The sequence below is a fragment of the Pseudomonas sp. B7(2017) genome (assembly GCF_002112745.1).
GTDB classification, from domain to species: domain Bacteria; phylum Pseudomonadota; class Gammaproteobacteria; order Pseudomonadales; family Pseudomonadaceae; genus Aquipseudomonas; species Aquipseudomonas ekonensis.
The window spans coordinates 280,178-335,304 of sequence record NZ_NEIP01000005.1 but is presented as its reverse complement, the minus strand read 5'-3'; the positions used below and the strand labels follow the sequence as shown (position 1 = coordinate 335,304).

Genomic DNA, 55,127 nt, shown 5'->3' with positions numbered 1-55,127 from the left:
TTCGCCGCCGATATGCGTCAGGCCATGAAGCTGGTTCGTGATGAGCTGGGCGCTGATGCCGCCATCATCGGCAACCGCCGCATCGCCGGCGGTGTCGAGCTGACTGCGGCGCTGGATTACAAACTGTCGGCGCTGGCCCCGCGCGTGCCGAACATGGAGCTCGAAGACGAGCTGCGCAAGACCCAGTCGCGCATCGTCACCGCCCAGGCCGAGCTGAGCCTGCGCGGCGAAGCCGACGGCAACACCAACCGCCAGCTGTTCGCCGGGCTGCCGTTGACCGCGGGCCTGCCGCTGACCGCCGCCGAACCGCTGTCGGAACCGACCTACGCCGCGCCGGCCCGTCCCGCACCGGCGCCTGCGCCGGCCCCGGCCGGTGTCGATCCGCGCGCCCTCGACTCGATGCGTTCGGAGCTCAACAGCCTGCGCGAGCTGATGGAAGTCCAGCTCGGCACCCTGGCGTGGAACCAGTTGCAGGGCAACCGTCCAGCCCAGGCCAACCTGTACCGCCGACTGCAGCGCATCGGCCTGTCGGGCCCGCTGTCGCGCGACCTGCTGGCGATGATCAGCGACGTCGAGGAGCCGCGTCAGGCATGGCGCATGCTGCTGGCGCACCTGGCCCGGATGATCGGCGTGCCGGAGGTCGAGCCGCTGGAAGAGGGCGGGGTGATCGCCATGGTCGGCCCGGCCGGCATGGGCAAGACCACCACCCTGGCCAAGCTCGCGGCGCGTTACGTGCTCAAGTACGGCGCGCAGAACATCGCGCTGGTGAGCATGGACAGTTTCCGCATCGGCGCCCAGGAACAGCTCAAGACCCTGGGCCGGATCCTCAATGTGTCGGTGACCCACGTCGATCCGGGCCAGTCCCTGGTGCAGGCGCTGGATCCGCTGCTGCGCAAGCGCGTGGTGCTGATCGACACCGCCGGCCTTCAGGCCAGCGATCCGGCGCTGCGCATGCAGCTGGAAAGCCTGGCCGGCCGCGGCATCCGCTCCAAGAACTATCTGGTTCTGGCCACCACCAGCCAGAAACAGGTGCTGACCGCCGCTTATCACAGTTACAAGCGTTGCGGGCTCGCCGGTTGCATCCTGACTAAACTGGATGAGACGGCCAGTCTTGGCGAAGTGCTGAGCCTGGCGATCAGCCACGAACTGCCGGTCGCCTACCTGACCGACGGCCCGCGGATCCCGGATGACCTGCATCTGCCGCGCCGTCACCAACTGGTCAGCCGCGCCGTCAGCGTGCAAATGCAGGAAGAACCCAGCGAAGAAGCCATGGCTGACATGTTCGCTGATATCTACCACAGCCCGACCAAGCAGGTCGGCTGAGGTAATGAACAGTTTTTGTACCTACATCGATGGCCTGCCACGCATTGTTCCGGTTGTGAACGCGCAGCCAGTAATGTGGCCTCCGTCTATGCAAGACAAGGTAAAGAAATAACATGGGCAGCATGCATCCCGTACAGGTGATCGCGGTGACCGGCGGCAAAGGTGGCGTCGGCAAGACTAACGTGTCAGTGAACTTGTCCCTGGCGCTGGCAGAGCTTGGCCGTCGGGTCATGCTGCTGGACGCCGACCTGGGTCTGGCGAACGTCGACGTTCTGCTGGGCCTCACACCCAAACGCACCCTGGCCGACGTGATCGAAGGCCGCTGCGAGCTGCGCGACGTGCTGCTGCAGGGCCCGGGCGGGATCCGCATCGTGCCGGCCGCCTCGGGCACCCAGAGCATGGTGCACCTGAGCCCGGCCCAGCATGCCGGCCTGATCCAGGCGTTCAGCGACATCGGCGACAACCTCGACGTGCTGGTGATCGACACCGCTGCGGGTATCGGTGACTCGGTGGTCAGTTTCGTGCGCGCCGCCCAGGAAGTGCTGCTGGTGGTCTGCGACGAGCCGACCTCCATCACCGACGCCTACGCGCTGATCAAGCTGCTCAATCGCGATTACGGCATGAACCGCTTCCGCGTGCTGGCGAACATGGCCCAGAGCCCGCAGGAAGGGCGCAACCTGTTCGCCAAGTTGACCAAGGTCACGGATCGCTTCCTGGACGTCGCCCTACAATACGTCGGCGCGGTGCCTTACGACGAAAGCGTGCGCAAGGCGGTGCAGAAGCAGCGTGCGGTCTATGAAGCCTTTCCGCGTTCCAAGTGCGCCCTGGCCTTCAAGGCGATCGCTCAAAAGGTCGACACCTGGCCGCTGCCCGCCAACCCGCGCGGTCACCTCGAGTTTTTCGTCGAGCGCCTCGTGCAGCAAACGGCAGGGCCTGTGCTATGACCGCCAGCGGTATGAACCTGTACAAGAAGTCGGCGCGTGATGCGCAGTACGAACTGATCGAGCGTTATGCGCCGCTGGTCAAGCGCATCGCCTACCACTTGCTGGCGCGGCTGCCGGCCAGCGTGCAGGTCGAAGACCTGATCCAGGCCGGGATGATCGGCCTGCTCGAAGTCTCGAACAAATACGACGCCAGCAAGGGCGCCAGTTTCGAGACCTACGCGGGCATCCGGATCCGCGGCGCGATGCTTGATGAAGTGCGCAAAGGGGACTGGGCACCGCGCTCGGTTCACCGCAATACCCGCATGGTCAGCGACGCGATTCGCGCGATTGAAGCTAAAACCGGCCGTGACGCTAAAGATCACGAGGTTGCGGCCGAACTCCAATTGAGTCTCGACGATTACTACGGGATTTTGAACGACACCCTGGGCAGCCGGCTGTTCAGTTTCGACGACCTGCTGCAGGACGGCGAACACGAAGGGCTGCATGAGGATGGCGCCAGTGCTCATCTTGAGCCGTCGCGCGATCTGGAAGACGAACGCTTCCAGGCAGCGCTGGCGGACGCGATTGCCAATTTGCCGGAGCGCGAGCGACTGGTGTTGGCGCTGTACTACGACGAGGAACTGAACCTCAAGGAAATCGGTGAGGTCCTTGGCGTCAGCGAATCGCGGGTCAGCCAGTTGCACAGCCAGTGCGCGGCCCGTTTGCGGGGGCGTTTGGGGGAGTGGCGAGCGCGCTGAAGGCAGTGTGGGGACACTGCGAACGAGGCTGGTGCGGTGGTGAGCGGCACCGGTCTCGATCCGTTGTGCTCCAGACAGTCATCGAGAGTGCCTCGCCGGATTGAATGAAATGGCGCGTCCCGTTGCCGGGCGCGTTTAAGACTGCTTGGAGGTCGAATTGAACAAAGACATGAAAATCCTCATCGTTGACGATTTCTCAACGATGCGGCGGATCATCAAGAACCTGCTGCGTGACCTGGGGTTCACCAACACCGCCGAGGCCGACGACGGCAACACCGCGTTGCCGATGCTGGAAAGCGGGCACTTCGATTTTCTGGTCACCGACTGGAACATGCCCGGCATGACCGGCATCGACTTGCTGCGCAAGGTGCGCGCCGACGAGCGCCTCAAGCACCTGCCGGTCCTGATGGTGACGGCGGAAGCCAAGCGTGAGCAGATCATCGAAGCGGCCCAGGCCGGCGTCAACGGCTACGTGGTCAAACCATTCACGGCCCAGGCGCTGAAAGAAAAGATCGAGAAGATTTTCGAACGCATCGGCTGATGAACGCGCGGGGGAGCTATGGAGCATAAAGAGTCTTCACAGGGCGACTTCGAGTCGACGCTGAAAAAACACGCGGTCGAGTTGGTCGACAGCCTTGAAAAGGGCAAGTTCGGCGAGGCCGTGCAACTGATCCATGAGCTCAATCAGACCCGTGACCGCGGCCTGTACCAGGAAGTGGGCAAGCTCACACGCGAGCTGCACAGTGCGATCGTCAATTTCCATATCGATCCGCACATGCCCCAGGCCGAAGAGGTGTCGCAGATCACCGATGCGACCGAGCGTCTCGGTTATGTGGTCAAGCTGACCGAGAGCGCCGCCAACCGCACCATGGATCTGGTGGAGAGCGCAACGCCGGTGGTCAACGCGTTGGCCGACGAAGCCCAGGCGCTGAGCGCCGACTGGGGCCGGTTCATGCGTCGCGAGGTCGGGGCCGAAGAGTTCCGCGAACTGGCCCGCCGGGTCGACGGTTTTCTGGCGCGCAGCAGCGCGGACAGCCGGGCGGTGTCGGGCAACCTGAACGACATCCTGCTGGCCCAGGACTACCAGGATCTGACCGGTCAGGTGATCAAGCGCGTGACCCAACTGGTCACCGAAGTCGAAAGCAATCTGCTCAAGCTCGTGCTCATGGCCAGTCAGGTGGACCGCTTTGCGGGCATCGAACATGACCGTGCGGCGATGCTTGCCGAAAAAGATCCACAAAAACATCTCTCGCAGGGTGAAGGTCCGCAGATTCATGCCGATAAACGAGAAGACGTTGTGTCCGGTCAGGACGATGTGGACGATTTGTTATCCAGCCTTGGATTTTGAGTTTTTTTGGGTTTTTAGACCTAGGAGCACCCCTTAATGAGCTTCGGCGCCGATGAAGAGATCCTTCAGGATTTCCTGGTTGAGGCCGGCGAGATTCTTGAGCAACTGTCCGAACAACTGGTCGAGCTGGAAAGCCGGCCGGACGACGCAGATCTGCTCAACGCAATTTTTCGCGGTTTCCACACTGTAAAAGGGGGCGCCGGCTTCCTTCAGCTCAACGAGCTGGTGGAGTGCTGCCACATCGCCGAAAACGTGTTCGACATCCTGCGCAAGGGTGAGCGTCGCGTTGATGCGGAACTGATGGACGTGGTGCTTGAGGCGCTGGATTCGGTGAACAGCATGTTCGGCGAAGTCCGCGACCGCAGCCCGATCACCGCCGCCACCCCGGAACTGCTGGCGGCCCTGGCCCGCCTGGCCGAGCCGCAGTCGGCCGATGAGGCGCCGGCATCGCCGGTGGCCGAGATGATCGAAGAACTGGTCGTCGAAGACAGTTCGGGCGACATCACCGACAACGAATTCGAACAACTGCTGGACTCGCTGAGCGCCGTCAAGGCCGAAGCCGAGGCCCCGGCGGCTGCCGCCGCGCCTGCGCCTGCGGGCGACGAGGCGGCCAGCGACGAAATCACCGACGCCGAGTTCGAGTCGCTGCTCGACCAGTTGCACGGCAAAGGCCAGTTCGCGCCGGACGCGGTCACCCCGGCGGCCCCCGCTGCGGCGGCCCCGGCGGCGGGCGACAGCTCGGACATCACCGACGACGAATTCGAAGCCTTGCTCGACCAGTTGCACGGCAAGGGCAACTTCGCCGTCGAAGCGCTGGAATCGGCGATCGCGTCGGCTCCGGCCCCGGCTGCTGCGGCCCCGGCCGCCGCTGCCGCCGGCAGCGACCTGATCAGCGACCACGAGTTCGAGTCGCTGCTCGACGAGCTGCACGGCAAAGGCAAGTTCACCGACGTCAACACCGGTGCGCCGGTGACGGCGGGCAGCGCGGCTGCGGTTGCCGCGCCGGCTGCCAAGGCCCCGGCTGCGGCTGCGGCGCCGAAACCGGCCGCCAAGGCGCCTGAGGCCAAGGCCGAAACGCCGAAGCCGGCTGCTGCCGCCGCGCCTGCGCCGGCCCGTGCCCCGGCCGCTCCGCCGCCGGAAAAGCCGACGAGCGAAGCCGAGACCACCGTGCGGGTCGACACCGCGCGCCTCGACGAGATCATGAACATGGTCGGCGAGCTGGTGCTGGTGCGTAACCGTCTGGTGCGCCTGGGCCTCAACAGCGGCGACGAAGCCATGTCCAAGGCCGTGTCGAACCTCGACGTGGTCACCGCGGACCTGCAGACCGCCGTGATGAAGACCCGGATGCAGCCGATCAAGAAAGTGTTCGGCCGCTTCCCGCGCCTGGTCCGCGACCTGGCGCGCCAGCTCAAGAAAGAGATCAACCTGGAGCTGGTCGGCGAAGAGACCGACCTGGACAAGAACCTCGTCGAGGCGCTGGCCGACCCGCTGGTGCACTTGGTGCGCAACGCGGTCGACCACGGCATCGAGTCGCCGGAAGAGCGCGAAGAGTCGGGCAAGCCCCGCGGCGGCAAGGTGATCCTGGCGGCCGAGCAGGAAGGCGACCACATCCTGCTGTCGATCTCCGACGACGGTAAGGGCATGGACCCGAACGTCCTGCGTTCCATTGCCGTGAAACGCGGCGTGATGGACAAGGATGCGGCGGACCGCCTGAGCGACACCGAGTGCTACAACCTGATCTTCGCCCCGGGCTTCTCGACCAAGACCGAGATCTCCGACGTGTCCGGCCGCGGCGTGGGCATGGACGTGGTGAAGACCAAGATTTCCCAGCTCAACGGTTCGATCAACATCTACTCGACCAAGGGCCAGGGCTCGAAGATCGTCATCAAGGTGCCGCTGACCCTGGCGATCATGCCGACCCTGATGGTGATGCTCGGCAACCAGGCGTTCGCGTTCCCGCTGGTGAACGTCAACGAAATCTTCCACCTCGACCTGTCGACCACCAACGTGGTGGACGGCCAGGAAGTGGTGATCGTGCGGGACAAGGCGCTGCCGCTGTTCTACCTCAAGCGCTGGCTGGTCAGCTCCGCGGCTCACGAAGAGCCGCGCGAAGGCCATGTGGTGATCCTTTCGGTGGGCACCCAGCGGATCGGCTTCGTCGTCGATCAACTGGTCGGCCAGGAAGAAGTGGTCATCAAGCCGTTGGGCAAGATGCTTCAAGGGACTCCGGGCATGTCCGGCGCCACCATCACCGGTGACGGCCGCATCGCGCTGATTCTCGATGTTCCGAGCATGCTCAAGCGTTACGCCGCACGGCGTATTTGAATCCGGGGCAGCGGGGCGCCAGCGCCTCGCTGCACCTAATGGAGTGTTTATGGCAGTCAAAGTCCTGGTGGTGGACGATTCGGGTTTTTTCCGCCGCCGCGTCTCGGAAATTCTTTCGGCGGATCCGACCATCCAGGTCGTCGGTACGGCGACCAACGGTAAAGAGGCGATCGAGCAAGCTCAGGCCCTCAAGCCCGATGTGATCACCATGGACTACGAGATGCCGATGATGGACGGCATCACGGCCGTGCGGCACATCATGCAGCGCTGCCCGACCCCGGTGCTGATGTTCTCCTCGCTGACCCATGAAGGCGCCCGGGTGACCCTGGACGCGCTGGATGCCGGCGCGGTGGATTTCCTGCCGAAGAATTTCGAAGACATCTCCCGCAACCCGGAGAAGGTCAAGCAACTGCTGTGCGAGAAGGTGCACAGCATCTCGCGCAGCAACCGGCGTTTCAGCGCCTACAGCGCGCCGGCGACGGCCGCAGCGCCGACGCCTGCGCCTGCTCCGGCGGCGTCAAGCTTCAGCGGCCACAGCACCAGCGCACCGGCCCGTCCGGCGCCTGCTCCTGCGCCTGCACGCGCACCGGCGGCCAGCGCTTCGTCGCCGGCACCGAAACGCAAGGCCTACAAACTGGTCGCCATCGGCACCTCCACCGGCGGCCCGGTGGCCCTGCAGCGGGTGCTCACCCAGCTGCCGGCCAACTTCCCGGCGCCGATCGTGCTGATCCAGCACATGCCGGCGGCGTTCACCAAGGCCTTCGCCGAGCGTCTGGACAAACTGTGCCGCATCAGCGTCAAGGAAGCCGAGGACGGCGACATCCTGCGTCCCGGCCTGGCGCTGCTGGCCCCGGGCGGCAAGCAGATGATGATCGACGGCCGCGGCGCGGTGAAGATCCTGCCGGGCGACGAGCGCCTGAACTACAAGCCGTGCGTGGACATCACGTTCGGTTCCGCCGCCAAGTCCTACAGCGACAAAGTTCTGGCGGTCGTGCTGACCGGCATGGGCGCCGACGGCCGTGAAGGTGCGCGCCTGCTCAAGCAGGGCGGCAGCACCGTCTGGGCCCAGGACGAAGCCAGCTGCGTGATCTACGGCATGCCGATGGCCATCGTCAAGGCTGACCTGGCCGACGCGGTGTACGGTCTGGACGACATCGGCAAGCACATCGTCGAGGCGTGTATCTGATGGATGTTCTAAGCCTTATCGGGATCATCATGGCGTTTGTCGCCATCATCGGCGGCAACTTCCTTGAGGGCGGCCACCTCGGCGCGCTGGCCAACGGGCCGGCGGCGCTGATCGTGCTGGGCGGCACCATCGGCGCCGCGCTGCTGCAGTCGCCGATGAGCGCCTTCAAGCGCGCCATGCAGATCCTGGCGTGGATCTTCTTCCCGCCGCGGGTCGACCTGGCCGGCGGCATCGACCGCGTCGTCAACTGGAGCCTCACCGCACGCAAGGAAGGCCTGCTGGGGCTGGAAGGCGTGGCCGACGCCGAACCCGACGCCTATTCGCGCAAGGGCCTGCAACTGCTGGTCGACGGCGCTGAGCCGGAAGCGATCCGCAGCATCCTGGAGGTGGACTTCTTCACCCAGGAAGCCCGCGACGTCGAGGCGGCCAAGGTGTTCGAAAGCATGGGCGGCTACGCGCCGACCATCGGCATCATCGGTGCGGTGATGGGCCTGATCCACGTGATGGGCAACCTGGCCGATCCGTCGCAGCTGGGCAACGGCATCGCCGTGGCGTTCGTCGCCACCATCTATGGTGTGGCGAGCGCCAACCTGGTGCTGCTGCCGATCGCCGCCAAGCTGAAGTCAATCGCGTTGCGGCAGTCGCGTTATCGCGAAATGTTGTTGGAAGGGATCCTGTCGATCGCCGAAGGTGAAAACCCTCGCTCTATCGAGCTGAAGCTTCAGGGCTTCATGGATTGATGGGGGTAATGGACTATGGCTCGTCGCCGGCAGCATGAAGAACACGTCAACCACGAACGCTGGCTGGTGTCCTACGCGGACTTCATCACCTTGCTGTTCGCGTTCTTCGTGGTCATGTACTCGATCTCTTCGATCAACGAAGGCAAGTACAAGATCATTTCCGAGGCGCTGATCGGGGTCTTCACCGACGCCGACCGCGCGCTCAAGCCCATCCCCATCGGTGAGGAACGCCCCAAGACCGTGACCCCGGCCAAGCCGCTGGTCAAGGATTCGGAGCAGGTCGACGCCGGCATCGCCGGTGCCAGCGACCCTCTGAAAAGCATCGCCGATGACATCAGCGCCGCGTTCGGCGACCTGATCGCCTCCAACCAGATGACCGTGCGCGGCAACGAGCTGTGGGTCGAGATCGAGCTCAACTCCAGCCTGCTGTTCGGCAGCGGCGACGCGATGCCGAGCGATGTGGCGTTCAACATCATCGACAAGGTCGCGGCGATCCTCAAACCGTTCGACAACCCGATCCACGTCGAAGGCTTCACCGACGACCAGCCGATCCGCACCGCCCAGTACCCGACCAACTGGGAGCTGTCCTCGGCGCGTTCGGCCAGCATCGTGCGCATGCTCGCGATGCAGGGCGTGAACCCCGGCCGCATGGCGTCGGTGGGCTACGGCGAATTCCAGCCGGTGGCCAACAACGCCACCGCCGAAGGCCGGGCGAAGAACCGCCGCGTGGTGCTGGTGGTGTCGCGCAACCTGGATGTGCGCCGCAGCCTGACCGGCACCGGCACCGCCCATGCGACGCCGGACGCGGCACTGAAGCGGGCTGGCACACAAACTGCACCGAACCCGGCCAAGACGTCGGGACGCGAGAGTGCCGTCAATTCTCCGTCACCCGCATTAATACGCTGAGCTATGTCTCGGCCGGGCATCCCGGCCGGGTGGAACGATCCGAATGAGAGTCTGGGCAGTCGCCAATCAAAAGGGTGGTGTCGGTAAAACCACTTCCTCCATCGCTTTAGCCGGGTTGCTGGCCGAGGCGGGCAAGCGCGTGGTCGTGGTCGATCTCGACCCCCACGGCTCGATGACCAGCTATTTCGGTTACGATCCCGACAGCCTGGAGCACAGCAACTACGACCTGTTCCTGCACAAGGGCGGCGTGCCGGAAGGCCTGCCGGGCCAACTGCTGCTGTCCACCAGCGACGAGCGCATTTCCCTGTTGCCGTCCAGCACCGCGCTGGCCACCCTGGAGCGCCAGTCGCCGGGGCAGAGCGGCCTGGGCCTGGTGATCGCCAAGAGTCTGGCGCAGCTGTGGCAGGACTTCGACTACGCCATCATCGACAGCCCGCCGCTGCTCGGCGTGCTGATGGTCAACGCCCTGGCCGCCAGTCAGCAACTGGTGATCCCGGTGCAGACCGAACACCTGGCGGTCAAGGGCCTGGAGCGCATGGTCAATACCCTGGCGATGGTCAACCGCTCGCGCAAGCAGGCGCTGCCGTTCAGCATCGTGCCGACCCTGTTCGACCGCCGCACCCAGGCGTCGATGGGCACCTTGCGCATCCTGCGCGACAAATTCCCCGAAGAGATCTGGCAGGGCTACATCCCGGTCGACACCCGCCTGCGCGACGCCAGCCGCGCCGGCGTCACGCCTTCGCAGTTCGACGGCAAGAGCCGCGGCGTGCTGGCCTACCGCGCGCTGCTCAAGCACTTGCTGGCGCAGCAGTCCGTTGCGCAGGTGGCGTGACATGACCCTGACCCGTCCGTCTCTTTTCGATTCGCACCTCACCTGTGGAGCCGGGCTCGCCCGCACAGCAGGCGACGCGGTGCTCCAGTCGGGCGATGTCCGTCGATGAACCGCCCGATCAAGCTCACCACACGCCCGCAGCAGGCGCTGCAGTCCTATCTGGACGGCCTGCTGCAGGACGTTCCCGAGGCGCTTGAGGCGCCGGCCGAAGCGGTGCCGCCGGCGCCGGAAAACGCCGCCCTCGATGAGTTCCAGGCCGCCGTGCTCGAAGAGCAGGCGCGTGACGCCGAGAAGGCCGCCAGCGTTTCGGCGCCCGCGGCCGCCCCGAAAGCCGCCGCGGTGAGCAAGCCGCCAGTCGCGCTGCTGGAGGAGCCGCAGCCGCGCGCGCCGCTCTCGACCCTCGCGCCGCTGTTGCAGACACGCCTCTTGCAGCCGGCGACCCTGCCGGCAGAGCCCGAGCCCGAGCCGGCACCTGCGCCGGCACCGGTGGCGACGCCTGCCGAGCCGACGCTTGTCGCGCCATTGGTCGAAGTGCATCTGCCGCCGAGCAACACACCGCCGCCGACCGACACCGACGGCCGTCCGGCCTGGGCGTCCGAAGCCTTCGAGTGCCTGTTGTTCGACGTCGCGGGCCTGACCCTGGCGGTGCCGCTGGTGTGCCTGGGCTCGATCTATTCGCTGGCCGGCCACGACCTGACGCCGCTGTTCGGTCAGCCGGAATGGTTCCTCGGCATCCTGCCGAGCCAGTCCGGCAACCTGAAGGTGCTGGACACCGCGCGCTGGGTCATGCCCGACCGCTACCGCGACGATTTCCGCCAGGGGCTGCAATACGTGATTTCGGTCCAGGGCTACGAATGGGGCCTGGCGGTGCATCAGGTCAGCCGCTCGTTGCGTCTGGATCCGAATGAAATCAAATGGAGAAGTCATCGAGGTCAGCGGCCATGGCTCGCCGGCACGGTGATTGAGCACATGTGTGCACTGCTGGACGTTTCCGCGCTGGCTGAGTTGATCGCCAGTGGCGGGGCAAAACACATGAGCGGCAGCAAGCCACTACACAAACCGGCGTAGCTGCCGACATAACAAGCATGCGACGGCGTTATTGAAATGCCGCCAACCGAACACACACCGCCAGAGGCGGTAATTTGAGGGGTCAGGTATGAGTAATCAGGCGACGAATGCAAAGGGTTCCGAAGATCCGATCCTGCAATGGGTGACCTTCAAGCTCGACAACGAGACCTACGGCATCAACGTGATGCGCGTCCAGGAAGTCCTGCGCTACACCGAAATCGCTCCGGTGCCGGGCGCGCCGAGCTACGTGCTGGGCATCATCAACCTGCGCGGCAACGTGGTGACCGTGATCGACACCCGTCAGCGCTTCGGCCTGATGAGCGGCGAAGTCAGCGACAACACCCGCATCGTCATCATCGAAGCCGACAAGCAAGTCGTCGGCATCCTGGTCGACAGCGTGGCTGAAGTGGTTTACCTGCGCCAGTCGGAGATCGAGACCGCGCCGAACGTCGGCAACGAAGAGTCGGCCAAGTTCATCCAGGGCGTGTGCAACAAGAACAACGAGTTGCTCATCCTGGTCGAGCTGGACAAGATGATGACCGAAGAAGAATGGTCGGAACTGGAGAACATCTGATTGATTCTCGAGGTGGCGGTCATTGTCCTGTTCCTGTTCTGGGCGGGCACGCTGGCGATGTTTCTGGCGTACATCAAGGCGCAGCGGCTGATCGCTGCGCAGCAGGCCCAGGGCGATGCGCTGCGTGACCAGCGCATCAAGGAGCTGGCCAAGCGTGTCGACGACTACCAGAACGGCAACGTGCGCATGGGCGAAGACCTGCACGAGCTGCGCGCGGTGGTCAGTCCCTTGCCGGACAAGATCTCTCAGTTGGAGCAGCGCGACCCGTCCAGCCTGTCGTTCGCCCAGGCGGCGAAACTGGTCGGCATGGGCGCCAGCGTCGACGAACTCACTCAGTCCTGCGGCCTGACCCAGGCCGAGGCGGAGTTGATGAGCAAGCTGCACAGAAGCTGATGCCTGCACTCGGGCAGGCATCGTCATTCACGAACAAGCCCGCTCCCGCGATCAACGCAGGAGCGGGCTTGTTCGTGAAGGCACCCTTGAAAACTCAGTAATCGTCGCCGCGCTCGGTGACGTCCTTCTCGACCCTCGGCGCCTGCGGGTCGAACCCCTGCGGGAACTTGCCCTTCAGGTTCCAGGCAAACGCAATGATCTCCGCGATCGTCAGGTACAGCTCCTGGGGAATGCTGTCGCCCAGCTCCAGCCGCGCCAACAGGCGCACCAGCTCCGGGTTCTCGTAGATCGGCACCTCATAGTCGCGGGCGATGCGCAGGATTTCTTCGGCCAGTTCGTCATCGCCCTTGGCGGTGAGGGTGGGGGCGTGGCTGCCGTCGTACTGGAGGGCGATGGCCTGGCGTGGAGCGGTGGAATCGTTCATGCGGTTTCGTCGACCCAGCGGTGTTCGAGGCGGGTTTGGTTGCCTTGCGGCGGGGTGCCGAGGTGGCAGTCGAGGTCGCCGACGTTGAGCCCGGCATCCAGCAGACGCTGACGCAGTGCGTGCAGTTGGCTTTCGATCAGTTCGGCGGTGTAAGGCCGTTCGGCCCACAGCTGGCTCGACAGGCTGCCGCCGGTCAGTTGCGCCTGGACCTGCAGCGGGCCCAGCGGTTCCAGGTCGAAGGCCAGGTCGACGCGCCACAGCGGTTGCTTGCGTTCGCGGTCGTTCTCCCGGCGTTCCTCCGGTTGTTCCTTCTCGGGCGCTTCTTCGCGCTGGAACTTGACCTGCAGCGGCACGATGTCCTGCAGGTTGCGCATCGGGATCTCCAGTTGCCAGGTGCTCAGCAGCCGGCCGTCGTCGGTGAGGCCGGTCTGTTCCAGGCTCGACAGCTGATGGCTCTGCAGGCGGGAGACGGCGGCCGCCGCCAAGCGCAACAGCTGCTCCAGATCGCCTTCGCCCTCCAGGCTTTGCAGCAACCGTTCGGGCAGCGGGAAGCCGCCCGGCACGGGTTTGGCGCTGACCTGGCCGAGGGTGCCCAGCGCGTTGCGCACGAAGCTCGGCAACGCCTGCGCCAGGGTGTTGGCGGCGATGATCGCGTTGAAGCTGGTGCTGCTCGGCAGGCCCGGCGTGAGCTGTGCGATCAACTTGAGCAGATCGCCCTTGAGGTCCGGCGCCAGCGTCGGGTTCTGCCCGGTGAGCAATTTGGCTTCAAGGAATGCGCCGCTGTTGGCCAATGCCTGGGCCAGGCCCCTGGGGGTGCTCAGTTGCTGGGCGTCGGGCAGGCCGGCGAGCAGTTTGCCGACGGCGGCCCGCAGGTCGGCCGAGGTCTGGTCCGTGGCCGGCGGCAGGTTCTGCAGCAGCTTGAGCAGTCCGTCGAGGGAGCCTTGGCGGCTTTGCTGGCTGGCCAGCTGTTGGCTCACCGCCAGTTGTTCCTGGCGGCTGCTCAGGGGCAGGAACTTCAGGGTTTGCGTGTCTTGCACCAGCGCCGACAGCAGCGTGCCGATGCGCAACGGCTGGGGGCTGTCGAGGGTCAGGGTGCTGCCGCGCAGCGCGGTGTTCAGCAGCGTCACCAGCGAGCGGTACACCGTCGGTTGCCCCGGCGCCTGCGGCAGGGCCTGAGCAGTCAGCACCTTGCCTTGCAGCAGTGTGCCGACCGGCAGTTGCGCGGTGTCGATGCGGGTGAGGGCGGCGACGCTGCTGGCGATGGCCTGCTGCACCGTGATGGCCAGGTTGCCCGCCGAGGGCTGCATGACCGCCAGGCTGGTGCCTTGGGGAAACGGCTGGGCGCTGGTGGCCTGTACCGTGGTCTGGCGGCCGCTGTCGAGCGTCACCTTGAGCAGCAGCTCAAAGGTCTGGTCCGCCTGCTTGAGCGACAGCACCTCGGCCCGGGCGCTCTGCCCGGCGGCGATCAGCCCGTCCACCGGCGTCAGCAGCTTGAGCAGCTCGCCGCTGATCACCGGGGGCCGGGCCGTCGCCGGAGGCGTTTGCGGCATCGGGAGAATGTTCATTTCGCCTGTCATACGCGGACACAACCTGAGGAAAATGCGCTCTTTGGAGTAAGGCACGGCATGTATAATGCCGCCCGTCTTTCGCTTCGTTCAAAAAACATTGCAATTGTTTGACGCAGCTCTCTAGATCAGGCCGTCATTGCATCTATGCTGCAACTCTTTAACGGCCGCGCCAGAGCCGACTTGAACCGTATAAGGCCCGTGAACCCTTGACCAGTCCTGTCCTGCAAACCGTTGCCCTCGCGTGCGAGCGAGACCTGCGGCTTCTGTTCGAAAATCTCGATTTGAGACTGGCCAGTGGCGATATGGTGCAGATCAGCGGTCCCAACGGCAGCGGCAAGACCAGCCTGTTGCGCCTGCTCGCCGGCCTGATGCAACCGACCGGCGGTCAGGTGCTGCTCAATGGCCGTCCGCTGGCCGAGCAACGCAGCGAACTGGCGCGCAACCTGCTGTGGATCGGCCATGCCGCCGGCATCAAGGACCTGCTCACGCCGGAAGAGAACCTGGCCTGGCTCTGCGCCCTGCATCGGCCCGCCCCCAAGGAGGCGATCTGGCAGGCCCTGGCGGCGGTCGGATTGCGCGGGTTCGAAGACGTTCCCTGCCATAACCTGTCCGCCGGCCAGCAGCGTCGCGTGGCGCTGGCGCGCCTGTACCTGGACAGCCCGCCGCTGTGGATCCTCGACGAACCCTTCACCGCCCTCGACAAGTCGGGCGTGGCGCAGCTCGAAGCGCACCTGGCCGAGCACTGCGGGCGCGGCGGCCTGGTGGTGCTGACCACCCACCACACGCTGGGCCGGACGCCGGCCGGCTACCGCGACATCGATCTGGGGAATTGGGCGGCATGAGTGTGTTCGGACTGCTGGTCGCCCGCGAATCCCGCCTGCTGTTCCGCCGCCCGGCGGAGCTGGCCAATCCGCTGATTTTCTTCGCCATCGTCATCGCGCTGTTCCCGCTGGCCGTCGGCCCGGAAACACAAGTGTTGCAAAACCTGTCCCCGGGGTTAGTCTGGGTGGCGGCGCTGTTGTCGGTTCTGCTCTCGCTGGACGGGCTTTTCCGCAGCGATTTCGAGGACGGCTCCCTGGAACAGTGGGTCCTTTCGCCGCACCCCCTGCCTCTTCTGGTACTGGCCAAGGTGCTGGCACACTGGCTGTTCTCGGGGCTGGCACTGGTTTTGCTCTCTCCCTTGCTGGCATTGATGCTCGGCCTGCCGACCGCCTGTCTGCCGGTGCTGCTGTTTTCGCTGCTGCTGGGAACGCCGGTGCTGAGCCTGCTCGGTGCGGTGGGCGCGGCGCTGACGGTGGGGTTGAAGCGGGGCGGGCTGCTGCTGGCGCTGCTGATCCTGCCGTTGTACATCCCGGTGCTGATCCTGGGCAGCGGCGCCTTGCAGGCGGCGCTGCAGGGCATGCCGGCGACCGGTTATCTCCTGTGGCTCGGCAGCCTGGCCGCCCTGGCGATCACCCTGACACCCTTTGCAATAGCGGCTGGCCTGAAGATCAGCGTCGGCGAATAATGATGAGGTCTGATCAATATTTGATCAGCAAAGACCCAGGCCCTTCACAGCGAAGGGCACCCGTGATGGAAACAGTATGAACTGGACCTGGTTTCACAAGCTCGGCTCGCCCAAGTGGTTTTACGGCATCAGCAGCAGAATGCTGCCGTGGCTCGGCATTTCGGCGGTGCTGCTGATCGCCGTCGGCGTCGTCTGGGGGCTGGCTTTCGCGCCGCCGGACTATCAGCAAGGCAACAGCTTTCGCATCATCTACATCCACGTGCCCACCGCGATGCTCGCTCAGTCGATCTACGTGATGCTGGCGGTGTGCGGGGTGGTGGGGCTGGTCTGGAAGATGAAGCTGGCCGATGTCGCGCTGCAATGCGCCGCGCCCGTCGGCGCCTGGATGACCGCCGTGGCGCTGGTCACCGGAGCGATCTGGGGCAAGCCGACCTGGGGTTCGTGGTGGGTCTGGGACGCGCGCCTGACCTCCATGCTGATCCTGTTGTTCCTCTATTTCGGCGTCATCGCCCTGGGCAACGCCATCAGCAACCGCGACAGCGCCGCCAAGGCCTGCGCGGTGCTGGCCATCGTCGGCGTGATCAACATCCCGATCATCAAGTACTCGGTGGAGTGGTGGAACACCCTGCACCAGGGCGCGACCTTCACCCTCACCGAAAAGCCGGCGATGCCGGTCGAGATGTGGCTGCCGCTGCTGCTGACGGCACTGGGCTTCTATTGCTTCTTCGGCGCGGTGCTGCTCATGCGCATGCGCCTTGAGGTGCTCAAGCGCGAGGCCCGCGCCAGTTGGGTCAAAGAAGAAGTGCAGCACAGCCTGGAGGCCGCCCGATGAGTTTCGCGTCATTCGGCGATTTCCTCGCCATGGGCCATCACGGCCTGTATGTCTGGTCGGCCTACGGCATCTGCCTGGCGGTGCTGGCCCTCAACGTCGCGGCGCCGATCCTGGCCCGCAAGCGGTATCTGCAACAGGAGGCGCGTCGTCTGCGCCGGGAGAACGGCAAGTGAATCCGCTGCGCAAGAAACGTCTGATCATCATCCTGGCGATCCTGGTCGGGGTCGGCGCCGCCGTCGGCCTGGCCCTGAGCGCCCTGCAGCAGAACATCAACCTTTTCTACACCCCGACCCAGATCGCCAACGGCGAAGCGCCGCACGACACACGCATCCGCGCCGGCGGCATGGTCGAGCAGGGCTCGCTGCAACGTTCCCCGGATTCCCTGGACGTCCGCTTCGTCGTCACCGACTTCAACAAGTCCGTGACCATCACCTACCGCGGCATCCTGCCGGACCTGTTCCGCGAAGGGCAGGGCATCGTCGCCCTCGGCAAGCTCAACGCCGACGGCGTGGTGGTGGCCGATGAGGTGCTGGCCAAGCACGACGAGAAGTACATGCCGCCGGAAGTGACCAAGGCCCTGAAAGACAGCGGCCAGTCGGTGCCGGCACCGGCGAAGGAGGGCTGAACCATGACGTCCGCGATCTTCATACCCGAACTCGGCCACCTGGCCATGATCCTCGCGCTGTGCCTGGCGCTGGTGCAGGCGGTGGTGCCGCTGCTCGGCGCCTGGCGCGGCGACCGCCTGTGGATGGGCCTGGCCCAGCCGGCGGCGTGGGGGCAGTTCGCCTTCCTGGTGTTCGCCTTCGGCTGCCTGACCTACGCGTTCATGACCGACGACTTCTCCGTGGCCTACGTCGCGATGAACTCCAACAGCGCCTTGCCGTGGTACTACAAGTTCAGCGCCGTGTGGGGCGCCCACGAAGGCTCGCTGCTGTTGTGGGCGCTGATCCTCGGCGGCTGGACCTTCGCGGTGTCGGTGTTCTCCCGGCAGTTGCCGCAGGTCATGCTGGCCCGCGTGCTGGCGGTGATGGGCATGATCAGCACAGGCTTCCTGCTGTTCCTGATCATCACCTCCAACCCGTTCTCGCGGATCCTGCCGCAGGTGCCGGCCGACGGCCGCGACCTCAACCCGCTGCTGCAGGACATCGGCCTGATCGTTCACCCGCCGATGCTCTACATGGGCTATGTCGGCTTCTCGGTGGCCTTCGCCTTCGCCATCGCCGCGCTGCTCGGCGGCCGGCTCGATGCGGCGTGGGCGCGCTGGTCGCGGCCGTGGACCATCGTCGCCTGGGCGTTCCTGGGCATCGGCATCACCCTCGGCTCGTGGTGGGCCTACTACGAGCTCGGCTGGGGCGGCTGGTGGTTCTGGGATCCGGTGGAAAACGCCTCGTTCATGCCGTGGCTGGTGGGCACGGCCCTGATCCACTCGCTGGCCGTCACCGAAAAGCGCGGCGTGTTCAAGAGCTGGACGGTGCTGCTGGCCATCGCCGCATTCTCCTTGAGCCTGCTCGGCACCTTCCTCGTGCGTTCCGGCGTGCTGACCTCGGTGCACGCGTTCGCTTCGGATCCGGAGCGCGGCGTGTTCATCCTGATGTTCCTGCTGTTCGTGGTCGGCGGCTCGCTGACGCTGTTCGCGCTGCGCGCGCCAGTGGTCAAGAGCCAGGTCGGCTTCAACCTGTGGTCGCGCGAAACCCTGCTGCTGGGCAACAACCTGATCCTGGTCGTGGCGGCCTCGATGATTCTGCTCGGCACCCTGTATCCGTTGGTGCTCGATGCGTTGAGCGGCGCCAAGCTGTCGGTCGGGCCGCCGTACTTCAACGCGCTGTTCATCCCGCTGATGGCGTTGCTGATGGTGGTGATGGCGGTCGGGGTGATCGTGCGCTGGAAGGACACGCCGGTGAAATGGCTGGCGGGCATGCTGGCCCCGGTGCTGCTGGGCAGCGTCGGCCTGGCGGTGGTGGCCGGCGTGGCCTACGGCGATTTCAATTGGGCGGTGCTGGCCACGTTCCTGCTGGCCGCCTGGGTGTTGCTGGCCAGCGTGCGCGACATTGTCGACAAGACCCGCCATAAGGGCCTGATCAAGGGCTTGCCGAGCCTGACCCGCAGCTATTGGGGCATGCACCTGGCGCACGTGGGCATCGCCGTCTGCGCCCTGGGCGTGGTGCTGTCGAGCCAGAACAGCGCCGAGCGCGACCTGCGCCTGGAACCGGGCGAGTCGATGGAGCTGGCCGGTTACCGGTTCGTCTTCGAAGGCGCCAAGCACTTCGAGGGGCCGAACTTCACGTCCGACAAGGGCACTGTCCGCGTCCTGCGCGACGGCAAGGAAGTCAGCGTGCTGCATCCTGAGAAACGTCTGTACACCGTGCAGAGTTCGATGATGACCGAAGCCGGGATCGACGCCGGTTTCACCCGTGACCTCTATGTCGCCCTGGGCGAGCCGCTGGGCGACGGCGCCTGGGCGGTGCGGGTGCACGTCAAGCCGTTCGTGCGCTGGATCTGGTTCGGCGGGTTGCTGACCGGTCTGGGCGGCGTGCTCGCGGCGCTGGACCGGCGCTACCGGGTCAAAGTCAAAAGCCGGGTGCGTGAAGCGCTGGGCATGGAAGGAGCCGCTGCATGAGACGTTGGTTGATGCTGGTGCCCCTGGCGGTGTTCCTGCTGGTGGCCGTTTTCCTTTACCGCGGCCTGTACCTGGATCCTGCGGAACTGCCGTCGGCGATGATCGGCAAGCCGTTTCCGGAGTTCTCCCTGCCGGCGGTGCAGGGCGACAAGACCCTGACCCGCGCCGACATCCTCGGCAAGCCGGCCCTGGTGAACGTCTGGGGCACGTGGTGCATTTCCTGCCGGGTCGAGCACCCGGTGCTGAACAAACTGGCTGAGCGCGGCGTGGTGATCTACGGCATCAACTACAAGGACACCAACGCCGACGCCCTGAAATGGCTGGCCGAGTTCCACAATCCGTACCGCCTCGACATCCGCGACGACGAAGGCTCCCTGGGCCTGAACCTCGGTGTGTACGGTGCCCCCGAAACCTTCTTCATCGACGCCAAGGGGATCATCCGCGACAAGTTCGTGGGGGTGATCGACGAGCAGGTCTGGCGGGAAAAACTGGCGGCCAAGTACCAGGCGCTGGTCGACGAGGCCACGCCATGAAGCGCTGGATCGCCGCCGCTGTCCTGGGCCTGAGCCTGGCCGGCGTGGCCCATGCGGCCATCGACACCTACCAGTTCGCCAAGGACGCGGATCGCGAGCGCTTTCGCGAACTGACCAAGGAACTGCGTTGCCCCAAGTGCCAGAACCAGGACATCGCCGACTCCAACGCGCCGATCGCCGCCGACCTGCGCAAGGAGATCTTCCGCATGCTTGGCGAGGGCAAGGACAATCAGCAGATCATCGACTTCATGGTCGACCGCTACGGTGATTTCGTCCGCTACAAGCCGGCGCTCAACGCCAAGACCGCGTTGCTGTGGTTCGGCCCTGCCGGGCTGCTGCTCGGCGGCCTGGCGGTGATCGCCGTGATCGTGCGCCGCCGTCGCGGGCAACGCGCCGAGACGCCGTCCTCGCTGTCCGCCGAAGAGCGCCAGCGCCTCGACCAACTGTTGGATAAAAACCAAGAATGATTGATTTCTGGCTCGCCGCAGGGCTGTTGCTTCTGGTCGCCCTGAGTTTTCTGCTGATTCCCGTGCTGCGCGGCCGCCGTGCCCAGCGCGAGGAAGACCGCACCGCCCTGAACGTCGCGCTGTACCAGGAACGCGTGGCCGAGCTGCAGGCGCAGCAGGCCGAAGGCGTGCTCGACGCCGCGCAGATGGACAGCGGCCGCGCCGAGGCGGCCCGTGAGCTGCTGGCCGACACCGAAGGCGTGGCGCCGGCGCGGGTTTCCCGTCTGGGCAAGCCGTTGCCGCTACTGGCGGCCGTACTGGTGCCGGTGCTGGGCCTGGGGCTGTACCTGCATTTCGGCGCCAGCGACAAGGTCGAGCTGACCCGGGAGTTCGCCCAGGCGCCGCAGTCGATGGAAGAGATGACCCGGCGCCTTGAGCGCACGGTGGCGGCGCAACCGGACTCGGCCGAAGGCCTGTACTTCCTCGGCCGCACCTACATGGCCCAGGACCGGCCGGCGGACGCGGCGAAGATGTTCGAGCGCACCGTCAACCTGGCCGGGCGTCAGCCGGAGCTACTGGGCCAATGGGCCCAGGCGCAGTATTTCGCCGACGGCAAGAAATGGTCGGACAAGGTCAAGGCCCTGACCGACGAGGCGCTGAAGGCCGATCCGAAGGAAGTCACCAGCCTCGGCCTGCTGGGCATCGCTGCCTTCGAAGGCGAGCGCTACCAGGAAGCCATCGATTACTGGAACCGTCTGCTGGCGCAACTGCCGCCCCAAGACAAGTCCCGCGAAGCCCTGCAGGGCGGCATCGACCGCGCCACCGAGAAACTGGTGGCCAGCGGCGGCAAGGTCGCCCAGGCACCGGCGCCGAAGGCGGCTGCGCGGCTCAAGGTCAGCGTGGCCCTGGCCAGCGAGCTCAAGGGCAAGGTGCAGCCGGGCGACAGCGTGTTCATCTTCGCCCGCGCCACTTCGGGCCCTCCGGCGCCGTTGGCGGCCAAGCGCCTGACCGTCGCGGACCTGCCGGTGACCGTCGAGCTGGGCGATGCCGACGCGATGATGCCGCAGTTGAAACTGTCGAACTTCCCTGAAGTCCAACTGGTTGCGCGCGTTTCCCGTGCCGGTCAACCGACGGCGGGAGAGTGGGTCGGCCGCAGCCAGCCATTGGCGAGCAGCACCACCGCGCCGCAGACACTGACCATCGACAGCCCGGACAAATAGGCCGGACAACCTCAGGAACGCACCGCCATGAACGCCCTCGCCCGAATCACCATCATCACGTTGGCCATAGGGCTCAGCGCCTGTGCGGTGCAGCAACCTGAACCGACCCGGCTGCCGCCGATCCCGCCGTCGCAACCGGGCCCGAAACCGTCGACGCCGGCGACACCGGCCAAGCCGGGCCTTCCCGCGAAGCCTTCGAAACCGGTGCCGCGCACCTCCGCCAGCTTCGCCCCGCCGCCGGGCGGCAACAGCCACTGGGATCAGAAGCTGGGCGTGTATGTCCTCGACGACCAGCCCGACACCTTCTACCGCCAGCGTACCTACTACCGCTGGAACAACGGCTGGAGCCGCTCGATCAGCCCCAACGGCCCGTGGGAAGAGACCAACATCCACGGCGTGCCGGCGGGGCTGGGCAAACAGTACGGGCAATGAACGAAAAACGGCGATCCTTGGATCGCCGTTTTGCTGTCTGGCGGTTATGCGCGCGCTTTCAGAGCAACGCCCGAAACCCGTTGAGTGCCCCTACCGATCGGGCCAGGCCTTGCCGTTGCAGCAGACTCAGAAACGGTTCGACCTCCATCGGCGGTGTCTTCAGTTGCTGGCGCTGACGTTGGGCGGCTCTGACGACGGCTGACGAATCCAGATGGAACAGGTTCTCGACGAATTCATCCGGGTGTTGCGCCTCGATGCCGAAGCCGGCGAGGTGCGTTTCAGGAAAGTCCTTGAGGTTGAACGTCACGATCACGCCGGCGCCGCAGCGTATGGCGGCCGCCAGCACATGACGGTCATCCCGGTCGGGCAGCGACAGTCCGGTGACGAGATCCTCGTAGCCGTCGACACAGGCATCGGGAACGCACGATCCATCAGTTCCGATGTGCGATCCAGTTGTTCCATGCTCAGGTCGGTGCGGTTCTTCAGCAGGTTGCGTTTCCATTCGCGGTGAATCTCCTTGGTCCATTTCGCCCGAAAAAGCCCGGAGAGGGCGAGCCACATCAGGAAGTCCCTCAAGGGGGCCGGGTACAAAACACATGCATCGTATACAGCGGTGAAAGAGGAGTGCCTCACTCGTATCCTGTCCTTAACGCCTGTGCCTGCTCCGCGAGAAGCGCCATTGCCTGCTCGCTGGCGGTTTCGCGCCGGGCCTTATAGTCCATCAGATCGGCAAAGCGCACACGTCGGTGCTTGCCGGTTTTGTGGTAGGACAACTCACCGCTTTCCAGCAGCTTTATGAGGTGCGGGCGTGAGACGTTGAGCAGATCGGCGGCTTCCTGCGTGGTCAGTTCGGCGTGCACGGGCACGACCTTCACGGCGTTGCCTTCGGCCAGTGCCGCGAGAATGTCGGCCAGCAAGCGCAATGCCGAGGTGGGCAGTTCGACCCGGTGCGCTTCGTTGCGCTCATCGAAGATCTGGATGTGCTGGGTTTCGTGCCGGGTGGCCAGGTAAGCCGACAGGGCACGCTGGCCCTCCATGGCAGCCCGGACTTCGCGTTCGGCGGGGAGATTGATGGAGGGATGAACGATCATGGACATAGTACTGTTCCAGCATTCTGGGAGATGGATGCCGGAACGTTATTCGAATTAATCGAAAATCGCAATAAACGAAACGTGAAGGTTTCAGCCCTCCGCCGTCAGCGTTTTCTGCACATGGTCAACGAATGCCCGCGCCTTGGCGCTGGCCATTCGGCCTGTCGGGAAGACCGCCCAGAGATCCTGGGGCGGCAGCGTCCAGTCCTGCAGGACCTCCACCACCGCGCCGCTGGCCAGTTCCGGCTCGAACATCCACCAGGAGGCGACGCTCAAGCCCTGACCGGCGAGGACGGCCGCGCGCAAGCCTTCGGCGGCGCTGACCCGCAGGCGTCCGCTCAGGGTGGCAGTCTGCTCTTCGCTGCCCTTTGAAAACGTCCAGGTCGCGCCGCCGCTGCGGTTGTACACGGTGGCCTGGTGCTGCGACAGATCGGCGGGGCAAGTGGGGATGCCGTGTCGGGCAAAGTAGGTCGGGGTTCCCAGCACGACCCGGCGGCAGGAGGCGATCCTGCGTGCCGTCAGGCCGGAGTCGACGAGGTTGCCCATGCGCAGGGCGACGTCGATGCCTTCTTCCATGAGGTTGATGTTGCGGTCGTCCAGCATCAGGTCGACGCTCAACTGCGGGTGCTGGTCGAGAAACAACCCCAGGCGCGGCACCACGTTCATCCGGCCGAACGTCACGGCGGCGCTGACCCGCAGGTTGCCGCTCAGGCCGCTGGCGCTGCCCCGGGCGGCGTTGTCGGCTTCGTCGGCCTCTTCCAGGGTGCGCTTGGCCCGCTCGAAATACGCCAATCCGGCCTCGGTGGGCGTCAGGCCCCGGGTCGAGCGCAGCAGCAGGCGCACGGCAAGCCGCGCCTCAAGCTGGGCGATGGTTTTCGACACGGCGGGCTGGCCGATGTCCAGGCGCCTGGCCGCCGCGGAAAACGACCCGGTTTCCACGACGCAGACGAAGGTTTCCATGGCGGCGAGACGGTCCATCCGATTTTCCCTGCAGGATCGGTATTGATAGGTCGGCAGAAGGTGCCGAGTGTAATCCGGCGTGGCCGCTTGATCACATGTTGCAAAACAACCGAGCGTCGTGGCGGCCAATCCTGTGCTTGAGTAAACATAACTCTGGAGTTATTTTTTATGGGCCGAGCCAAGGAGGCGGTAGGTGCAGAGCAGGCTATTGATCAAGGAGCTGGAGGACGCAGGGTGGGTACTGGATCGTGTCACCGGCAGTCATCACATTTTTACTCATCGCTACAGTCCGTACTCGATTCCCGTCCCGCATCCGAAGAAGGATTTGCCGCTTGGGACGGTCAAGAGCATCAGGCGGCGTGCGGGGCTGTTGAACCCGTCAGCCGGTCAAACAGGAGATCCGTAATGCAATACCCGATCTGCATCGAATGGGGCGACGAAAACACGGCCATCGGCATTCAGATCCCGGATATCCCGGGTGCGGTCACGGCCGGGGACACGTTCGAGGATGCCTACAAGGCGGCTGTTGAGGTTGCGCATCTCATGCTGCAGGAAATGGCGACGGGCGGAGAGTCTGTTCCCATGCCGACCTCGGCGGCCGCCCACCGCAGCAACCCGGAGTTCGCGGGAATGGGCTGGGGCATGCTGGAACTGGATGTTTCGCCTTACATGGGCAAGACCGAAAAGGTCAACGTGACGCTGCCCGGTTATGTGATCCAGCGAATCGACCGGTATGTGCGCGAGCACAACATCAAGAGCCGTTCTTCGTTTCTGGCGGATGCGGCCATGGAGAAGCTGGTTCGCTATTGACTGCCCGGCTGTGCCCTGACTCTAGCCATCGTCAGCAGGCTGGCTCTCGCCCAGGATTCGTTCGTTGCGCAAATTCTGGGTGGGAGCCGCGATACGGCTTCCTCGCGAAGCGCCTGGCGCTTACGTCGTCGCCAACGCCGGCCTCTTCGCCACACTCAGGAACCGCACCAGCGCCAGCAGCGGAAACGCGCTGCCCACGATCACGATCCACAGCCAGCCGCCATGCTCGTACACCGTGCTGGCCACCGACGAGCCGAAGGCGCCGCCGATGAAGATGCTGGTCATGTACAGCGCGTTGAGGCGGCCGCGGCTTTTGGCGTCCAGGGTGTACACCGCGCGCTGGCCGAGCACCATGTTCATCTGCACGCAGAAGTCGAGCACCACGCCGGTGACCGCCAGGCCGATCACGCTGTAGGCCGGGTGGATGAAGGCCGGCAGGAAGCTCAAGGCGGCGAACAGCATGGCCAGCAGCGAGGCGATGCGGGTGTGGCCGGCGTCGGCCAGGCGGCCGCTGATGGGGGCGGCGACGGCGCCGATGGCCCCGACCAGGGCGAAGATCGCGATCTGGCTCTGGGACAGGCCATGATTGCGCGCAAGCTCCAGCGGCACGGCGGTCCAGAACAGGCTGAAGGCGGCGAACATGCAGCCTTGGTAGAACGCACGCTGGCGCAGCACCGGTTGCTGGCGCAGCAGCGTCCACAGCGAGCCGATCAACTGGCCGTAGGAGGCGCTGTGATCCGGCTGGCGCTTGGGCACGGTGAGGGCGAGGACGACGCTGATCGCCGCCATCAGCGCCGCGGCGATCATGAACATCGCGCGCCAGCCGAAGTGGTCGGCCACCACGCTCGACACGGGACGCGCCAGCAGGATGCCCAGCAGCAGGCCGCCCATGATTCCGCCGACGACCCGGCCACGGGATTCCTCCGGCGTCAGGTGCGCGGCCAGCGGGATGAGGATCTGCACCGACACCGAGCTGAAGCCCACCAGCAGCGAAACCAGCAAAAACACGTTGGGCTGCTCGGTGAACGCCGCGCCGAGCAGACTGGCGATGGCCACCACGGTGGTGGCGATCATCAAGCGGCGGTTCTCCAACAGGTCGCCCAGCGGCACCAGGAAGAACAGGCCCAGCGCGTAACCGATCTGGGTCAGCGAGACGATGAAGCTGGCCAGGGTGTCGGTCAGGCCGATGTCCGGTGCGATCAGGCCGATGATCGGCTGGGCGTAGTAGATGTTGGCAACGATGGCGCCGCAGCAGAAAGCGAACAGCAGCACCATGCCTCGGGTCATTGCGTGAGTTGTGGCGGTCATGGGGTTCTCAGGTCCGGCAAATGGGAATGCGGTGAGGCTAAGGGACGCGGCGGGCCGGCGGTAGCGGGCCTGGATCGATATCAGTTATTCCGTTGCGGAATAGGTGGCGTCCCTGGGGATGTCGTCCATCGGCGAACCTTGCGTCCGACCGTTGAGGGCTGATGATACATTCACTTACATCTTGTTCGATAGCATGCTTATGTTGACGGTGGGTTTTCGAGTTCATGAAGGGAGGATCGCGATGTTTCGACAGTGGATTCGCTGCGGCGCAACCCTGGCCTTGATCGGCCTGTTCGGTGCCGGCGGCGCGCAGGCCGGCGAGGCGCCGGGCATGCGCATGGGTGTGCGCGGCGAGATCGCCGCCGTCAGCCCCGACACGCTGAGGGTGCACGTCAACAGCGGCGAGAACGTGGTGATCCAGTTGACCAAGGACACCCGGATCCGCGCCGTGACCCTGGCCAACATCGAGGACATCAAGCCCGGCAGCTACATCGGCTCGGCGGCCATTCCCCAGGAAGACGGCACGCTCAAGGCGCTGGAGGTGCATGTGTTTCCGCCGGAGTTGGCCGGCAGCGGCGACGGCCACCGGCCGTTCGACCTGGCCAAGGGCAGCAGCATGACCAACGGCAGCGTCGGCGACCTGGTGGTGAGCAACGGCCGGGTGCTGACCGTCAACTACAAGGGCGGCCAGCAGAAGATCCTGGTGCCGGAGGACGTGCCCATCGTCAACCTGCTGCCGGGCGACCGCAGCCTGCTCAAGGTCGGGGTGAAGATCGTCACGTTCGTGACCCAGAGCGCCGACGGCACGCTGACGGCGCAGTCGATCTCGGCGGGCAAGGACGGCGTGACCCCGCCGATGTGATCTCCAATGAAAAAGGCGACCGTTTGGTCGCCTTTTTCATTGCCGTCGGGGGCTTATTTGTTGGTGTAGATCTGATCGAAGATCCCGCCGTCGTTGAAGTGGGTCTTCTGCACGGTGCGCCAGTCGCCGAAGGTCTTCTCCACCGACAGGAAGTCGACTTTCGGGAAGCGGTCGGTGTACTTGGCCAGCACCGCCGGATCACGCGGACGCAGGTAGTTGGCGGCGGCGATCTCTTGGCCTTCCGGCGACCACAGGTACTTGAGGTAAGCCTCGGCGGCGGCGCGGGAGCCTTTCTTCTCGACCACCTTGTCGACCACCGACACCGGCGGCTCGGCTTCGGCGGAGACGCTCGGGTAGATGACCTCGAACTGGTCGCGGCCGAACTCGCGGGCGATCATTTCCGCCTCGTTCTCGAAGGTCACCAGCACGTCGCCGATCTGGTTGGTCATGAACGTGGTGGTGGCGGCGCGGCCGCCGGTGTCCAGCACGGGGGCCTGCTTGAACAGCTTGCCGACGAAGTCCTTGGCCTTGTTCTCGTCGCCGCCGTTCTTGAGCACATAACCCCAGGCCGACAGGTAGGTGTAGCGACCGTTGCCCGAGGTCTTCGGGTTGGGCACGATCACCTGCACGCCGTCCTTGAGCAGGTCCGGCCAGTCTTTCAAGGCCTTCGGGTTGCCCTTGCGCACGATGAACACCGTGGCGGAGGTGAACGGCGCGCTGTTGTTCGGCAGGCGCGCGACCCAGTCGTTCGGCACCAGTTTGCCGTTGTCCGCCAGGGCGTTGATGTCGGTGGCCATGTTCATGGTGATGACGTCGGCCGGCAGGCCGTCGATGACCGAGCGCGCCTGTTTGCTCGAACCGCCGAACGACATCTGCACGGTGATGTTTTCGTTGTGCTCGGCCTGCCAGTGCTTCTGGAACGCGGTGTTGTAGTCCTTGTAGAAATCGCGCATCACGTCGTAGGAAACGTTCAGCAGGGTCGGTGCGGCCTGGGCGGCGCCAGTGAAGGCGAGGGCGGCGGCGAGAAGTGAGGCGCCAAAGAGTTTTTTCACTGCGCATTCCTTGTTCTGGGGTGTGTTCCGGCCGGGGGCGGGCCATTTGCCAGCGACTATAGCGGCCTGCGCATAGTCGCTTAAAGATTAAAAAGCTCTTTGCTTATTCCATTTTCTTGTACAACGCATTGCCGCAGCGGGAACAGAACGACGCTTCCTGTTCATGGTTGTCCTTGGCGCAGACCGGGCAGGCGTGACGCTTTTGCCCGCCGCGCATGGCGGTGGCCAGTTCCGCCGTGAAGATCCCGGTGGGCACGGCGATGATCGAGTAACCGGTGATCATCACCATCGACGAGATCACCTGGCCCAACGGGGTCTTGGGCACGATGTCGCCGTAACCCACGGTGGTCAGGGTCACGATAGCCCAATAGATGCTCTTGGGAATGCTGGTGAAGCCGCGCTCGGGGCCTTCGACCACATACATCAGGGTGCCGAACACGGTGACCAGGGTGCAGACCGTGAGCAGGAACACCAGGATCTTCTGCTTGCTGCCGCGCAGGGCGTCGAGCAGGTAATGCGCCTGACTCAGGTAGTTGCCCAGCTTGAGCACGCGGAAAATGCGCAGCATCCGGATCACCCGGATGATCAGCAGGTACTGCGCATCGGCGTAGTACAGCGCGAGGATGCCGGGCACGATCGCCAGCAGGTCCACCAGCCCGTAGAAGCTGAAGGCGTAGCGCAAGGGCCTGGGCGAGCAGTACAGGCGCAGCAGGTACTCGCCCAGGAAGATGACCGTGAAGCCCCACTCGATGTACGCAAGCAAGCTGGCGTAGTTCTGGTGGACGTCGTCGATGCTGTCCAGGATCACCACCACCAGGCTGGCGAGGATGATCAGGAGCAGGGTCTTGTCGAAACGGCGGCCGGCCACCGTGTCGGTCTGGAAAATGATCACGTAGAGGCGGTCGCGCCACGTGGCGTTGCTGTTCATTCAATGCGCTCGGGGAAAAGATCAGCGCAGCCTAGGTTGATTCTCCCCGTGAGCGCAAGGCGCGGCGTTCGCTTCGGTCGCACCGGTCAGGCGGGTGCCGGTGCGCAGCAGCCAGCAGGCGAGGATGAACGGCGCCGTGAGCGGCGCCAGCCCCAGCGCGCCGAACAGCGGCGGCGTCAGCAAGGCCAGGCCGATGCCCGACAGCGGCAGCCACGGTTGCCGGCGCTGGGCGCTGAAGGCGAGGGCGGCCAGCACGGCGTTGTAGCCGCCCAGGCCGAGCAGGGCGGTCTGGCTGTCGTGCTGCAGCAGGCTGGCGCCCAGGCCGATGGCCGACGCCAGCAGGGCCCAACCGAACGCACGGCGGTCGGCGAGCAACAGGCCGGCGGCGATCAAGGCGCCGGCCAGCGGATGGTCGAGGAACATCACCTGGCCGAAGCCGTTGAGCGCCGCGCCGATCAGGTTGACGGCGTTCGTTTCGGGTGCGGGCGCAGGCGTCGCAGGTTCGGCGAAGGTCAAGGCGATCCAGCCCAGCATCACGAACGGTGCGGTATAGGCGGGCAGGCATTGCTTGAGGCTCACGCGCTTGAGCCACTGCTGGGTGATCATCGCGCTCAGTCCGCCGGCCGCCAGGATCAGCGGCGGCAACATCGGCGACCAGGGAAAGTACAGGCTCAGCAGCAGCCCGATCAGCACGCCGTTGTAGCTGAACAGGCCGGCCTGGCGATCCGCCTTGGCGTAGTTGCGGCGCTGGGCGGTGAGTAGGCCGGCGACGGCGCCGAGTAGGGCGCCGGCGAACAGCACCGGCGCGGTCAGCAGGATCGCCAGGAGGCACAGCAACCCGCAGAGCGGATGGCGCTGGAGGAAGATCTGGCTGAAGCCGTTGAGCAAGGCCTCGGCCCAGTCGGGGCAGTGGGTGTTGAAATGGTTGGCAGGCATGGCAGTTCTGAAAGTCAGTGAAACCGGGTCGTCCTTGTCGCCGGCAGGCTGGCTCCCACACTGAATCTCTGTTCATTGTCGGTTCTGTGGGCGACACAACACCGATGTGGGAGCGGGCCTGCCCGCGAAGAGGCCGGTGCAGTCGCTAGATCAACGTCTCGATCCGCAACGAGTTAGTCGATCCCGGTTGGCCAAACGGCACACCGGCGGTGATCAGCAGCGTATCGCCCCGTTCGGCCATGCCTTGAGCCTGGGCGATCTCCAGGGCGGTGGAGCAGACCTCGTCGACCTGGCGCAGCCGGTCGTTGACCACCGAATGGATGCCCCACGCGACGCTCAGGCGCCGGGCGGTCTGCAGGTTCGGCGTCAGGTTGAGGATCGGCGCCTTCGGCCGTTCCCGTGCCGCACGCAGGCTGGAAGCGCCGGATTCGCTGTAGTTGACCAGCACCGCCACCGGCAGCACGTTGCTGATGCGGCGGATGGCGCAACTGATCGCGTCGGACACGGTGGCCTCGGCCTTCGGCCGGCTGACGTCGAGCTGGGTCTGGTAGTCCGGGCCGTTCTCCACCTGGCGGATGATCTTGCTCATCATCTGCACGGCTTCGAGCGGGTATTCGCCGGAGGCGGTCTCCGCCGACAGCATCACCGCATCGGCGCCTTCGGCCACGGCGTTGGCCACGTCGGTGACTTCGGCGCGGGTCGGCGCCGGCGAGAAACGCATCGATTCGAGCATCTGCGTGGCCACCACCACCGGTTTGCCGAGCTGGCGGCAGGTGCCGATGATGTTCTTCTGGATCTGCGGCACGCTCTCGGCCGGCACCTCCACGCCCAGGTCGCCGCGGGCCACCATGATCGCGTCGCTCAGCTCGGCGATTTCCCGCAGTTGCTGCACCGCCGAGGGTTTTTCGATCTTCGCCATCAGGAACGCCTTGTCGCCGATCAGCGCCCGGGCTTCGCGGATGTCTTCGGGGCGCTGCACGAACGACAGCGCCACCCAGTCCACGCCCAGTTCCAGGCCGAAGCTCAGGTCGCGGCGGTCCTTGGCCGTCAGCGGGCTGAGGTCGAGCACTGCCTGCGGCACGTTCACCCCTTTGCGGTCCGACAGCTCGCCGCCGTTGAGCACGGTGGTGTCGATGGCGTCGGAGTACTTGGTCACCACGCGCAGGCGCAGCTTGCCGTCATCGAGCAGCAGATCCATGCCCGCTTCCAGCGCGGCGATGATTTCCGGATGGGGCAGGTTGACCCGGCGCTGGTCGCCCGGGGTGGCGTCCAGGTCCAACCGGAACGCCTGGCCGCGGTGCAGCTGCACCTTGCCCTCGGCGAACTTGCCGACCCGCAGCTTCGGGCCTTGCAGATCCATCAGGATGCCCAGCGGGTAGTTGAGCTGGCGCTCGACCTCGCGGATCCACTGGTAGCGCTTGGCGTGGTCGGCGTGGTCGCCGTGGCTGAAGTTGAGGCGGAAGATGTTGACGCCGGCCTCCACCAATTCGCGGATGTCGTCGATGCCGTCGACGGCAGGGCCCAGGGTGGCGAGGATTTTGACTTTTTTGTCAGGCGTCATGTTTAGGGCTCTCGAGGATCAGGATGGCGCGGAAGTCGTTGACGTTGGTGCGGGTCGGTTCGGTGACGATCAGCGCATCGAGCGCCTCGAAGTAGCCGTAGCCATTGTTGTCGTCCAGCTCGTCGCTGGCGCTCAGGCCCAGGGCCGCGGCGCGGGTGTAGCTGTCCGGGGTCATGAGGGCGCCGGCGTTGTCTTCCGAACCGTCGATGCCGTCGGTGTCGCCGGCCAGCGCGTAGACGCCGGGCTGGCCCTTGAGGCTGTCGGTCAGGCTCAGCAGGAACTCGGCGTTGCGCCCGCCGCGGCCGTTGCCGCGCACGGTGACGGTGGTCTCGCCGCCGGAGAGGATCACGCAAGGCGCCGCCAGCGGCTGGCCGTGCTGGATGATCTGGCGGGCGATGCCGGCGTGGACTTTCGCCACCTCGCGGGATTCGCCTTCCAGGTCGCCGAGGATCAGCGGGCTGAAGCCGGCCTGCCGGCATTTCACCGCCGCCGCTTCCAGCGACTGCTGCGGGCGGGCGATCAGTCGGAAATGGCTGCGGGCCAGGCTCGGGTCGCCGGGTTTGACCGTTTCCGACTCGGGGCTCTGCAGCCAGGTGCGCACCGAGGCCGGCACTTCGATGCCGTAGCGCTTGAGGATGGCCAGGGCTTCGGCGGACGTGCTCGGGTCGGCCACGGTGGGGCCGGAGGCGATCACGGTGGCGAGGTCGCCGGGCACGTCGGAAATCGCATAGGTGTAGACGGTGGCCGGCCAGCAAGCCTTGCCGAGGCGGCCGCCCTTGATCGCCGAGAGGTGCTTGCGCACGCAGTTCATCTCGCCGATGGTGGCGCCGGACTTGAGCAAGGCCTTGTTGATCGACTGCTTGTCGGCCAGGGTAATGCCTTCGGCGGGCAGGGCGAGCAGCGCGGAGCCGCCGCCGGACAGCAGGAAGATCACCCGGTCGGCCTCGGTCAGGTCGCTGACCAGGGCCAGCACGCGCTGGGCCACGGCCAGGCCGGCGGCGTCCGGCACCGGGTGCGCGGCTTCGACCACCTCGATTTTTTCGCACGGGGCGCCGTGGCCGTAGCGGGTCACCACCAGGCCCGAGACCTCGCCCTGCCAGCAGCGCTCGACCACCTGGGCCATGGCGGCCGCAGCCTTGCCGGCGCCGATGACGATCACGCGGCCGGTGCGGTCGGCGGGCAGGTGCGCTTCGAGGACGTGTTGCGGATGGGCCGCGTCGATGGCTGTGGCAAACAGCTCGCGCAGCAGTTGTTGCGGATCGACCGACATGACGGGCTCCCGGAATTCTTGTTATTGGACAGAGCGACGCGCATCCCTGTGGGAGCGGGCTTGCCGGCGATTCAGGCGCAGCGGTCGGTCAGACACACCGCGCCGACTCCATCGCCAGCAGGCTGGCTCCCACCGGTTCAGGCAGGGATCACTGCTTGTCGCGGATCGAGAAGTTGGCCATGTGCTCCAGGCCCTTGATCAGCGCCGAATGATCCCAGTTGCTGCCGCCGATGGCCGCGCAGGTGCTGAACACTTGCTGGGCGTTGGCGGTGTTCGGCAGGTTGATCGACAGCTCCTTGGCGCCTTGCAGGGCCAGGTTCAGGTCCTTCTGGTGCAGGCTGATGCGGAAGCCCGGGTCGAAGGTGCCCTTGATCATGCGCTCGCCGTGGACTTCGAGGATCTTGGAGGAGGCGAAGCCGCCCATCAGCGCTTCGCGCACCTTGGCCGGGTCGGCGCCGTTCTTGGAGGCGAACAGCAAGGCTTCGGCCACGGCCTGGATGTTCAGGGCCACGATGATCTGGTTGGCGACCTTGGCGGTCTGGCCGTCGCCGTTGCCGCCGACCAAGGTGATGTTCTTGCCCATGGCCTGGAACAGCGGCAGCGCGCGCTCGAACGCATCGGTCTCGCCGCCGACCATGATGCTCAGGGTCGCGGCCTTGGCGCCGACCTCACCGCCGGACACCGGTGCGTCGAGGTACTGCGCGCCTTTCTCGTTGACCTTGGCGGCGAAGGCCTTGGTGGCGGTCGGCGAGATCGAGCTCATGTCGATGACCACCTTGCCTTTGCCGATGCCGGCCGCGACGCCGTCGGCGCGGAAGAGAACGTCTTCGACCTGCGGGGTGTCCGGCACCATGACGATGATGAATTCGGCTTCCTGGGCCACTTCCTTCGGGTTGGCCAGGGCGACGGCGCCGGCGGCCACCAGGTCGGCGGGGGCGGCGTCGTGGTGCGCCGACAGGAACAGGCTGTGACCGGCTTTCTGCAGGTTCGCCGCCATTGGGTGGCCCATGATGCCGGTGCCGATGAATCCGATTTTAGCCATGAGAAAATCCTCTTGTTGTTCTGATGCTGCAAGGCAGCCTTAGGGACGCAGCCGATTCAGTGTGGGAGCTGGCTTGCCAGCGATGGCGGTGGATCAGGCAACCTGTTTGTCGTGTGTGCTGCCGCCATCGCGGGCAAGCCCGCTCCCACAGGGTTTTGTGGGGTTCGCTCAGATCGCGTTGTGGGTCTTGAGCCAGCCCAGGCCCGCTTCCGTGGTGGTCAGCGGCTTGTACTCGCAACCGACCCAGCCCTGGTAGCCGATGCGGTCCAGGTGTTCGAACAGGAAGCGGTAGTTGATCTCGCCGGTGCCTGGCTCGTGACGGCCGGGGTTGTCCGCCAGCTGAACATGGTTGATCTCGTCCAGGTGCGATTGCAGGGTGCGGGCCAGGTCACCTTCCATGATCTGCATGTGGTAGATGTCGTACTGCAGGAACAGGTTCGCGCTGCCGACCTGCTCGCGGACCGACAGGGCCTGCGCGGTGTTGTTCAGGTAGAAGCCGGGGATGTCGCGGGTGTTGATCGCCTCCATCACCAGCTTGATGCCCGCCGCCTGCAGCTTGTCGGCCGCGTACTTGAGGTTGGCGACGAAGGTCTTTTCCACGGTGGCGTCGTCCACGCTCTGCGGGCGGATGCCGGCCAGGCAGTTGACCTGGGTGTTGCCCAGCACCTGGGCGTAGGCGATGGCCAGGTCGACCCCGGCGCGGAACTCTTCGACCCGGTCCGGCAGGCACGCGATGCCGCGCTCGCCCTTGGCCCAGTCGCCGGCCGGCAGGTTGAACAGCACTTGGGTCAGACCGTTGGCGTCGAGCTTGGCCTTGATCTCGGCCGAGCTGAAATCATAGGGGAACAGGTATTCGACGCCGCTGAAGCCGGCCTTGGCGGCGGCGTCGAAACGGGCGAGGAAATCCTGTTCGGTGAACAGCATGGACAGGTTGGCTGCGAAACGCGGCATGGTGGTCTCCCTTAAGTATGTGCAGGTCCCCTGTGGGAGCCAGCCTGCTGGCGACAGCGATGGCCCGGACAACATCCATGTCGGATGTGCCGGCCTCATCGCGAGCAGGCTCGCTCCTACCGGGAAAGCGGTCAGCCGTTAATCGAGCAGCGAGATCGCCGTCGGTGCATCGTTGCCGACCAGCGCCAGGTCTTCGAATTCGTTGACGGCGTTGATCTCGGTGCCCATGGAGATGTTGGTCACACGCTCCAGGATGATCTCGACGATCACCGGCACCTTGAACTCTTCGATCAACTGTTCGGCCTGGCGCAGGGCCGGGGCGATGCCGGCCGGTTCGAACACGCGCAGGGCCTTGCAGCCGAGGCCTTCGGCGACCGCGACGTGGTCGACGCCGTAACCGTTGAGCTCCGGCGCGTTCAGGTTATCGAAGGACAGCTGCACGCAATAGTCCATATCGAACCCACGCTGGGCCTGACGGATCAGCCCCAGGTACGAGTTGTTCACCACGACGTGGATGTAAGGCAGTTTGAACTGAGCGCCGACCGCCAGCTCCTCGATCATGAACTGGAAGTCATAGTCCCCCGACAGGGCCACGACTTTGCGGTTCGGATCGGCCTTCACCACGCCCAGCGCCGCCGGGATGGTCCAGCCCAACGGGCCGGCCTGGCCGCAGTTGATCCAGTGACGCGGCTTGTAGACGTGCAGGAACTGCGCGCCGGCGATCTGCGACAGGCCGATGGTGCTGACGTAGCAGGTGTCTTTGCCGAACACCTGGTTCATTTCTTCGTACACGCGCTGCGGCTTGACCGGCACGTTGTCGAAGTGGGTCTTGCGCTGCAGGCTGGCCTTGCGCTGCTGGCAATCTTGCAGCCAGGCGCTGCGGTTCTTCAGCTTGCCCGCGGCTTGCCACTCGCGGGCGACTTCGATGAACACGGTCAGCGCGCTGGCGGCGTCGGAGACGATGCCCTGGTCCGGGGTGAACACGCGGCCGATCTGGGTCGGTTCGATGTCCACGTGGATGAACTTGCGGCCTTCGGTATAGACGTCCACCGAACCGGTGTGGCGGTTGGCCCAGCGGTTGCCGATGCCCAGCACGGCGTCGGACTTGAGCATCGTCGCGTTGCCGTAGCGGTGCGAGGTCTGCAGGCCGACCATGCCCACCATCAGCGGGTGGTCGTCCGGGATGGTGCCCCAGCCCATCAGGGTCGGGATCACCGGAATGCCGGTCAGCTCGGCGAATTCCACCAGCAGTTCGCTGGCGTCGGCGTTGATGATGCCGCCGCCGGCCACCAGCAACGGACGCTCGGCCTGGTCGAGCAGGGCCAGGGCCTTCTCGGCCTGCACGCGGGTGGCGCTCGGCTTGAGCAGCGGCAGCGGCTGGTAGGCGTCGATGTCGAATTCGATTTCGGCCATCTGCACGTCGAACGGCAGGTCGATCAGCACCGGGCCCGGACGGCCGGAGCGCATTTCGTAGAAGGCCTTCTGGAACGCGTAAGGCACCTGGCCCGGCTCCAGGACCGTGGTCGCCCACTTGGTCACCGGCTTGACGATGCTGGTGATGTCGACGGCCTGGAAATCTTCCTTGTGCAGGCGGGCGCGTGGCGCTTGCCCGGTGATGCAGAGGATCGGGATCGAGTCGGCGGAGGCGCTGTAGAGGCCGGTGACCATGTCGGTGCCGGCGGGGCCGGAGGTGCCGATGCACACGCCGATGTTGCCGGCCTTGGTGCGGGTGTAGCCCTCGGCCATGTGCGAGGCGCCCTCGACGTGGCGGGCGAGGACGTGATCGATGCCGCCGACTTTTTGCAGGGCGGAATACAGCGGGTTGATCGCCGCGCCCGGAATGCCAAAAGCGGTATCGACCCCTTCGCGGCGCATCACCAGAACGGCGGCTTCGATTGCTCTCATTTTGCTCATGGTTTTGTGCCTCTTTACGTTTTGTAATTGTATACAAGTGGCTTTGCACAGAGTGTATTCACGGCGAGCGATACAGGTCAATCCATTTTCTCAAGCACCCGTTTCATTCGTCGGAAGCCGATTCTGCTGTGGCTTTTCGTCGCATGTGGCGATTTTTGAGAATTATTGTATACAAATAAATTATTCATTGTGTTCTATTTGTTGCATCGGACTGCGGCACAAGCGCGCAGCCCAACGGCTTTCCCAATAACAAAATGAGGACGGCACCATGAGCGCTTTAACCTTGAAAACCGCAGTCAACCTGGTCAACGAAGCCATCGGCGCAGGGCGGGCGATCTCCGCCGCGCCGCTGACGGTCGCGGTGCTCGACGCCGGCGGCCATCTGGTCACCCTGCAGCGTGAGGACGGCGCAAGCCTGCTGCGCCCGGACATCGCCATCGGCAAGGCCTGGGGCGCCATCGCCCTGGGCAAGGGGTCGCGCCTGCTGGCGCTCGACGCCCAGCAGCGCCCGGCGTTCATCGCCGCGCTCAACAGCATGGGCCAGGGCAGCGTGGTACCCGCGCCGGGCGGCGTGCTGATCCGCGATCAGGCGGGGAACGTGCTGGGTGCGATCGGCATCAGCGGCGATCTGTCGGATGTGGACGAGCAGGTGGCGATCAAGGCGGTCGAGGCGCTGGACCTGCGGGCGGATGCGGGGGTGGTGGCTTGAATCTGCGTTGACTGATTAACCGCTATCGCGAGCAGGCTCACTCCTACAGTGATCGTGGGTGGACACAAAATGTGTGAACACCACAAATCCTCTGTAGGAGTGAGCCTGCTCGCGATAGCGATTTACCAGACACATCCTGCCAACACTCTGTACCTCTGACCTGAATACACAGAACTAGCCTTTCATGACCTGATCATGGAGGGCAAAGGAATGCCGGATCTACCCGCTGCACATCGATTGCGAGTCGGACGCTATGCCGAAACCAGCCGCATTTACCTATTAACAACCAACCCGCATCAGCGACAACCGATGTTCAGGGACTTCACCTTGGGCAGGCTGGTCGTCGATCAGTTTCGCAATGCACAGAACTCAGGCCTGGCGAATTCACTGGCCTGGGTGGTCATGCCAGACCATTTTCATTGGTTGATAGAGTTGCAACAGGGATCTTTGAGTGAGCTGATGCAAAAAACCAAATCGCTGAGTACCAAAGCGGTCAGGCAGGCTACTGCAGAGAGTAAATCGCTTTGGCAGAGAGGCTTTCATGACCGGGCGCTGCGGCAAGAGGATGATTTGGTCAAAGTGGCGCGGTACATCGTTGCCAACCCTTTGCGTGCAGGGCTGGTGAAGAAGCTTGGCGATTATCCGCTGTGGGATGCGATTTGGGTTTGAGCTGAAACCGAGTTGCCTCCATCGCGAGCAGGGCTCACTCCTACACTTGGAATGCGTTCCCCTGTAGGAGTGAGCCCTGCTCGCGATAGCCGCGCCACGGTCTCACAGATCCGGCTCGCACCCCTTGAGCACCAGCCGGATGATCGTCTGCGCCGCCGCTTCATAGTCGGCTTCGTCGAGCTTGTCCTTGCCGGTGACGGCGGAGATCTGCCAGTCGAAGTCGGCGTAGGTCTGGGTCGCGGCCCAGATGCTGAACATCAGGTGGTTGGGGTCGACCGGGGCGATCTGGCCGCGGTCGATCCAGGTCTGGATGCAGTCGATGTTGTGCTTGGCCTGGCCGTTGAGCTGTTCGACCAGGTCGGCGCTCAGGTGTGGGGCGCCGTGCATGATTTCGCTGGCGAACACCTTGGAGGCGAAGGGCAGGTCGCGGGAGATGCGGATCTTGGAGCGGATGTAGCCGCTGAGCACTTCGCTGGGCACGCCGTCCGGGTTGAACGGGGTCGAGGCCTGGAGGATCGGCACGATGATGCTTTCGAGCACCTCGCGGTAGAGGTTTTCCTTGGACTTGAAGTAGTAGTAGACGTTGGGCTTGGGCAGTCCCGCCTTGGCGGCGATGTCGCTGGTTTTGGTCGCCGCGAAGCCCTTGTCGGCGAATTCCTCACTGGCGGCACGCAGGATCAGTTCTTTGTTGCGCTCGCGGATTGTGCTCATAAACCCGGTGGTTCCTTGCCTGTTCTGGCGGTTGCGCATGGTAGCACCGGCCTCGCGCGGCGCTCAACAATGCCCCGTGTGGCCTGCGGTCGCGTATGCTGCGCAGCATTATTCACAAAAGGAAACATGATTCATGGCAGGAAGCAGTCTGCTGGTGCTCATCGATGACATCGCCACCGTGCTGGACGATGTGGCGCTGATGAGCAAGATGGCCGCCAAGAAGACCGCCGGGGTGCTCGGCGATGATCTGGCTCTCAATGCCCAGCAAGTCTCCGGCGTGCGGGCCGAGCGGGAAATCCCCGTGGTGTGGGCGGTGGCCAAGGGGTCGTTCGTCAACAAGCTGATCCTGGTGCCGTCGGCCCTGGCGATCAGTGCGTTCGTGCCGTGGCTGGTGACGCCGCTGCTGATGGTCGGCGGCGCGTACCTGTGTTTCGAGGGGTTCGAGAAACTGGCGCACAAGTTCCTGCACAGCGAGGCCGAGGACGAAGCCGGGCACGCGCAGTTGACGGAGGCCGTGGCCAACCCGGCGACTGACCTGGTGGCCTACGAGAAGGACAAGATCAAGGGCGCGATCCGCACCGACTTCATCCTTTCGGCGGAAATCATCGCCATCACCCTCGGCACCGTCGCCGACGCCTCGCTGACCCAGCAGGTGATCGTGATGTCGGGCATCGCCGTGGTCATGACCGTGGGCGTTTACGGCCTGGTGGCCGGCATCGTCAAGCTCGACGACCTGGGCCTGTGGCTGACCCAGAAGCCTGCGCAGATGGCCAAGACCGTCGGCAACGGCATCCTGCGCGCGGCGCCGTACATGATGAAGGGCTTGTCGGTGGTCGGTACGGCGGCGATGTTCTTGGTCGGCGGCGGCATCCTGACCCACGGCGTGCCGGCGGTGCATCACTGGATCGAAAGCGTGGGCGCGGCGGCTGGCGGCGCCGGGTTCGCGGTGCCGCTGCTGTTGAACGGCGCAGCGGGGATCGTCGCGGGCGCGGTGGTGCTGGCGGTGGTCTCGGTGGTGGGCAAGCTCTGGCGGGCGATCAAAGGGTGATCGCATGACCTCTGTGGGGCCGGTCTGCCGGCGATGGCGGTGTGTCAGTCCGGGCCTGGGTGAATGACATGGCCTCATCGCCAGCAGGCTGGCTCCTACAGGGTTGAGTGACATGAAAAAGGGCCATCCGATGCGCGTCGGATGGCCCTTTTTCGTTGCCGCCGAGGTTACTCGGCGATCTGCAGCTTGCGCGATTCGGTGTACACGTAGCGCACCTTCTCGTACTCGAACGGCGAGTTCATCTGGCCGTAGCGGAAGCGGGTCTGGTAGCGCTTGTCGACGGCGCGCAACGCCCAGATTTCCGGGTGGTTTTCGCTGACCTGGGAGACGTTGAGGAAGTTGATCGCCGACTCCGCGCTGAAGTCCACCGCCAGGCCGGCGGTGTCGCGCAGGTTCGACGGGCCGAGGATCGGCAGCACGAAATAGGCGCCGCCCGGTACGCCGTAGAAGCCCAGGGTCTGGCCGAAGTCTTCGCTCTGGCGCTGCAGGCCCATGGCGGTGGCCGGATCCCACAGGCCGGCGATGCCGATGGTGGTGTTGAGCAGCAGGCGGGCGGTGATCTCCATCGAGCGCTTGCCCTTGAACTGCAGCAGGCTGTTCATCAGGTTCGGCACATCGCCCAGGTTGTTGAAGAAGTTGCTGACGCCGGTGCGCACGAAACCCGGCGTGATGTAGCGGTAACCGTCGACCACCGGCAGGAACACCCATTGGTCGAAACGGTAGTTGAAGTGGTAGACCCGGCGGTTCCATTCCTCCAGCGGGTCGTAGACGTTCAGCGCGCTGAGCGTCGAGCGCTCGAACTCGCGCTGATCCAGGCCCGGGTTGAACTTGAGTTTCGACAGCGGCTCCTTGAAGCCGTCGCTGTCGACCACCACCGGTGCGTTGGCCTTGCTGTTGTCGGCCTGGGCCATGCCTGCGCAGAGGAGCGCTGCGGTCAGCAGAAGATATTTAGCCACGGAAGAACTCCAGCATGGCGTCGCTGTTGACGCGGTAGTTAAGGTTGCCGCAATGGCCGCCCAGCGGGTAAACGGTCAGGCGGTCGCCGAAGGTCCTGCGCAGGAACCCGAGGTCGCCGGGGCCGAGGATCACGTCGTCGGCGTTGTGCATCACGGCGATTTTCGGGCTGTCGTGCAGGTAGTCCTTGAGCGCGTAGAGGCTGACCTGGTCGATCAGCTGCAGCACGCTGCCGCCGTCGGTGCGGGCGCGCCACATCGGGATCACCTGTTCGGTGATGTAGCAGTCGAAGTCGCATTGCAGCGCACGCTTGAGGAACGGCGTCAGGCTGGTGCCCTCGGTGATGGGGAACTTCGGCGGGGTGATCAGGCCGCGACGGTTGATCAGGTCGGAGGTGAACGCGATGTCCGCCGCCGAGAAGCGGAACGAGGTGCCGATCAGCATCGCCATCTGCTCGTTGCTCAGGTGCTGCTTGGACTGCTGGAAGTCGTAGAGCAGGGCATCGTTGAGGTCGATGTAGCCCTTCTGCTGGAAGTAGCGGGTCAGCTTGCCCAGCACCAGCTCATAGAAGGTGGTGCTGTTGTTGATGCCCTTGACCTCGGTCTGCACCAGTTTGTCGAGGTTGGTCACCGAGGTGTAGAGGTTGACTGGCGGGTTGAGCAGCAGGACCTTCTTGAAATTGAAGCTGCGCCGGGTCTCGTCCAGGTGGGCGACGAAGGCCGCGTCCAGCGCACCGAGGCTGTAGCCGCTCAGGAAGTAGTCGGTGACCGGCACTTTCGGGTTCTGCGCCCGCACGGCCTGCATCACCCGGTACATGTCCTCGGCGTCTTCCTTGGTCACGCCGGGCGTGGCGAAGCGCGAGGCGGCGCTCATGAAGTCGAAGCTGGTCGGCGACGACAGCTGCACCACGTGGTAGCCGGCCTTGTAGTAGAGCTTCTTGAGGTACTCGTTGAGGGTGCTGTCGTAGCGCGCGCCGGTGCCGGCGATCAGGAAGATCAGCGGGGCGGCCTTGTCCTGGGTGGCGATGCGGTAGGTGAGTTTCTTCACCGGCCAGAAGTTGTCCGGCAGGATGAATTCGCGTTCGGGGCGCAGGGTGACGCTGCGGTCGGACTGGCGGATGTCGTCGTCCGACGGCAGGTCCGGGCGCAGATCCGGCGGGGTGGTGGCGATGGTCGCTTCGAACGGGTTGGTCAAGGGGTAGCCATAGCTGGCGGCGTCGATTTCCGCCGCCGGCGCGGACGCACTCAGGATAAGGCCGCCTAACAGGGCGGCGAAGCGCAAGGAACGGAGCATGACTGGATCCCTTAAAAGGAAGGTGCCGAAAGAGGTTCGCAGGCTATGACCACTGGATTTGCGTCAAAGTGCCACGCTGTGCGACCCAGCGGACGGAATTCGGGGTAATGGTAGCCGGACGATACACGCGGGGCGGACGGGAAGGCCAGTTAAGTGTTGTTAGTCCTTGCATAAGATGGCCGGCGGATTAAGCTGGCCGCCGGTTTTTTGTTGATTGGAGTGTTCCATGTCCCGCCGCCTGCCGGTGCTGTCGCTGCTCGTTCTGCTGCCGTTGTGGTTCGCCGCCAGTTACGCCGCGCGTTACGGCTTCATGGAGGACGGGCAGTGGGTCGGCATCTGTGCCGATGAGGCGAGCCGTTGGGAGTGCCAGGTGCGCTCGAGCCTGGGCCTGCTGATTCACTTCAAGGCGCTGGGCTGGGCGGCTGTCGCGACGGCGGTGGCCGGGTTCGTCCTGCCGGGACGGGCAGGGTGGTGGCTGGCGGTGCTGGCGCTGGCGTTCGGGCTGCCGGCGCTGGCGCTGTACAACACGACGCTGGCGGTGTTCGCGGTGGTGATCGCCGGGCTGCGGCTGGTCCGGGAGCCCCGCAGCGCCTGACGTGCCCGGCCAGCCAGCCTGCTGGCGCCATCGCCAGCAGGCTGGCTGGCTCCCACAAGGATTGTCGTGGGAATCTCGATCCAGTGTAGGAGCGAGCCTGCTCGCGATGAGGTCGTTGAAGGCGGCGAAGCTCAGCCCTGGCGAACCCGCAGGCACCGCCACAAGGCAACGACCATCAACCCGCTGACCAGCGCCCAGCCCCAGGCCTGCTGGTTCTGCAGCCCTTCACGGAACAGCTGCGGCGCGATACCGGCACCGACGATGAAGGTGAGCAGGGCGATTTCGCGACGCGGCACACGCACCGGGCGGCACAGGTACACCAGCGCCGGTACCACGAACGCGGCGCTGGGGAAGCTGCGGTAGCGCGGGTCGAACACCAGCTCCAGCATCATCACCGCCGCCGCGAAACCGGCGGCCGCCACCAGCCATCCGGCGCGGCGCTCCAATGCGTCGAACCAACGCCCGCGCCAGCCATCACGGGTGCTCAGGCCCAGCGCGGCGTGGGCGAGGACCAGCAGGTTCAGCCCGGCCAGCAAGCCGGCCCACAGCCATTCGCCGGCAAACCGTGCCGTCACCTGCGCCAGGTCGCCCCAAGCGCCGATGGCGCAGGCCGCCAGCGCCCCCAGCAACGGCAGCACCAGCGCCGCCCGGGTGCTGCGCACGCGCCCGCCCAGGAGCAGCGTACCCAGGAACATCAGCCCGCCCGCCGCCAGCCAGTGCTTCCAGTACGGCACGTTGGTCACGGGCCCCTCCAGCACGCCCTTGTCCTGGCGATCGGCATCGAACAGCCCCCAGTAACCGCCCACCGCGCCTTCGCTCGCGCGCTTCCACGGCTGGTCGAAGGCTTCGATCAGGTTGTAGCGCCAGCCTTCCTTTTCGGCCATCGCGACAAAGCCGCGGATGAACTTGGCCTCGTTGACCCGGCTCGGCACGGCGGTCTCGCGCTGGCGACCCTCGCTCGGCCAACCGGTCTCGCCGATGAGCACGTCCTTGGGCGCGAACTGGTTGCCGAACACCTGGCGTACGTCTGCCACGTGCTGCAAGGCGGCGTCGATGTTCGACGGCTCGTCCTCCCAGTACGGCAGCAAATGGATGGTGAGGAAATCCACCGCCGGCGCGATTTCCGGGTGCTTGAGCCAGAACTCCCAGACATCGGCGTAGGTCACCGGTTGCTTGACCTGGCCTTTCACCTTGTTGATCAGCCGCGCGAGCTGGGCCCCGGTGACTTCCTTGCGCAGCAGCGCTTCGTTGCCGACGATCACCGCGCTGACCACGTCGGGGTTGGCGTTGGCCGAGGCGATCAGCAGGTCGACTTCCTTTTCGGTGTCCACCGGGTTGCTGTTGACCCAGGCGCCGATCATCAGCTTCAGGCCGTGCTTGCGCGCCAGTGCCGGCAGGGCTTCGAGGCCGGTCATGGAATAGGTGCGGATGCACTGGAAGCGGGTGGCGAGCAGGGCGAGGTCGGCGTCCATGCGCTCCGGGCGCAGCTTGAACGGCACGTCGAACGGCGACTGATCCTTGTCGAACGGCGTGTAGGACGCGCATTGCAGCTTGTGGGTCGCGCTGGCGGCGTCCGGCAGGACGGCCGGTTTGCCCAGGCCGTACCAGAAGCCGCACAGGGCGAGCAGGCCGAGCAGGCAGGCGCACAGATAAGGAAGGATCGGGAAACGGGACGTCGCGGACATGGTCGGGCCGGGTGGCTGCAAAGCGACGCATCTTACCTGCATTCGGGCCCGGGTTGCAGGTTGCGGGGCTCTGGCATGCAAGGTTCGGGCGGTTTGCACGAGACGTTTTTGCGGCGCCGGGTTAATGGCCTTCTGATGTCGTTTCTCGTTGCGTCGAGGTCGCTGGCAGAGCAGGTCGTGCGGGGCGCCGGGTTGATGATCGAAGCCGTCAGTGCTCCGCTGATGTTCGAACGAGTTTGCGGTCAGGCGTGATGGGGGCGCCGTGCACCATAACAATACGTTGACGCCGTCCGGCATCCGTCGGACGCAGCATTTCGGGGAAGTAACGATGAAAATGCGACGACTTTTAGCCGCAGGTGCCGCCCTGGCGCTTGCGATGGGCTCCACTTTCGCCAGCGCTGAAAAACAGACACTGAACATCGGTTACGTTGACGGCTGGTCCGACAGCGTCGCGACCACCCACGTGGCCGCCGAAGTGATCAAGCAGAAACTCGGCTACGACGTGAAGCTGCAAGCCGTCGCCACCGGGATCATGTGGCAGGGTGTCGCCACCGGTAAACTCGACGCCATGCTCTCGGCCTGGCTGCCGGTGACCCACGGCGAATACTGGGCCAAGAACAAGGATCTGGTCGTCGACTACGGCCCCAACTTCAAGGACGCGAAGATCGGCCTGATCGTGCCGGAGTACGTGAAGGCCCAGTCCATCGAAGACCTGAAGACCGACGACAGCTTCAAGAAGCGCATCGTCGGCATCGACGCCGGCTCAGGCGTGATGCTCAAGACCGACCAGGCCATCAAGGACTACGGCCTGACCGGCTATCAGCTCAAGGCCAGTTCCGGCGCCGGCATGATCGCCGAGCTGACCCGTGCCGAGAAGAAGAACGAATCCATCGCCGTGACCGGCTGGGTGCCGCACTGGATGTTCGCCAAGTGGAAGCTGCGCTTCCTCGAAGATCCGAAAGGCGTGTACGGCGCGGCGGAGACCGTGAACAGCATCGGCAGCAAAGAACTGGACGCCAAGGCGCCGGAAGTCGCCAAGTTCCTGAAGAATTTCCAGTGGGCGTCGAAGGACGAGATCGGCCAGGTCATGCTGGCGATCCAGGACGGCGCCAAGCCTGAGGCGGCGGCCAAGGACTGGGTGGCCAAGCATCCGGAGCGTGTGGCCGACTGGACTAAGTAACCTCAATACCGCACACCCTGTGGGAGCGGGCTTGCCCGCGATAGCGTTCTGTCGGTTGACTGATCATTCGGCTGACACGACGCCATCGCGGGCAAGCCCGCTCCCACAGTTTTTTGTGTGTGCTCAAAAATGGCAAAAGTGTCATGGGCATCTACTACTAAGGTCGTCTGGAAGCTCTCCCGCAGCCGCATACAGTGGATATGTTCCAAAAATAAAAATCTGTGCTGCGAGGATAACAACAATGAACGACAGCATTTACCTCTCGATTCAGAACAGCCCGCGCTTCAAGGAGCTGGTGAAGAAAAGGGAACGGTTCGCCTGGATACTCTCGGCGATCATGCTAGGGCTCTACTCCGGCTTCATCCTGCTCATCGCCTACGGTCCGCAGGTGCTCGGCGCCAAGGTCAGCGCCGGCTCGTCCATCACCTGGGGCATCCCCATCGGCGTGGGGCTGATCGTCTCGGCCTTCATCCTGACCGGCATCTACGTGCGTCGCGCCAACGGCGAGTTCGACGACCTGAACAACGCGATCCTCAAGGAGGCTCAGCAATGATCCGGCGTCTACTGGCTCTTCTGAGCATCTCTGCATTCGCGCCGGCCGTCTGGGCCGCCGACGCCCTGACCGGCGAAGTCCACAAGCAACCGCTGAACGTCTCCGCGATCGTCATGTTCGTGGTGTTCGTCGGCGCGACCCTGTGCATCACCTACTGGGCATCGAAGCGCAACAAGTCGGCGGCCGACTACTATGCCGCCGGCGGCAAGATCACCGGTTTCCAGAACGGCCTGGCGATTGCCGGGGACTACATGTCGGCGGCGTCCTTCCTGGGGATTTCCGCGCTGGTGTTCACTTCCGGCTACGACGGCCTGATCTACTCGATCGGCTTTCTGGTGGGCTGGCCGATCATCCTGTTCCTGATCGCCGAGCGCCTGCGCAACCTGGGCAAGTACACCTTTGCCGACGTGGCGTCCTACCGCCTGGGTCAGACCCAGATCCGCACGTTGTCGGCCTGCGGTTCGCTGGTGGTGGTGGCGTTCTACCTGATCGCGCAGATGGTCGGCGCCGGCAAGCTGATCCAGCTGCTGTTCGGCCTCGACTACCACGTCGCGGTGATCCTGGTCGGTATCCTGATGTGCCTGTACGTGCTGTTCGGCGGCATGCTGGCGACCACCTGGGTGCAGATCATCAAGGCGGTGCTGCTGCTGTCCGGCGCCTCGTTCATGGCGCTGATGGTGATGAAGTACGTCAACTTCGACTTCAACACCCTGTTCTCCGAGGCGGTGAAGGTCCACGCCAAGGGTGAGGCGATCATGAGCCCGGGCGGCCTGGTGAAGGATCCGATCTCGGCGTTCTCCCTCGGCCTGGCGCTGATGTTCGGCACCGCCGGCCTGCCGCACATCCTGATGCGCTTCTTCACCGTGAGCGACGCCAAGGAAGCGCGCAAGAGCGTGCTGTACGCCACCGGTTTCATCGGCTACTTCTACATCCTGACCTTCATCATCGGTTTCGGCGCGATCCTTCTGGTCAGCACCAACCCGGCGTTCAAGGACGCGGCGGGCGCGCTGCTCGGCGGCAACAACATGGCGGCGGTGCACCTGGCCAATGCCGTGGGCGGCAGCGTGTTCCTGGGCTTCATCTCGGCGGTGGCGTTCGCGACCATCCTGGCGGTGGTGGCGGGCCTGACCCTGGCCGGCGCCTCGGCGGTGTCCCATGACCTGTACGCCAGCGTGATCAAGAAGGGCAAGGCCAACGAGAAGGACGAGATCCGCGTCTCGAAGATCACCACCGTGACGCTGGGCATCCTGGCCATCGGCCTGGGCATCCTGTTCGAAAGCCAGAACATCGCGTTCATGGTCGGCCTGGCGTTCTCCATCGCGGCCAGCTGCAACTTCCCGGTGCTGCTGCTTTCGATGTACTGGAAGCGCCTCACCACCCGCGGCGCCATGATCGGCGGCTGGCTGGGCCTGGTCAGCGCGGTGGGCCTGATGATCCTCGGCCCGACCATCTGGGTGCAGATCCTGCACAACGAGAAGGCGATCTTCCCGTACGAGTACCCGGCGCTGTTCTCGATGATCATCGCGTTCATCGGCATCTGGTTCTTCTCGGTCACCGACAAGTCGGCCGCCGCAGAGAACGAGCGTGCGCTGTTCTTCCCGCAGTTCGTGCGTTCGCAGACCGGTCTGGGGGCGAGCGGGGCGGTGTCGCACTGACGGCTGCCGCAAGCTACAAGCCTTGAGCTGCAAGTGAAATGCCCCGGTCGAGAGATCGGGGCATTTTTTTGCTGCTGGGAAAGGGCGGAGGGCGTGATGGCTGTGGGGGATGTGCCGGCCTCATCGCCAGCAGGCTGGCTCCCACAGGGTTTTGTGGTGTTGTGCAGCGTTCGTGTGCGCCTTGGGCCTTTGTGGGAGCCAGCCTGCTGGCGATAGCGCTGGTAAGGCCAGGCCCGGAAAACAAAACGGCCCCCATTCTCATGGGGGCCGTTTCGGGTGCTGCCTAAGACGTTATCGCAAGACAGGTCTTATTTGCGGTCTTCCAGCTTGGTGATGTCACGCGACTCGTAGCCGGTGTACAGCTGGCGCGGACGGCCGATCTTGTACGGGCTGGAGAGCATTTCCTTCCAGTGGGAGATCCAGCCGACGGTGCGGGCCAGGGCGAAGATCACGGTGAACATGCTGGTCGGAATGCCGATCGCCTTGAGGATGATCCCCGAGTAGAAGTCGACGTTCGGGTACAGCGAGCGCTCGATGAAGTACGGATCGGTCAGGGCGATCTCTTCCAGGCGCATGGCCAGCTCGAGTTGCGGATCGTTCTGGATGCCCAGTTCTTTCAGCACTTCGTCGCAGGTCTGCTTCATCACGGTGGCGCGCGGGTCGCGGTTCTTGTAGACGCGGTGACCGAAGCCCATCAGCTTGAACGGATCGTTCTTGTCCTTGGCCTTGGCGATGAACTTGTCGATGTTCGACACGTCGCCGATCTCATCGAGCATGGTCAGCACGGCTTCGTTCGCACCGCCGTGGGCAGGGCCCCACAGCGCGGCGATACCGGCGGCGATGCAGGCGAACGGGTTGGCGCCCGAGGAGCCGGCCAGACGCACGGTGGAGGTCGAGGCGTTCTGCTCGTGGTCGGCGTGGAGGATGAAGATCCGGTCCATGGCCTTGGCAAGCACCGGGCTGATCGGTTTGATCTCGCACGGGGTGTTGAACATCATGTGCAGGAAGTTCTCCGCGTACGACAGGTCGTTGCGCGGGTACATCATCGGCTGGCCCATGGAGTACTTGTAGACCATCGCGGCCAGGGTCGGCATCTTGGCGACCAGGCGGATCGCGGAGATTTCGCGATGCTGCGGGTTATTGATGTCCAGGGAGTCGTGGTAGAAGGCGGAGAGGGCGCCGACCACGCCGCACATGACGGCCATCGGGTGGGCGTCGCGGCGGAAGCCGTTGAAGAAGGTCTTCAGCTGCTCGTGAACCATGGTGTGGTTCTTGACGGTGCCGACGAACTGGGCCTTCTGTTCTGCGGTCGGCAGTTCGCCGTTGAGCAGCAGGTAGCAGGTTTCCAGGTAGTCCGACTTTTCGGCCAGCTGTTCGATCGGGTAGCCGCGGTGCAGCAGGATGCCGTTGTCGCCGTCGATATAGGTGATCTTCGATTCGCACGAGGCGGTCGACATGAAGCCTGGGTCGAACGTGAAGCGGCCCGTGGCCGTCAGGCCCCGAACATCGATAACATCGGGACCAACGGTGCCGGTTAAAATGGGCAGCTCGACGGGGGCTGCGCCCTCGATGATCAACTGCGCTTTTTTGTCAGCCATGTGGCCTCCTATTTATGCTTGAAATCATCAGACAGACCCCCCACGCAGGGCCCGCACCACTATAGTGAGATAAATTCGAATGTCAATTTGCCTAAAGTCTTGCTCCAGAAGGCTTTAAGCAGACTTTTTCCTCGAAATTGCCTGCCATTTACGCCTTTTATGGGCGTTGTGCAATCCGCTATTGGGGGTAGGTGATTGCGTTGTCATTAGTAGCCTAACTGTCTATACTCGGCGACCGACCGCCAAGGGCTTTTGGGCTTGCTTTCATTGGGGGTCGCATCCCTGGGTGGTGGTTACCTGACCAGTGCACTCCCCAACAACTTTGCCCTGATTGTTAGGGGCTCTTCAGTGTGAAAAAAAAGCCGTGAAAAGCCAACGACCTGTAAACCTAGACCTAAGGACCATCAAACTCCCCATCACCGGCGTTACGTCGTTCCTTCACCGTGTTTCCGGCATCATCCTCTTCCTGGGCCTCGGCATCATGCTTTACGCATTGGGCAAGTCCTTGGGTTCCGAGGAAGGATATGTCGAAGTGAAGGCATGCTTGACCAGCCCGCTGGCCAAGTTCGTAGCATGGGGCCTCCTGTCCGCTCTGCTGTATCACCTGGTTGCCGGTGTGCGCCACTTGATCATGGACATGGGCATCGGTGAGACGCTGGAAGGCGGCCGCCTGGGCTCGAAACTCATCATCGCCGTTTCCGTGGTGCTGATCGTTCTGGCAGGAGTTTGGATATGGTAACCAGCGTTACGAATCTTTCGCGTTCGGGCCTCTATGACTGGATGGCACAGCGTGTGTCTGCGGTCGTTCTCGCGGCTTATTTCATTTTTCTGATCGGCTACCTCGCCGCGAACCCCGGCATCGGCTATGAGCAATGGCACGGTCTGTTCGCCCACAATGCGATGCGTATCTTCAGTCTCCTGGCCCTCGTTGCCCTCGGCGCCCACGCCTGGGTCGGCATGTGGACCATCGCGACCGACTACCTGACGCCGATGGCGCTGGGCAAGTCCGCGACTGCAGTGCGTTTCCTTTTCCAGGCGGTATGCGGCGTCGCGATGTTCGCTTACTTCGTCTGGGGTGTGCAGATTCTCTGGGGTATCTGATTCATGGCTAACATTCCAACGATTTCTTTCGACGCCATCATCATTGGCGGCGGCGGCGCCGGCATGCGCGCTGCGCTGCAACTGGCGCAAGGCGGTCACAAGACTGCCGTGATCACCAAGGTCTTCCCGACCCGTTCGCACACCGTGTCCGCCCAGGGCGGCATCACCTGCGCCATCGCTTCGGCCGACCCGAACGACGACTGGCGCTGGCACATGTACGACACCGTCAAGGGCTCCGACTACATCGGTGACCAGGACGCGATCGAATACATGTGTCAGGAAGGCCCTGCCGCCGTGTTCGAGCTGGACCACATGGGTCTGCCGTTCTCCCGCACCGAGACCGGCCGCATCTACCAGCGTCCGTTCGGCGGTCAGTCCAAGGACTACGGCAAGGGCGGGCAGGCTGCCCGTACCTGCGCCGCGTCCGACCGTACCGGCCACGCGCTGCTGCACACCCTCTATCAGGGCAACCTGAAAGCCGGCACCACGTTCCTGAACGAGTACTACGCTGTCGATCTGGTGAAGAACCAGGAAGGCGAGTTCGTCGGCGTGATCGCCATCTGCATCGAGACCGGCGAAACCACCTACATCCGTTCGAAAGCCACCGTGCTGGCGACCGGCGGTGCAGGCCGCATCTACGCTTCGACCACCAACGCCCTGATCAACACCGGTGACGGCGTGGGCATGGCCCTGCGTGCCGGCGTGCCGGTGCAGGACATCGAAATGTGGCAGTTCCACCCGACCGGCATCGCCGGCGCCGGCGTACTGGTCACCGAAGGCTGCCGCGGTGAGGGTGGTTACCTCATCAACAAGCACGGCGAGCGTTTCATGGAGCGCTACGCTCCGAACGCCAAAGACCTGGCCGGTCGCGACGTGGTTGCCCGTTCGATGGTCAAAGAGATCATCGCCGGCAACGGTTGCGGTCCGAACGGCGACCACGTGATGCTCAAACTCGACCACCTGGGCGAGGAAGTGCTGCACAGCCGTCTGCCAGGCATCTGCGAACTGTCGAAGACCTTCGCCCACGTTGACCCGGTCGTCGCTCCGGTTCCGGTCGTTCCGACCTGCCACTACATGATGGGCGGCGTTGCCACCAACATCCATGGCCAGGCGATCACCCAGGACGCCGACGGCACGGACAAGATCATTCCTGGTCTGTTCGCTGTGGGTGAAGTGGCTTGCGTATCGGTTCACGGCGCCAACCGTCTGGGCGGCAACTCGCTGCTCGACCTGGTGGTGTTCGGCCGCGCTGCCGGCCTGCACCTGGAGAAGGCGCTGACCGACGGCATCGAATACGACGACGCCACCGAGGCCGACATCGAAGCCGCGCTGGCCCGTCTGAACGCGCTGAACAACCGCACCGACGGCGAAGACGTCGCCACCCTGCGTCGCGAGCTGCAAAGCTGCATGCAGAACTACTTCGGCGTGTTCCGCACCGGCGAATACATGCAGAAGGGCATCGCTCAGCTCGCCGAGCTGCGCAAGCGCATCGCCAACGTGAAGATCAACGATAAGTCGCAGGCGTTCAACACTGCACGTATCGAAGCGCTGGAACTGCAGAACCTGCTGGAAGTGGCCGAAGCCACCGCCATCGCTGCAGAAGTGCGCAAAGAGTCCCGCGGCGCCCACGCCCGTGAAGACTACGAAGACCGTGACGACGAAAACTGGCTGTGCCACACCCTGTACTTCCCGGGTGAGAAACGTGTCGCCAAGCGTGCCGTGAACTTCTCGCCGAAGACTGTTCCGACTTTCGAACCTAAAGTCCGGACTTATTAAGGGTGACCGCCATGTTGAAAGTCAGTGTTTATCGTTACAACCCTGATCAGGACGCTGCGCCGTTCATGCAGGAATTCCAGGTCGATACCGGTGGCAAGGACCTGATGGTGCTGGACGTGCTGGCCCTGATCAAAGAGCAGGACGAGGGTTTCTCCTACCGTCGCTCCTGCCGTGAAGGCGTCTGCGGCTCCGACGGCATGAACATCAACGGCAAGAACGGCCTGGCGTGCATCACGCCGCTGTCCGCCGTGGTGAAAGGCAACAAGCTGGTCATTCGTCCGCTGCCGGGTTTGCCGGTCATCCGTGACCTGGTCGTCGATATGAGCATCTTCTACAAGCAATACGAGAAGGTGAAGCCATTCCTGCAGAACGACACGCCGGCTCCGGCCATCGAGCGTCTGCAGTCGCCTGAAGAGCGTGAAAAGCTGGACGGTCTGTACGAGTGCATCCTGTGCGCCTGCTGCTCGACCTCCTGCCCGTCCTTCTGGTGGAACCCGGACAAGTTCCTGGGCCCGGCCGCCCTGCTGCAAGCGTACCGCTTCCTGGCAGACAGCCGCGACACCAAGACCTCCGAGCGTCTGGCTTCGCTCGATGACCCGTTCAGCGTCTTCCGCTGCCGGGGCATCATGAACTGCGTCAACGTATGTCCGAAAGGCCTGAACCCGACTAAGGCCATCGGTCACATCCGTAACATGCTGCTCTCGAGCGGCGTGTGATTCAGCTGCTGTACCCGCCGCTGTAAAAAGCGGCACCGCTGTACCCGTAGAAGGTCTCGGCGCGGGCTTCAACCCGCGCCCTGGCTATAACCAGAGCAACAGCCAAAAGCTGCGGCTCTTATTTTTGAAGAAATGAGACAAGCAGGGGCATCCGGGCTGGTACCCGGACTATCAGTGTGATCCTAAGTGGCTTGTTTTGGTCGCTGCATTCGGACTTCTGCAAGCTTGCTCGGTGTCGACGCCGATGGTGTTCCCCTAACCGAGGGTGACCAAGCATGCAAGAAAGCGTGATGCAGCGCATGTGGAACAGCGCCTACCTTTCAGGTGGAAACGCTGCCTATGTGGAAGAGCTTTATGAGCTCTACCTGCACGACCCTAACGCTGTGCCAGAAGAGTGGCGCACCTACTTTCAGAAGCTGCCAGCCGACGGCAGCTCTGCCACCGATGTTTCGCACTCCACGATTCGCGATCATTTCGTGCTGCTGGCAAAGAACCAGCGCCGCGCCCAGCCGGTTTCCGCCGGCAGCGTGAGCAGTGAGCACGAGAAGAAGCAAGTTGAAGTGCTGCGATTGATCCAGGCCTACCGTATGCGAGGCCACCAGGCAGCCCAGCTTGACCCGCTGGGGCTGTGGCAGCGTCCTGCACCGGCAGACCTGTCGATCAATCACTACGGCTTGACCAATGCCGATCTTGATACGACCTTCCGTGCCGGCGACCTGTTCATCGGCAAGGAGGAGGCGAGCCTACGCGAAATTCACGAAGCGTTGCAGCAGACATATTGCCGCACCATCGGCGCTGAATTTACGCACATCACCGATTCCGAGCAGCGCCAGTGGTTCCAGCAGCGTCTGGAAAGCGTACGCGGCCGTCCGACCTATTCCGCCGACATCAAGAGCCACCTGCTCGAGCGCGTCACCGCCGGCGAAGGCCTGGAGAAGTACCTGGGCACCAAGTACCCGGGCACCAAGCGTTTCGGTCTGGAAGGCGGCGAAAGCCTGATCCCGATGCTCGACGAGCTGATCCAGCGCTCCGGTTCCTACGGCACCAAGGAAGTCGTGATCGGCATGGCCCACCGCGGCCGTCTGAACGTGCTGGTCAACACCTTCGGCAAGAACCCGCGCGAGCTGTTCGACGAGTTCGAAGGCAAGAAGAAGGTCGAGCTGGGCTCCGGCGACGTGAAGTACCACCAGGGCTTCTCGTCCAACGTGATGACCTCCGGTGGCGAAGTCCACCTGGCGATGGCGTTCAACCCGTCCCACCTGGAAATCGTTTCCCCGGTGGTCGAGGGTTCCGTACGCGCCCGTCAGGACCGCCGCAACGACCCGACCGGCGAGAAGGTACTGCCGATCTCCATCCACGGTGACGCTGCGTTCGCAGGTCAGGGCGTGGTCATGGAAACCTTCCAGATGTCGCAGACCCGCGGTTTCAAGACCGGCGGCACCGTGCACATCGTGATCAACAACCAGGTCGGCTTCACCATCAGCAACCCGCTGGACTCGCGTTCCACCGAGTACGCCACCGACGTTGCGAAGATGATCCAGGCGCCGATCCTTCACGTGAACGGCGACGATCCGGAAGCCGTGCTGTTCGTGACCCAGCTGGCCATCGACTACCGCATGCAGTTCAAGCGCGACGTGGTGATCGACCTGGTCTGCTACCGTCGCCGCGGCCACAACGAAGCCGACGAGCCGAGCGGCACCCAGCCTCTGATGTATCAGCAGATCACCAAGCAGCGCACCACCCGTGAGCTGTATGCCGATCGCCTGACCCAGAGCGGTGTGCTCGACGCCGAGCGCGTCCAGGCCAAGGTCGACGAGTACCGCAACGCGCTGGACAACGGCCTGCACGTGGTGAAGTCGCTGGTCAAGGAGCCGAACAAAGAGCTGTTCGTCGACTGGCGTCCGTACCTGGGCCACGCCTGGACCGCGCGTCACGACACCCGCTTCGATCTGAAGACCCTGCAGGAACTGTCCGCCAAGCTGCTGGAGATCCCGGAAGGCTTCGTGGTTCAGCGTCAGGTCGCCAAGATCTACGAAGACCGTCAGAAGATGCAAGCCGGCGGCCTGCCGATCAACTGGGGCTACGCCGAAACCATGGCGTACGCGACCCTGGCGTTCGAAGGTCACCCGATCCGCATGACCGGTCAGGACATCGGCCGCGGCACGTTCTCGCACCGCCACGCCGTCCTGCACAACCAGAAGGATGCCGGCACCTACGTTCCGCTCAAGCATCTGTTCGAAGGTC

The 55,127-nt window shown here is 64.4% G+C and carries 56 protein-coding genes and 1 pseudogene (2 of these 57 running past the window's edge); 38 read left to right on the top strand and 19 right to left on the bottom strand.

Going from position 1 to position 55,127, the window contains the following annotated elements:
- The 13 genes from flhF to CAG29_RS12820 form a co-directional block, all read left to right on the top strand.
- Positions 1-1,323, top strand: the 3' portion of a protein-coding gene (gene flhF, locus CAG29_RS12880) for a flagellar biosynthesis protein FlhF (RefSeq protein WP_085577795.1). The gene continues 18 nt to the left of window position 1, outside the view; only the last 1,323 of its 1,341 coding nucleotides appear in the window; its start codon lies beyond the left edge, outside the window; the stop codon is at positions 1,321-1,323.
- A gap of 113 nt (positions 1,324-1,436) precedes the next feature.
- On the top strand, positions 1,437-2,267 hold the full coding sequence (gene fleN / locus CAG29_RS12875) for a flagellar synthesis regulator FleN (protein ID WP_003222917.1): 831 nt from the start codon (positions 1,437-1,439) through the stop codon (positions 2,265-2,267).
- Positions 2,264-3,004, top strand: a complete 741-nt coding sequence (fliA, locus tag CAG29_RS12870; RefSeq protein WP_085577794.1) for an RNA polymerase sigma factor FliA — start codon at positions 2,264-2,266, stop codon at positions 3,002-3,004. The genes fleN and fliA overlap by 4 nt, the downstream gene beginning before the upstream one ends.
- A 169-nt stretch (positions 3,005-3,173) precedes the next feature.
- Positions 3,174-3,545, top strand: coding sequence for a chemotaxis response regulator CheY (locus CAG29_RS12865; protein WP_085577793.1), 372 nt, complete (start codon positions 3,174-3,176; stop codon positions 3,543-3,545).
- 18 nt (positions 3,546-3,563) lie between these two features.
- Positions 3,564-4,352, top strand: a complete 789-nt coding sequence (locus CAG29_RS12860) for a protein phosphatase CheZ (RefSeq protein ID WP_085577792.1) — start codon at positions 3,564-3,566, stop codon at positions 4,350-4,352.
- Between the two features lie 36 nt (positions 4,353-4,388).
- On the top strand, positions 4,389-6,677 hold the full coding sequence (locus CAG29_RS12855; RefSeq protein ID WP_085656691.1) for a chemotaxis protein CheA: 2,289 nt from the start codon (positions 4,389-4,391) through the stop codon (positions 6,675-6,677).
- Between the two features lie 49 nt (positions 6,678-6,726).
- Positions 6,727-7,863, top strand: coding sequence for a chemotaxis response regulator protein-glutamate methylesterase (locus CAG29_RS12850; protein WP_085694613.1), 1,137 nt, complete (start codon positions 6,727-6,729; stop codon positions 7,861-7,863).
- Entirely contained in the window at positions 7,863-8,603 is a 741-nt protein-coding gene (locus CAG29_RS12845) for a flagellar motor protein (protein ID WP_085577789.1), read from the top strand. The genes CAG29_RS12850 and CAG29_RS12845 overlap by 1 nt, the downstream gene beginning before the upstream one ends.
- Positions 8,604-8,618: 15 nt before the next feature.
- The gene (gene motD, locus CAG29_RS12840) at positions 8,619-9,509 is read left to right on the top strand and encodes a flagellar motor protein MotD (RefSeq protein ID WP_085577788.1); all 891 of its coding nucleotides are present in this window, start codon (positions 8,619-8,621) and stop codon (positions 9,507-9,509) included.
- Positions 9,510-9,552: 43 nt separating this feature from the next.
- Positions 9,553-10,341 (top strand): ParA family protein, encoded by a 789-nt coding sequence (locus CAG29_RS12835; protein ID WP_085577787.1) that lies wholly within the window; start codon positions 9,553-9,555, stop codon positions 10,339-10,341.
- A gap of 105 nt (positions 10,342-10,446) precedes the next feature.
- Entirely contained in the window at positions 10,447-11,409 is a 963-nt protein-coding gene (locus CAG29_RS12830) for a CheW domain-containing protein (RefSeq protein WP_085694612.1), read from the top strand.
- Positions 11,410-11,497: 88 nt separating this feature from the next.
- Positions 11,498-11,983, top strand: a complete 486-nt coding sequence (locus CAG29_RS12825) for a chemotaxis protein CheW (protein WP_085577785.1) — start codon at positions 11,498-11,500, stop codon at positions 11,981-11,983.
- Positions 11,984-12,376 (top strand): DUF2802 domain-containing protein, encoded by a 393-nt coding sequence (locus CAG29_RS12820; RefSeq protein ID WP_085577784.1) that lies wholly within the window; start codon positions 11,984-11,986, stop codon positions 12,374-12,376.
- 94 nt (positions 12,377-12,470) lie between these two features.
- On the opposite strand, the gene CAG29_RS12815 is transcribed toward CAG29_RS12820, so the two are convergent.
- Together CAG29_RS12815 and CAG29_RS12810 are read right to left on the bottom strand one after the other, a co-directional pair.
- Positions 12,471-12,800 (bottom strand): EscU/YscU/HrcU family type III secretion system export apparatus switch protein, encoded by a 330-nt coding sequence (locus CAG29_RS12815; protein WP_085577783.1) that lies wholly within the window; start codon positions 12,798-12,800, stop codon positions 12,471-12,473.
- Positions 12,797-14,377 carry a flagellar hook-length control protein FliK gene (locus CAG29_RS12810; protein ID WP_085694610.1) on the bottom strand — a complete coding sequence of 527 codons (1,581 nt, stop codon included), beginning with the start codon at positions 14,375-14,377 and terminating at the stop codon, positions 12,797-12,799. Before CAG29_RS12810 ends, CAG29_RS12815 begins: the two co-directional genes overlap by 4 nt.
- Positions 14,378-14,574: 197 nt before the next feature.
- Here CAG29_RS12810 and ccmA point away from each other — a divergent pair, with 197 nt between their 5' ends.
- The 10 genes from ccmA to CAG29_RS12760 all read left to right on the top strand — a co-directional run bounded on the left by ccmA (position 14,575) and on the right by CAG29_RS12760 (position 21,955).
- The gene (gene ccmA, locus CAG29_RS12805) at positions 14,575-15,210 is read left to right on the top strand and encodes a cytochrome c biogenesis heme-transporting ATPase CcmA (protein ID WP_085577781.1); all 636 of its coding nucleotides are present in this window, start codon (positions 14,575-14,577) and stop codon (positions 15,208-15,210) included.
- Positions 15,207-15,875, top strand: coding sequence for a heme exporter protein CcmB (gene ccmB, locus CAG29_RS12800; RefSeq protein ID WP_085577887.1), 669 nt, complete (start codon positions 15,207-15,209; stop codon positions 15,873-15,875). The genes ccmA and ccmB overlap by 4 nt, the downstream gene beginning before the upstream one ends.
- A gap of 76 nt (positions 15,876-15,951) precedes the next feature.
- A complete protein-coding gene (locus CAG29_RS12795; protein ID WP_085577780.1) occupies positions 15,952-16,707 on the top strand; it encodes a heme ABC transporter permease in 756 nt (251 codons plus the stop codon).
- Entirely contained in the window at positions 16,704-16,880 is a 177-nt protein-coding gene (gene ccmD, locus CAG29_RS12790; RefSeq protein WP_008055370.1) for a heme exporter protein CcmD, read from the top strand. The genes CAG29_RS12795 and ccmD overlap by 4 nt, the downstream gene beginning before the upstream one ends.
- Positions 16,877-17,332 (top strand): cytochrome c maturation protein CcmE, encoded by a 456-nt coding sequence (gene ccmE / locus CAG29_RS12785; protein ID WP_085577779.1) that lies wholly within the window; start codon positions 16,877-16,879, stop codon positions 17,330-17,332. Before ccmD ends, ccmE begins: the two co-directional genes overlap by 4 nt.
- A gap of 3 nt (positions 17,333-17,335) precedes the next feature.
- A complete protein-coding gene (locus tag CAG29_RS12780; RefSeq protein ID WP_085640266.1) occupies positions 17,336-19,324 on the top strand; it encodes a heme lyase CcmF/NrfE family subunit in 1,989 nt (662 codons plus the stop codon).
- A complete protein-coding gene (locus tag CAG29_RS12775; protein ID WP_085577777.1) occupies positions 19,321-19,857 on the top strand; it encodes a DsbE family thiol:disulfide interchange protein in 537 nt (178 codons plus the stop codon). Before CAG29_RS12780 ends, CAG29_RS12775 begins: the two co-directional genes overlap by 4 nt.
- Positions 19,854-20,324 carry a cytochrome c-type biogenesis protein gene (locus tag CAG29_RS12770; RefSeq protein ID WP_085577776.1) on the top strand — a complete coding sequence of 157 codons (471 nt, stop codon included), beginning with the start codon at positions 19,854-19,856 and terminating at the stop codon, positions 20,322-20,324. Before CAG29_RS12775 ends, CAG29_RS12770 begins: the two co-directional genes overlap by 4 nt.
- Positions 20,321-21,523, top strand: coding sequence for a c-type cytochrome biogenesis protein CcmI (gene ccmI / locus CAG29_RS12765; protein ID WP_085577775.1), 1,203 nt, complete (start codon positions 20,321-20,323; stop codon positions 21,521-21,523). Before CAG29_RS12770 ends, ccmI begins: the two co-directional genes overlap by 4 nt.
- A 27-nt stretch (positions 21,524-21,550) precedes the next feature.
- Positions 21,551-21,955 (top strand): hypothetical protein, encoded by a 405-nt coding sequence (locus tag CAG29_RS12760; protein WP_085577774.1) that lies wholly within the window; start codon positions 21,551-21,553, stop codon positions 21,953-21,955.
- A gap of 58 nt (positions 21,956-22,013) precedes the next feature.
- Here CAG29_RS12760 and CAG29_RS12755 read toward each other — a convergent pair.
- The 3 genes and pseudogenes from CAG29_RS12755 to CAG29_RS12745 all read right to left on the bottom strand — a co-directional run bounded on the left by CAG29_RS12755 (position 22,014) and on the right by CAG29_RS12745 (position 24,024).
- Positions 22,014-22,588, bottom strand: a pseudogene (locus CAG29_RS12755) (PIN domain-containing protein).
- The gene (locus tag CAG29_RS12750; RefSeq protein WP_085631162.1) at positions 22,585-23,052 is read right to left on the bottom strand and encodes a helix-turn-helix domain-containing protein; all 468 of its coding nucleotides are present in this window, start codon (positions 23,050-23,052) and stop codon (positions 22,585-22,587) included. Before CAG29_RS12750 ends, CAG29_RS12755 begins: the two are co-directional and overlap by 4 nt.
- Positions 23,053-23,136: 84 nt before the next feature.
- On the bottom strand, positions 23,137-24,024 hold the full coding sequence (locus CAG29_RS12745; protein WP_085694608.1) for a LysR family transcriptional regulator: 888 nt from the start codon (positions 24,022-24,024) through the stop codon (positions 23,137-23,139).
- 175 nt (positions 24,025-24,199) lie between these two features.
- Between CAG29_RS12745 and CAG29_RS12740 the strand changes: the two genes are divergently transcribed.
- Both CAG29_RS12740 and CAG29_RS12735 read left to right on the top strand, forming a co-directional pair.
- Positions 24,200-24,412, top strand: a complete 213-nt coding sequence (locus tag CAG29_RS12740) for a type II toxin-antitoxin system HicA family toxin (RefSeq protein ID WP_085577770.1) — start codon at positions 24,200-24,202, stop codon at positions 24,410-24,412.
- Entirely contained in the window at positions 24,412-24,816 is a 405-nt protein-coding gene (locus tag CAG29_RS12735) for a type II toxin-antitoxin system HicB family antitoxin (protein WP_085577769.1), read from the top strand. The genes CAG29_RS12740 and CAG29_RS12735 overlap by 1 nt, the downstream gene beginning before the upstream one ends.
- A 120-nt stretch (positions 24,817-24,936) precedes the next feature.
- Here the strand turns inward: CAG29_RS12735 and CAG29_RS12730 are convergent, their stop codons facing one another.
- Positions 24,937-26,124: an MFS transporter gene (locus CAG29_RS12730; RefSeq protein ID WP_085694606.1), complete on the bottom strand. Its 1,188-nt coding sequence runs from the start codon at positions 26,122-26,124 to the stop codon at positions 24,937-24,939.
- Positions 26,125-26,365: 241 nt separating this feature from the next.
- Here CAG29_RS12730 and CAG29_RS12725 point away from each other — a divergent pair, with 241 nt between their 5' ends.
- The gene (locus tag CAG29_RS12725) at positions 26,366-26,986 is read left to right on the top strand and encodes a DUF5666 domain-containing protein (protein WP_085694605.1); all 621 of its coding nucleotides are present in this window, start codon (positions 26,366-26,368) and stop codon (positions 26,984-26,986) included.
- A 53-nt stretch (positions 26,987-27,039) separates the two neighbouring features.
- On the opposite strand, the gene CAG29_RS12720 is transcribed toward CAG29_RS12725, so the two are convergent.
- From CAG29_RS12720 to gcl, 8 genes are all read right to left on the bottom strand, one after another.
- Positions 27,040-28,038: a sulfate ABC transporter substrate-binding protein gene (locus CAG29_RS12720; RefSeq protein WP_085577766.1), complete on the bottom strand. Its 999-nt coding sequence runs from the start codon at positions 28,036-28,038 to the stop codon at positions 27,040-27,042.
- 103 nt (positions 28,039-28,141) lie between these two features.
- A complete protein-coding gene (locus tag CAG29_RS12715) occupies positions 28,142-28,966 on the bottom strand; it encodes an ion transporter (protein WP_085631168.1) in 825 nt (274 codons plus the stop codon).
- A 21-nt stretch (positions 28,967-28,987) separates the two neighbouring features.
- Positions 28,988-29,902, bottom strand: coding sequence for an urea transporter (locus CAG29_RS12710; protein WP_085631170.1), 915 nt, complete (start codon positions 29,900-29,902; stop codon positions 28,988-28,990).
- Between the two features lie 145 nt (positions 29,903-30,047).
- Positions 30,048-31,463, bottom strand: a complete 1,416-nt coding sequence (pyk, locus tag CAG29_RS12705; RefSeq protein WP_085577763.1) for a pyruvate kinase — start codon at positions 31,461-31,463, stop codon at positions 30,048-30,050.
- The gene (locus tag CAG29_RS12700; protein WP_085694603.1) at positions 31,453-32,733 is read right to left on the bottom strand and encodes a glycerate kinase; all 1,281 of its coding nucleotides are present in this window, start codon (positions 32,731-32,733) and stop codon (positions 31,453-31,455) included. The genes pyk and CAG29_RS12700 overlap by 11 nt, the downstream gene beginning before the upstream one ends.
- 148 nt (positions 32,734-32,881) lie before the next feature.
- Positions 32,882-33,775 (bottom strand): 2-hydroxy-3-oxopropionate reductase, encoded by an 894-nt coding sequence (locus tag CAG29_RS12695; RefSeq protein WP_085640250.1) that lies wholly within the window; start codon positions 33,773-33,775, stop codon positions 32,882-32,884.
- A 168-nt stretch (positions 33,776-33,943) separates the two neighbouring features.
- Positions 33,944-34,726, bottom strand: coding sequence for a hydroxypyruvate isomerase (gene hyi / locus CAG29_RS12690; protein WP_085577760.1), 783 nt, complete (start codon positions 34,724-34,726; stop codon positions 33,944-33,946).
- 138 nt (positions 34,727-34,864) lie between these two features.
- The gene (gene gcl / locus CAG29_RS12685; RefSeq protein WP_085656698.1) at positions 34,865-36,640 is read right to left on the bottom strand and encodes a glyoxylate carboligase; all 1,776 of its coding nucleotides are present in this window, start codon (positions 36,638-36,640) and stop codon (positions 34,865-34,867) included.
- A gap of 268 nt (positions 36,641-36,908) precedes the next feature.
- Here gcl and CAG29_RS12680 point away from each other — a divergent pair, with 268 nt between their 5' ends.
- Both CAG29_RS12680 and CAG29_RS12675 read left to right on the top strand, forming a co-directional pair.
- Positions 36,909-37,349 (top strand): heme-binding protein, encoded by a 441-nt coding sequence (locus CAG29_RS12680; RefSeq protein WP_085577758.1) that lies wholly within the window; start codon positions 36,909-36,911, stop codon positions 37,347-37,349.
- A 210-nt stretch (positions 37,350-37,559) separates the two neighbouring features.
- A complete protein-coding gene (locus CAG29_RS12675) occupies positions 37,560-38,018 on the top strand; it encodes a transposase (RefSeq protein WP_085694601.1) in 459 nt (152 codons plus the stop codon).
- Positions 38,019-38,120: 102 nt separating this feature from the next.
- On the opposite strand, the gene CAG29_RS12670 is transcribed toward CAG29_RS12675, so the two are convergent.
- Complete coding sequence (locus tag CAG29_RS12670) at positions 38,121-38,729, bottom strand: TetR/AcrR family transcriptional regulator (protein WP_085694599.1); 609 nt, start codon at positions 38,727-38,729, stop codon at positions 38,121-38,123.
- 133 nt (positions 38,730-38,862) lie between these two features.
- Between CAG29_RS12670 and CAG29_RS12665 the strand changes: the two genes are divergently transcribed.
- Positions 38,863-39,777 (top strand): DUF808 domain-containing protein, encoded by a 915-nt coding sequence (locus CAG29_RS12665; RefSeq protein WP_085640247.1) that lies wholly within the window; start codon positions 38,863-38,865, stop codon positions 39,775-39,777.
- 167 nt (positions 39,778-39,944) lie between these two features.
- Here CAG29_RS12665 and CAG29_RS12660 read toward each other — a convergent pair whose 3' ends face one another.
- Together CAG29_RS12660 and CAG29_RS12655 are read right to left on the bottom strand one after the other, a co-directional pair.
- Positions 39,945-40,733, bottom strand: a complete 789-nt coding sequence (locus CAG29_RS12660; RefSeq protein ID WP_085577754.1) for a VacJ family lipoprotein — start codon at positions 40,731-40,733, stop codon at positions 39,945-39,947.
- Complete coding sequence (locus CAG29_RS12655) at positions 40,726-42,024, bottom strand: serine/threonine protein kinase (RefSeq protein WP_085577753.1); 1,299 nt, start codon at positions 42,022-42,024, stop codon at positions 40,726-40,728. Before CAG29_RS12655 ends, CAG29_RS12660 begins: the two co-directional genes overlap by 8 nt.
- A 226-nt stretch (positions 42,025-42,250) precedes the next feature.
- On the opposite strand from CAG29_RS12655, the gene CAG29_RS12650 reads away from it, so the two are divergent.
- Positions 42,251-42,619, top strand: a complete 369-nt coding sequence (locus CAG29_RS12650; RefSeq protein WP_085577752.1) for a hypothetical protein — start codon at positions 42,251-42,253, stop codon at positions 42,617-42,619.
- A 131-nt stretch (positions 42,620-42,750) separates the two neighbouring features.
- Here the strand turns inward: CAG29_RS12650 and CAG29_RS12645 are convergent, their stop codons facing one another.
- Positions 42,751-44,346, bottom strand: coding sequence for a glycosyl hydrolase family 17 protein (locus tag CAG29_RS12645; RefSeq protein WP_085694598.1), 1,596 nt, complete (start codon positions 44,344-44,346; stop codon positions 42,751-42,753).
- A 286-nt stretch (positions 44,347-44,632) separates the two neighbouring features.
- On the opposite strand from CAG29_RS12645, the gene CAG29_RS12635 reads away from it, so the two are divergent.
- The 3 genes from CAG29_RS12635 (at position 44,633) to CAG29_RS12625 (ending at position 47,692) form a co-directional block, all read left to right on the top strand.
- Positions 44,633-45,484, top strand: coding sequence for a glycine betaine ABC transporter substrate-binding protein (locus CAG29_RS12635; RefSeq protein ID WP_085577750.1), 852 nt, complete (start codon positions 44,633-44,635; stop codon positions 45,482-45,484).
- A 241-nt stretch (positions 45,485-45,725) separates the two neighbouring features.
- Positions 45,726-46,037 (top strand): DUF485 domain-containing protein, encoded by a 312-nt coding sequence (locus tag CAG29_RS12630; RefSeq protein WP_085577749.1) that lies wholly within the window; start codon positions 45,726-45,728, stop codon positions 46,035-46,037.
- Positions 46,034-47,692, top strand: a complete 1,659-nt coding sequence (locus tag CAG29_RS12625; RefSeq protein ID WP_085631178.1) for a cation acetate symporter — start codon at positions 46,034-46,036, stop codon at positions 47,690-47,692. Before CAG29_RS12630 ends, CAG29_RS12625 begins: the two co-directional genes overlap by 4 nt.
- A gap of 308 nt (positions 47,693-48,000) precedes the next feature.
- Here the strand turns inward: CAG29_RS12625 and gltA are convergent, their stop codons facing one another.
- Positions 48,001-49,290: a citrate synthase gene (gene gltA, locus CAG29_RS12620; RefSeq protein WP_007959044.1), complete on the bottom strand. Its 1,290-nt coding sequence runs from the start codon at positions 49,288-49,290 to the stop codon at positions 48,001-48,003.
- A gap of 364 nt (positions 49,291-49,654) precedes the next feature.
- Between gltA and sdhC the strand changes: the two genes are divergently transcribed.
- The 5 genes from sdhC to CAG29_RS12595 form a co-directional block, all read left to right on the top strand.
- The gene (gene sdhC, locus CAG29_RS12615) at positions 49,655-50,029 is read left to right on the top strand and encodes a succinate dehydrogenase, cytochrome b556 subunit (RefSeq protein WP_011333113.1); all 375 of its coding nucleotides are present in this window, start codon (positions 49,655-49,657) and stop codon (positions 50,027-50,029) included.
- Entirely contained in the window at positions 50,023-50,391 is a 369-nt protein-coding gene (sdhD, locus tag CAG29_RS12610; RefSeq protein ID WP_055137329.1) for a succinate dehydrogenase, hydrophobic membrane anchor protein, read from the top strand. The genes sdhC and sdhD overlap by 7 nt, the downstream gene beginning before the upstream one ends.
- 3 nt (positions 50,392-50,394) lie before the next feature.
- The gene (gene sdhA / locus CAG29_RS12605; protein WP_085577747.1) at positions 50,395-52,167 is read left to right on the top strand and encodes a succinate dehydrogenase flavoprotein subunit; all 1,773 of its coding nucleotides are present in this window, start codon (positions 50,395-50,397) and stop codon (positions 52,165-52,167) included.
- A gap of 11 nt (positions 52,168-52,178) precedes the next feature.
- A complete protein-coding gene (locus CAG29_RS12600; protein WP_065260469.1) occupies positions 52,179-52,883 on the top strand; it encodes a succinate dehydrogenase iron-sulfur subunit in 705 nt (234 codons plus the stop codon).
- Positions 52,884-53,158: 275 nt separating this feature from the next.
- Positions 53,159-55,127, top strand: partial view of a 2-oxoglutarate dehydrogenase E1 component gene (locus tag CAG29_RS12595; RefSeq protein ID WP_085577746.1) — the 5' portion only. The gene runs 863 nt beyond the window's last position; only the first 1,969 of its 2,832 coding nucleotides appear in the window; its start codon is at positions 53,159-53,161; its stop codon lies beyond the right edge, outside the window.

Excerpts from the sequence above, each read along its gene's own strand:
- ccmD (WP_008055370.1), top strand. The coding sequence starts at position 16,704 with ATGAGTTTCGCGTCATTCGGCGATTTCCTCGCCATGGGCCATCACGGC.
- CAG29_RS12645 (WP_085694598.1), bottom strand. The coding sequence starts at position 44,346 with ATGCAGGTAAGATGCGTCGCTTTGCAGCCACCCGGCCCGACCATGTCC.
- fleN (WP_003222917.1), top strand. The coding sequence starts at position 1,437 with ATGGGCAGCATGCATCCCGTACAGGTGATCGCGGTGACCGGCGGCAAA.
- CAG29_RS12835 (WP_085577787.1), top strand. The coding sequence starts at position 9,553 with ATGAGAGTCTGGGCAGTCGCCAATCAAAAGGGTGGTGTCGGTAAAACC.
- CAG29_RS12795 (WP_085577780.1), top strand. The coding sequence starts at position 15,952 with ATGAACTGGACCTGGTTTCACAAGCTCGGCTCGCCCAAGTGGTTTTAC.
- CAG29_RS12735 (WP_085577769.1), top strand. The coding sequence starts at position 24,412 with ATGCAATACCCGATCTGCATCGAATGGGGCGACGAAAACACGGCCATC.
- motD (WP_085577788.1), top strand. The coding sequence starts at position 8,619 with ATGGCTCGTCGCCGGCAGCATGAAGAACACGTCAACCACGAACGCTGG.
- CAG29_RS12655 (WP_085577753.1), bottom strand. The coding sequence starts at position 42,024 with ATGCTCCGTTCCTTGCGCTTCGCCGCCCTGTTAGGCGGCCTTATCCTG.
- CAG29_RS12775 (WP_085577777.1), top strand. The coding sequence starts at position 19,321 with ATGAGACGTTGGTTGATGCTGGTGCCCCTGGCGGTGTTCCTGCTGGTG.
- CAG29_RS12635 (WP_085577750.1), top strand. The coding sequence starts at position 44,633 with ATGAAAATGCGACGACTTTTAGCCGCAGGTGCCGCCCTGGCGCTTGCG.
- CAG29_RS12810 (WP_085694610.1), bottom strand. The coding sequence starts at position 14,377 with ATGACAGGCGAAATGAACATTCTCCCGATGCCGCAAACGCCTCCGGCG.
- ccmB (WP_085577887.1), top strand. The coding sequence starts at position 15,207 with ATGAGTGTGTTCGGACTGCTGGTCGCCCGCGAATCCCGCCTGCTGTTC.
- CAG29_RS12725 (WP_085694605.1), top strand. The coding sequence starts at position 26,366 with ATGTTTCGACAGTGGATTCGCTGCGGCGCAACCCTGGCCTTGATCGGC.
- CAG29_RS12815 (WP_085577783.1), bottom strand. The coding sequence starts at position 12,800 with ATGAACGATTCCACCGCTCCACGCCAGGCCATCGCCCTCCAGTACGAC.
- CAG29_RS12630 (WP_085577749.1), top strand. The coding sequence starts at position 45,726 with ATGAACGACAGCATTTACCTCTCGATTCAGAACAGCCCGCGCTTCAAG.
- CAG29_RS12855 (WP_085656691.1), top strand. The coding sequence starts at position 4,389 with ATGAGCTTCGGCGCCGATGAAGAGATCCTTCAGGATTTCCTGGTTGAG.
- ccmI (WP_085577775.1), top strand. The coding sequence starts at position 20,321 with ATGATTGATTTCTGGCTCGCCGCAGGGCTGTTGCTTCTGGTCGCCCTG.
- sdhD (WP_055137329.1), top strand. The coding sequence starts at position 50,023 with ATGGTAACCAGCGTTACGAATCTTTCGCGTTCGGGCCTCTATGACTGG.
- CAG29_RS12745 (WP_085694608.1), bottom strand. The coding sequence starts at position 24,024 with ATGGACCGTCTCGCCGCCATGGAAACCTTCGTCTGCGTCGTGGAAACC.
- CAG29_RS12845 (WP_085577789.1), top strand. The coding sequence starts at position 7,863 with ATGGATGTTCTAAGCCTTATCGGGATCATCATGGCGTTTGTCGCCATC.
- CAG29_RS12670 (WP_085694599.1), bottom strand. The coding sequence starts at position 38,729 with ATGAGCACAATCCGCGAGCGCAACAAAGAACTGATCCTGCGTGCCGCC.
- gcl (WP_085656698.1), bottom strand. The coding sequence starts at position 36,640 with ATGAGCAAAATGAGAGCAATCGAAGCCGCCGTTCTGGTGATGCGCCGC.
- CAG29_RS12680 (WP_085577758.1), top strand. The coding sequence starts at position 36,909 with ATGAGCGCTTTAACCTTGAAAACCGCAGTCAACCTGGTCAACGAAGCC.
- CAG29_RS12850 (WP_085694613.1), top strand. The coding sequence starts at position 6,727 with ATGGCAGTCAAAGTCCTGGTGGTGGACGATTCGGGTTTTTTCCGCCGC.
- CAG29_RS12695 (WP_085640250.1), bottom strand. The coding sequence starts at position 33,775 with ATGGCTAAAATCGGATTCATCGGCACCGGCATCATGGGCCACCCAATG.
- fliA (WP_085577794.1), top strand. The coding sequence starts at position 2,264 with ATGACCGCCAGCGGTATGAACCTGTACAAGAAGTCGGCGCGTGATGCG.
- sdhA (WP_085577747.1), top strand. The coding sequence starts at position 50,395 with ATGGCTAACATTCCAACGATTTCTTTCGACGCCATCATCATTGGCGGC.
- CAG29_RS12750 (WP_085631162.1), bottom strand. The coding sequence starts at position 23,052 with ATGTCCATGATCGTTCATCCCTCCATCAATCTCCCCGCCGAACGCGAA.
- gltA (WP_007959044.1), bottom strand. The coding sequence starts at position 49,290 with ATGGCTGACAAAAAAGCGCAGTTGATCATCGAGGGCGCAGCCCCCGTC.
- CAG29_RS12825 (WP_085577785.1), top strand. The coding sequence starts at position 11,498 with ATGAGTAATCAGGCGACGAATGCAAAGGGTTCCGAAGATCCGATCCTG.
- CAG29_RS12675 (WP_085694601.1), top strand. The coding sequence starts at position 37,560 with ATGCCGGATCTACCCGCTGCACATCGATTGCGAGTCGGACGCTATGCC.
- CAG29_RS12770 (WP_085577776.1), top strand. The coding sequence starts at position 19,854 with ATGAAGCGCTGGATCGCCGCCGCTGTCCTGGGCCTGAGCCTGGCCGGC.
- CAG29_RS12730 (WP_085694606.1), bottom strand. The coding sequence starts at position 26,124 with ATGACCGCCACAACTCACGCAATGACCCGAGGCATGGTGCTGCTGTTC.
- CAG29_RS12700 (WP_085694603.1), bottom strand. The coding sequence starts at position 32,733 with ATGTCGGTCGATCCGCAACAACTGCTGCGCGAGCTGTTTGCCACAGCC.
- CAG29_RS12780 (WP_085640266.1), top strand. The coding sequence starts at position 17,336 with ATGACGTCCGCGATCTTCATACCCGAACTCGGCCACCTGGCCATGATC.
- pyk (WP_085577763.1), bottom strand. The coding sequence starts at position 31,463 with ATGACGCCTGACAAAAAAGTCAAAATCCTCGCCACCCTGGGCCCTGCC.
- CAG29_RS12830 (WP_085694612.1), top strand. The coding sequence starts at position 10,447 with ATGAACCGCCCGATCAAGCTCACCACACGCCCGCAGCAGGCGCTGCAG.
- CAG29_RS12650 (WP_085577752.1), top strand. The coding sequence starts at position 42,251 with ATGTCCCGCCGCCTGCCGGTGCTGTCGCTGCTCGTTCTGCTGCCGTTG.
- CAG29_RS12710 (WP_085631170.1), bottom strand. The coding sequence starts at position 29,902 with ATGCCTGCCAACCATTTCAACACCCACTGCCCCGACTGGGCCGAGGCC.
- CAG29_RS12860 (WP_085577792.1), top strand. The coding sequence starts at position 3,564 with ATGGAGCATAAAGAGTCTTCACAGGGCGACTTCGAGTCGACGCTGAAA.
- CAG29_RS12665 (WP_085640247.1), top strand. The coding sequence starts at position 38,863 with ATGGCAGGAAGCAGTCTGCTGGTGCTCATCGATGACATCGCCACCGTG.
- hyi (WP_085577760.1), bottom strand. The coding sequence starts at position 34,726 with ATGCCGCGTTTCGCAGCCAACCTGTCCATGCTGTTCACCGAACAGGAT.
- CAG29_RS12865 (WP_085577793.1), top strand. The coding sequence starts at position 3,174 with ATGAAAATCCTCATCGTTGACGATTTCTCAACGATGCGGCGGATCATC.
- CAG29_RS12760 (WP_085577774.1), top strand. The coding sequence starts at position 21,551 with ATGAACGCCCTCGCCCGAATCACCATCATCACGTTGGCCATAGGGCTC.
- CAG29_RS12600 (WP_065260469.1), top strand. The coding sequence starts at position 52,179 with ATGTTGAAAGTCAGTGTTTATCGTTACAACCCTGATCAGGACGCTGCG.
- CAG29_RS12625 (WP_085631178.1), top strand. The coding sequence starts at position 46,034 with ATGATCCGGCGTCTACTGGCTCTTCTGAGCATCTCTGCATTCGCGCCG.
- CAG29_RS12715 (WP_085631168.1), bottom strand. The coding sequence starts at position 28,966 with ATGAACAGCAACGCCACGTGGCGCGACCGCCTCTACGTGATCATTTTC.